The sequence below is a fragment of the Marinococcus luteus genome (genome assembly GCF_900106595.1).
GTDB classification, from domain to species: domain Bacteria; phylum Bacillota; class Bacilli; order Bacillales; family Marinococcaceae; genus Marinococcus; species Marinococcus luteus.
On record NZ_FNNC01000004.1, the window covers coordinates 230,687 to 273,467 of the forward strand.

Genomic DNA, 42,781 nt, shown 5'->3' on the forward strand with positions numbered 1-42,781 from the left:
GCATAAAAAAAGCTGCCTGTATCATACAGGCAGCCCACAGTACTTCTTTAATCGTTCGGTAAGGCCTTCATGACATCACGAACAGAATCAGCAGAAGTATTTAATTGATTTTGTTCTTCATCTGTCAGCTCGAGCTCGATAATTTTTTCCAACCCGTTACCGCCAAGAATAGTCGGTACCCCGAGGTAAAGATCATTATATCCATACTCGCCTTCAAGATACGCAATTGATGGGAGCACTCGCTTTTTGTCTTTCAAAATCGCTTCGACCATTTCCGTAAGAGCGGCGGCTGGTGCATAATAGGCACTTCCATTACCAAGAAGCTGCACAATTTCTCCTCCGCCCTTGCGCGTGCGTTCAATAATTGCATCTATGCGTTCCTGGGATATGAGCTTAGTCAGCGGCACTCCGCCAGCGTTCGAGTAACGGATCAGCGGTACCATGTCATCTCCGTGGCCACCAAGAACAAATCCCTGGATGTCTTCAACGGAAATGCCGGTTTCCTGGGCGACAAACGTACGGAAGCGTGCCGTATCGAGCACCCCGGACTGGCCGATAACACGGTTTTTAGGGAAGCCGGATTCTTTATACACCGCATACGTCATTGCGTCTGCCGGATTCGTGAGCACGACAATAATGCATTCCGGCGAATGTTTTACAATTTCTTTTGTGACAGACTTCATGATTTTTGCGTTTGTATTAATCAGATCATCCCGGCTCATCCCCGGCTTTCTTGCAATACCTGCTGTGATCACGACGATGTCCGATCCAGCTGTATCAGCATAATCCGAGGTGCCGGTCACATTAACATCCGACCCGTTTACCGGAGTCGACTCGAGCATATCGAGTGCTTTCCCTTTTGTCGGTCCTTCATTGTCCGGGACATCCACAAGCACTACATCCCCGAGCTCTTTCTGGGCTACCATAAGAGCCGTAGTAGCACCTGTAAAGCCGCCTCCTATAACTGATACTTTTCTGCGCGTAATAGCCATGCATGCTCATCTCCTATCAATTGATTGGATTACATATTGCTGATTAGAGCGTCACCGAACTCAGAGCACTTCACTTCTTTTGCTCCGTCCATCAGACGGGCGAAGTCATAAGTAACGACTTTGCTTCCGATGGTTTTGTCCATGGATTGAAGCACAAGCTCGGCAGCTTCATTCCAGCCAAGGTGACGAAGCAGCAGTTCACCGGAAAGGATAACAGAAGAAGGATTCACTTTGTCCAGCCCGGCATATTTTGGCGCTGTGCCGTGTGTAGCTTCGAAAATAGCGTGTCCTGTTTCGTAGTTGATGTTGGCGCCCGGAGCGATGCCAATGCCGCCAACCTGGGCAGCCAGCGCGTCGGAAACATAGTCTCCGTTTAAGTTCATAGTAGCTACTACATCGAACTCTTTCGGACGTGTCAGAATCTGCTGCAGGAAGATGTCTGCGATAGCATCTTTTACGATGATTTTACCTTCACTTACCGCTTTATCCTGAGCAGCGTTGCCTGCTTCCTTGCCTTCTTTTTCTACGATTTCATCGTATTCGCGCCATGTGAAGACTTTGTCACCGAATTCGCGTTCTGCAAGGTCGTAACCCCAGTTTTTGAAGGAGCCTTCGGTAAACTTCATAATATTTCCTTTGTGTACGAGGGTCACACTTTCACGGCCTTCATCAAGTGCGTATTGAATAGACGCACGTACGAGGCGCTCACTGCCTTCTCTAGAAACAGGTTTTACGCCGATACCGGATGTTTCAGGGAAACGGATGTTTTCAGAGCCCATTTCATTTTGCAGGAAGTCGATTACTTTTTTCACTTCATCTGTGCCTTCCTGAAATTCAATGCCGGCATAAATATCCTCAGTGTTCTCACGGAAAATAACCATGTTAACATCTTCCGGACGCTTCACCGGAGAAGGTACGCCAGTAAAGTGCTGTACCGGGCGCAGGCACGTAAACAGGTCAAGCTTTTGGCGCAGTGCCACGTTCAGGGAACGGATGCCTCCGCCGATTGGAGTAGTGAGCGGGCCTTTAATAGCGATTAAGTATTCGCGGATAGCATCCAGGGATTCTTCCGGGAGCCACTCGCCTGTTTTGTCATAAGCTTTCTGACCTACAAGAATTTCTTTCCAGTGAATTTTCTTTTCACCGTTATAGGCTTTTTCTACAGCTGCATCCAGCACTTTCTCTGCTGCAGCCCAGATGTCCGGGCCGATGCCGTCCCCTTCGATATACGGGATAATTGGTTCGTTTGGCACCGTTAAATTTCCATTATTAGTTTGAATTTTTTCTCCGTTAGACATAAATAAATCCTCCTTTAATGTGATCAACTTTTCTTATTTTACCCGGGAATAAAATTACACCCGGGACACTTAATAAACGGGCACAGAAAACGAAGCCCCGTTTTCCGCTATTTTAATTCCAGCCTACCGTTCTTCCAGAGAAACATACGTTTTGTTTTCCGGGCCGACGTATTCTGCACGTGGACGGATTAAACGATTGTTTTCATACTGTTCGAGAATATGGGCAATCCATCCGGACGTACGGCTGACGGCAAAAATCGGTGTAAACAAATCGTGGTCGATGCCGAGACTGTGGTATACAGAAGCTGAAAAGAAGTCCACGTTCGGCAGGAGCCCTTTTTCGTTTTCAATTTTTTCTTCGACTTTCATCGACATGTCATACCATTTTGACTCACCGGTCACTTCTGTCAGCTGACGGGACATTTCGCGCAGATGCTTGGCACGCGGGTCTCCGGTTTTGTATACCCGGTGTCCAAATCCCATAACCTTTTCTTTATTGTCGAGAAGCTTCTGCACATGACTGTCTACATTTTCCGGTGTGCCAATATCCGTAAGCATTCCCATTACACGCTCGTTGGCGCCGCCGTGCAGCGGCCCTTTTAGTGCCCCGATTGCAGCTGTCACTCCGGAGTACATATCCGAAAGAGTTGCCACACAGACACGCGCAGTAAACGTAGAGGCATTCAGCTCATGATCGGCGTGCAGGATCATTGCTTTATTGAACGCTTTGATGGACGTTTCATCCGGCTCTTCTCCGTTTAGCATATACAAAAAGTTTGCAGAAAAGCTTAGTGCAGGATCAGGCTTAATAGGATCTTTTCCTTTTCGAATTCGTGCAAAACCTGTGACGAGAGATAAAATTTGTGCCTGCAGACGCACAGCTTTACGCTGGTTTGCTTCTTCGCTCATGTCGTCAGCTTCACTGTCGTATAAACTTAACTGGGAGACTGCAGTACGAAGAGCCGCCATTGGGCGTACTTTATCGACAGGATAATGTTTCATATAATCAAAGATTTCGTCCGGCACACTCATATTATCCATGAGCGACTGGCGGAAATTGTTATATTCTTCTTTAGTTGGAAGCTCTCCGTACCAAAGCAGATAAATAACTTCTTCAAAAGATGCATGTTCTGTCAGGTCATCAATATGATATCCCTGGTACTTTAACACATCATCAACAATGGAGCTGACACTGGAAGTAGTAGCTACAACGCCTTCTAAACCACGAGTTGAACTCATTACACAATCTCTCCTTTAATTCAAAAAGTATAACGTATGTACTGAGGAAGAAAATGCTTACATTTTCCTTTTAATAAAACATACGCTTCGAAAACAGAACGGTTGGTCTGTTTTTGACATAAAAACCCATTGCACTGCCACTTTTTGGAGGTATAGCGCATTCAATTGTGTACACAATAATGACTTTCCCCTGTTTAGGCAGCCGGAGACACCTCCGGCTGTTATTCAGCCGTCTAGCCGCCGAGAGAGGAAAACCACTCTACGGCTCTCATCGCAATATACGCAATGCCAGCCCCGATAAGAGGCCCGACGGCGATACCGTTAAACAGAGCTACCGCTAAAATGGTTCCAAGCACAAGCGCAGTAGTAATATGCGGATCTGTCTGAAGAAGCTCCACGCCTCCCTTGGCAATAAGCGCCACCAGTATACCTGAGGCGAGCGCGATCCATGCATAATAAGAACGAACTGCTTCGCCAAGCTGGCGAAAGCCGATATCTCCAGTAGCAATAGGAACCAGAACCGCAAATGTCAAAATCGTAACAGCAATTTCAATGCCTTTCGCCTGCATAAACGGAAATATTTTATCGCCCAGTCCTGTCCATTTAATAACGATTAAAGCAGCGACAGCTATGATTAATGACTGGTTTTTTGCGAAAATTCCCACCGCAAGCAGTATAAGTAAAAAAACTGAGGCTTGCGATAACAATGCATGGTCATCCTTCCAAATTAAACGCTCCTAATAATCCTACCACATTTGACAATTTCATGTCATGTGCGCCCGGAAAGTTTTCAGAAGTTTCAATCGGGAGCAGGCTCACCACCTGCGTCCCATTACTTTTATATTTCCATTATCCACCATTTTTTTAAACCATTTCTTTAAAACAGCTTTCATTCCTCTTCTCGACCACGGAATCAACAGGCTGAAACCGAGAGCGTCTGTGATAAATCCCGGGGTGAGCAGCAGCGTGCCGCCAACAAGAATACACACGCCATCCAGAACAATATCTCCAGGCATTTCCCCCCGCTGCGTCTGCATCTGCAGCGTACGGAATACCTGCAGGCCTTCCCGTTTCGCCAGCCAGGCTCCAAGCAGCCCGGTCGCAATGATGAGCGCAATTGTTGGCCATATGCCAATCGTGTTGCCGGATAATATTAATACACCTACTTCTGCGGCCGGCACAATAATCAGCAGTAATACAAACCATTTAGCCATCTGCCCGCCCCCTTTCATTTAAAATTTCATCCAGATCTCTGCCTCGCTTCAGCATTACCAGGTTATAAATTTCTTACAGTACACTTGCGTGTCCGCGGTAAATGTCACCTCTTGAAGCGTCGACTGTAATTTCCTCGCCGTCTTCAAACAAGCTTCTGGCTTCTTCCACACCTACTACTACAGGGATGCCCAGATTCAGACCTACAACAGCAGCATGGGAGGTTAAGCCGCCTTCTTCTGTCACCACAGCCAGCGCTTTTTCCACAGCCGGCATCATATCTTTATCCGTGGCCTGGGTGACAAGCACGGCGCCCTCTGTCATTTTGGCATTTGCTTCTTCTGCACTGCCTGCAACTACTACTCGTCCTGATGCAGTATAGCGGCCGATGCCCTGTCCTTTTGCCACTGTTTCACCGATAACGTGGACCTTCATCAGGTTAGTCGTTCCTGTTTCACCTACAGGTACTCCGGCAGAGATAACCACAAGATCACCGCGGCTGACGAGCTCTTCTGACAGAGCTTTGCTTACGGTGACATCAAGCATTTCATCGGTGGTGCTTGATTTTGTGCCAAGCAGCCCCTGTACGCCCCAGATGAGTGCAAGCCGGCGGTAGACACGTTCATTACTTGTAACCGCAATGATCGGTGACTCCGGGCGATATTTTGAAACAATGCGTGCAGTATACCCACTTTCGGTGGCAGTCAGAATCGCCGAAGCATTTAATGAATGGGCTGTATAGGCAACCGACTGCCCGATCGAATTGGTGATTGAAGGCTTGCTTTCTTTTGTTTTTTCATCAAGCGTATTGCGGTACTGCAGGGAGGACTCTGCTCTCAGTGCGATATTGCTCATTGTTTCCACGGATTCCACTGGATAGTCCCCGGCTGCTGTTTCCCCGGAAAGCATGATAGCATCTGTACCATCGAAAATGGCGTTAGCCACATCACTTGCTTCAGCGCGGGTCGGACGCGGGTTGTGCTGCATGGAATCCAGCATCTGCGTAGCTGTAATGACCGGCTTGGCAAGGAAGTTGCAGCGTTTAATGAGGCGCTTTTGTACGAGCGGTACTTCTTCTGGCGGAATTTCAACGCCCATGTCTCCGCGCGCCACCATCAGTCCGTCAGACACTTCAAGAATTTCCTCGACGTTGTCGATGCCTTCCTGGTTTTCAATTTTCGGCACGATGAACGTGTCTTCTGCTCCGTGTTTTTCCAGGAGCTCGCGGATTTCCAAAACGTCGGAAGCTCGGCGCACAAATGAAGCAGCAATAAAATCGACGTTATTTCTAATTCCGAATTCGATGTCATCCGCATCTTTTTCTGTTATACCTGGCAGATTGACCTTCACATTTGGAAGGTTAACGCCTTTTTTGTTTTTCAGTTCGCCGTTATTCAGCACTTTCGTATGAACTTCCTTGTCCTCGATACCGGTTACTTCAAGCTCAATCAGTCCATCGTCGAGAAGGATTTTTTTGCCGACTGCCATATCGTCAGTCAGGCCATCGTGGGTGACAGAGATTTTTTCTTTTGTCCCTACGACTTCTTCTGTGCTGATGATCAGCGGTTGTCCTTTTTCAAGATGGACAGCGCCGCCTTCCATCGTATGGGTCCGTACTTCCGGACCCTTGGTGTCCAGCAGAATAGCTACATTTTTCTTCAGACGGGCAGAAACTTCGCGTATGCTGTCAATTCGGGCCTGATGCTCATCAAAGTCCCCGTGGGAAAAGTTGAGTCTCGCTACGTTCATGCCATTTTCAATTAATTTTTCCAGTGTTTCCGGCGCTTCACTTGCCGGTCCTATCGTACATACAATTTTTGTTTTTCGCATGATTTTCCTCCTGTTCTCTCTCTAAAATCCTAGTTTATTGTACCATAGAAACTTTTTATCCGTGACACTGCCTCGGCCCCGGAATTAAATAGACAGTTCTTGAGACAGTTTATACATGCCGGAGTCTACCTGATGCTTTTGCTTAAGCACTTCCGGAATGGGGTTATCAACAATCTCATTTTTTTCAATGCCGACCATCCGTCCTTCTTTACCGTTTAAAAGAAGCTCCACGGCCCTTGCTCCGAGACGGCTTGCGAGCACACGGTCAAATCCGGTCGGCGATCCTCCGCGCTGGATGTGCCCAAGCACAGTCACCCTAGTTTCAAGATTCGTCGTCTCCTGAATTTTTTGGCCGAATTCTGTTCCGCTTCCCACGCCTTCAGCGATAATGATGATACTGTGTTTTTTGCCCCTTGCGTGACCGCGGCGGAGACGGCTTACTACCTGGTCCATGTCATACTCTTCCTCCGGAATAAGAATCGTCTCTGCGCCGTCGGCGAGTCCGGACCAGAGAGCAAGGTCACCGGCATCCCTTCCCATTACTTCAATAACGTATGTACGCTCATGTGAAGTGGCGGTATCACGGATTTTATCAATAGCGTCGATGACTGTATTCAGCGCTGTATCAAAGCCAATTGTGTAGTCCGTGCCCGGAATGTCATTATCGATTGTACCCGGCACACCAATCGTTGGATAGCCAAGCTCTGTCAATTTTTCAGCTCCGCGGAAGGAACCATCGCCGCCTATGACGACCAATGCTTCAATGCCTCTTGCGTTCAGCTGATCCACTGCCTTCTGGCGTCCTTCAGGTGTACGGAACTCTTCACAGCGGGCGGTATACAATTTCGTTCCGCCCCGGTGGATAATATCCCCGACGTCGCCAAGCTCCATTTTTTTGATATCGCCTTCGATCAGCCCGGCAAAACCGTACTGAACCCCGTAAACTTCAAGATCGTGATAAATCGCCTTCCGGACGACAGCACGTATGGCTGCATTCATTCCCGGCGAATCTCCTCCACTAGTTAATACTCCAATGCGTTTCATTCCATAACCCCTTCCCTTTGCATTCCTGTTTATCATTATACCCGTTATAGACCCGATGACACAAAAGTAATTGTATTTTTAAAAGCTGTTTTAATTAAACAAACACACTAAGAGGGACCTCTGTGACAGCGCCTGGCACATCTTCTTCAATATTAACTGAACAGCAGGAAACCATTCAATTTCATAAAAAAAGCGCCACCCGGCGCTTTCCTAAAAATCACTTTCTTCAAACGTACCCATCTGCTTAAATTTTTCGTATCTTGATTCTATTAATTCATTCGGCGTTAATACAAGCAGGTCCTTCAAGGACTGCTGAAGCGTTTTCCGCAGAATAGCCATCTGTTCTTTCGGATCGTGGTGGGCTCCTCCCCGGGGTTCCCTCACAATCTCATCAATTACTCCGAATTCTTTTAGATCTCCGGCTGTGATACGCATAGCTTCGGCAGCTTCCCTTGCATATGAAGCATCCTTCCAGAGGATAGAGGAAGCCCCTTCCGGCGAAATCGTCGAATACCATGAATTTTCGAACATATGTACATGATTCGCTACTCCGAGAGCAAGGCCGCCTCCGCTGCCGCCTTCTCCGATAACAACACTAATCACCGGCACTTTCAGACCGGCCATTTCCATCAGGTTGCGGGCAATAGCTTCACTCTGGCCCCGCTCTTCCGCTGCTTTTCCGGGATAGGCACCCTTCGTATCGACAAAGCAGATGACCGGACGGTTGAACTTTTCCGCCTGCTTCATAAGACGAAGCGCCTTACGGTACCCTTCCGGATGAGGCATACCGAAATTCCGGCGCACGTTTTCCTTCGTATCCCGTCCACGCTGATGTCCGATAACAGTCACCGGGCTTCCCTCAAAGAAGGCAATCCCTCCGACAATCGCTTCGTCATCGCCGAACAGCCGGTCGCCGTGCAGTTCAATGAATTGTTCAAATAAACTGTCGATATAATCCAGCGTAGTGGGACGCTCCGGATGCCTCGCGATCTGAACACGCTGCCACGGCTTTAAATTGTTATATACTTCTGCTTCGAGCTGCTCCAACCGCTGTTCCAGTTTTTCTATTTCTCCGCTTAAATCAATGTCCTTCTCATCTGTGAAGCTTTTTAATTCATCGATTTTGTTCCGGAGCTCCATGATTGGTTTTTCAAAAGGAAGATGATTTTCCATTGGCACTTACTCCCTTCACGTATGCATCTGCACGATCGCGGACAAAACATTTTTCATGTCCTGTCTATGCAGTACCTTGTCAAGCTGCCCGTGTTTAAGCAAAAATTCCGATGTCTGAAAGTCTTCGGGAAGCTCCTGGCGTATCGTCTGTTCAATTATTCTTCTTCCGGCAAAGCCGATCAATGCTTCCGGTTCGGCAAAATTGTAATCCCCAAGAGAGGCAAAGCTTGCAGAAACGCCTCCAGTAGTGGGATGAGTCATAACTGATACAAATAAGAGCCCTGCTTCATCCATTTTTTTCAGCGCTGCGCTTGTTTTGGCCATTTGCATGAGGCTGAGAATCCCTTCCTGCATCCGGGCCCCGCCCGAAGCAGAAAACAGAATAAAGGGGGCATGGAGATCAAGTGCACGTTCGATTGCGCGGGTGATTTTTTCACCGACCACCGAGCCCATACTTCCCATCCGGAACGCCGGATCCATGACACCAAGAACCACCGGGGTGCCTCCAATCGTCCCTTCACCTGTGACTACAGCTTCCTTATGGCCAGTCTTTTTCTGGTCCTTTTCGAGCTTTTCTTTGTATTCCGGAAATTCCAGAGGATCTGCCGATACCATATGAGGGTGTAACTCACGAAAGGAATCCGTATCGAGGATCAAATCGATCCGTTCGGAAGGAGTCATCGGCATATGATGACCACAGTGCATACAGACATTGGCATGTTTCATTAATTCTTTCGTATACACAATGGTTTTACATTTGGGGCACTTTGTCATAACGCCTTCATTCATTGTTTTCGGCTGTTCCCGTTCAGCCGGCATTGAAGCATATTTCCGCCTTTTGCTGAATAAATCTTTGATCATCATAAAGACACCTTCTTCATATTTAATGCTTGGCTGCTCCGCAAATAATAAAAACGCAAGCAGACTGCAGCGTCCCGGAATGTAATTCACCGTTCAGCGGGTGTACATAACGCAGCGCTGTTGTTTTATTTGCAGACGTACATCAGGAGCGACCGTTTTGTCAGCGATCGCTCCTGCTATTAGTCTCCCACATAGTTTATCACATACACGCTCTAATATATAGGAAAAGCCAGACATCTTCAATGGTTAGGAATATAGGTCTTTACTATTCTTCGATATCAGAAAGCGCTCTTGTTTTTTCTTTGATTTTTTCCGGATCAGCATTTTTTCGCGCCACTCCTGTTTCCATCGCTGTTTTCGCTACTGCTGCAGCTACTTCCGGAGCGACTCTCGGATCAAACGGATTTGGAATAACATAATCTTCGTTCAGCTCATCATCTGTAATCAGCTCTGCAATAGCATATACAGCTGCTTTTTTCATGTCCTCGTTAATGTGAGTGGCGTTTACATCGAGGGCTCCACGGAAAATACCCGGAAACGCGAGCACGTTGTTTACCTGGTTTGGAAAATCGGAGCGGCCTGTGCCAATTACTTTCGCCCCGGCTTCCTTGGCATCGTCCGGAGTAATTTCAGGATCCGGATTGGCCATTGCAAAGATGATAGGATCATCATTCATGGACTTTACCATTTCCTTCGATAGTACTCCCGCCACGGAAACACCAATAAATACATCCGTGTTCTGGACAACTTCTTTTAACCCGCCGGAAACATTTTCATTGTTCGTTACTTTTGCGACTTCTGCTTTCATGTCGTTCATGCCTTCCGGACGTCCTTCGTAAATGGCTCCCTTGGAGTCGCATAAAATCACGTCTTTCACTCCAAAGCGGCGCAGAAGTTTAATAATAGCAATTCCTGCTGAACCTGCCCCGTTAATAACTACGCGGATTTCAGACATATGCTTTTTATTGAGCTTCAGGGCATTGATTAACCCGGCTACGGTAACGATTGCTGTTCCGTGCTGATCATCATGAAAAACAGGAATATTCGTTTCTTTTTTCAGCCGTTCTTCAATGACGAAGCAGTTAGGTGCAGCAATATCTTCCAGATTCACGCCGCCAAACGTCGGCTGCATTAATTTTACCGTTTCTACAATTTTATCCACGTCATTTGTTTCGAGGCAGATCGGAAAAGCATCTACACCCGCGAATGATTTAAACAGAACCGCTTTTCCTTCCATCACGGGAAGGGACGCTTCCGGACCGATATTACCCAGCCCAAGCACGGCAGAGCCGTCGGATACGACCGCTACCATATTTCCTTTCATTGTATACTCAAATACCTTTTGTTTATCATCAAAGATTTCTTTGCACGGCTCTGCTACACCCGGAGAATATGCCAGACTTAAATCTCTTCCATTTCTCACCGGTACTTTCGAGACAGTCTCCAGCTTTCCCTGATTCTGTTTATGAATATGTAGTGCTTCTTCGCGGGTTGTCGGCATAGTGCCACTCTCCTTCAGCATTTTTTATATTTTAATTATAACCCTGTGCTTTTAGAAGCACATTAAGTGTTTCATTCATTTTAATTATAAACGTTACCTATTATAACAGAATAATCAGTCAGCGGCACCTTTATTTGATTTTAAAATAATAGATTCTTTTGAAACAACCTTTTCAAGCTCGCGGATACATGCACTCCCGGCATTTGTTTTCAAGCTGTTTTCGAGCTGAATGGTGCGCTTGTGCTGCCCGTCATAGACGATGACAGGCACAGCCCCGGGAGACTGCCGCAACACCTGCTTAATTCGGCGAAGCGCCCGTTCTCCGTCTTCTTTCGGCAGTTTAACAAACAGCGTATTCTCTGACTGTTTTTCAAGCTCCTGCAGGGAAAGACAGGCTTCTGCAATCATCTTGCTGCTGCGGGCCTGTTTATCGGTGCGCCCCTGGATCAGAAGAATCGATTTTTCTGTAAGCAGTGATCTTACATTCCGGTAGACATTCGGAAATACGACCACTTCAAGCTCTCCCGAACCATCATCCATCGTCAGAAAACACATGGACTGGCCATTTTTTGTCCGCACGGTTTTCACGGCCCGCACGAACCCTCCGGCCCAGCGCAGCTGATTATCCGCCGGCAGAGAGCTCCCGAGGTCCCATAACCGGAAGGCAGCAAAAAGTTCATTGTATGCATCCAGCGGATGGCCGCTCAGGTAATATCCCGAGGCTTCTTTTTCCATCTCAAGCTTTTCTTCGCGGGTAAGAGGTTCAGCTTCAATCCAGCGCATTCTCGGTGCCAGCTCTGTGCCAAATTCCTGGAATTCCTGTTCTCCCTCGATCATCCGCAGTGAACGGTCAAGCGAAGCGAGCAGCGTCGACCGTTCGACACCAAATTCATCAAACACCCCAGCCTGAATAAGATACACAAAACCCTGACGGCCAATCGCTCTTGTATCCACCCGGTGAAGAAAATCAAGCCAGTATTCAAAGCGCCCACCGCTGTTTCTTTCTTTTAAAATCATCTGAATATTATTTTTGCCTGCCTGTTTAATGATATTCAAGCCAAAACGGAGATTTCCTTCCTCAATACGAAACCCATAGCCGCTTTGATTGATGGAAGGCGGAAGCAGCCTAATACCAAGTTCTTTTGCTTCCCGCTGATATTCCAGAAATTTTTCTTCACTTCGCACATGACTTGTCATTAAGGAGGAGAAAAACACGGCCGGATAGTGGGCTTTAATATACGCCAGCTGATAGGAAATCACGCTGTAGGCCACTGCGTGGCTTTTATTAAAGCCATAATTGGCAAACTGCTCAATCCAGCTGAATATTTTTTCTGCTTCCGTTTTCGATACACCTGAAGCTGCCGCTTTTTCAAGAAACCGTTTTTCTTCTTTTTTCATTTCACCAGCGTCTTTTTTGCTGATAGCCCTCCGAAAGGAATCTGCTTCTCCCATCGAATACCCTGCCACTTTCACCGCAATCTGCATAATCTGCTCCTGGTATACGATAATGCCGTATGTAGACCCTGCAATATCTTCAATATGTTCAGGGAGATCAGGCATTTCTTTTATTCCGTGCTTTCGCTCTGCATACAACGGGATCTGAGCCATCGGGCCCGGACGGTAAAGAGCGCTCACCGCGGCAATATCTTCAAAACGGTCAGGTCTGATCTGCTGCAGGGCCGATTTCATTCCTGCCGATTCAAGCTGAAATATTCCGTTAGTTTTCCCCTCGCTCAGCTGCTGATACGTTTTTTCATCATCCATGGGAATGCGCCTTAACTGAAAATCCTTCTCTACTTTTTGAACCGCCTCGGTCATATATTCGAGAAGCGTTAAATTCCGGAGCCCCAGCAGGTCGATTTTCACAAGTCCGAGAGCTTCAAGGTCCTCCATCGGATACTGAGTTAATAGCAGCGAGCCGTTCCTTTCCATTAAAGGAGTATAGGATTCCAGCTGTTCGCTGCTTAACACGATACCGGCGGCGTGAATAGATGTCTGGCGCGGCAGCCCTTCCAGAAAGGAAGCCGCCCGGAGAAGGGATTCAACTTTCGGTTCGTTCTGCTGCCACTGCTGCAGCTGTTTGTCGCCGGCAGTTTTTCCGGCAATGGAATCGGCGCTTGAAAACATACCGGCCGTCCGGTTAATGAGCCCCTGCGGAATTTCGAGCACCCTTCCCGCATCCCTTATTGCCGCCCGTGCCCCGAACGTATTGAATGTAACAATCTGAGCCACATGATTCTCACCGTATTTATTCCGTAAATAATGCAGCACCTCTTCCCGCCGGTGATCCGGAAAGTCAATATCTATGTCCGGAAGCGCCGCACGTTCGGGATTCAGAAAACGTTCAAAAAGAAGGTCGTACTGCAGGGGGTCCACATCCGTAATACCGATAAGGTAGGAAACAAGCGAACCTGCTGCCGAGCCTCTTCCCGGCCCTACGTACATTCCCTGCTTTTTAGCAAAGGCCACAAAATCCTGCACAATTAAAAAATAATCAGCGAAGCCGGCATCGATAATAACGTTTAGTTCATGCTTCAACCGTTCTCTCATTTGTTCTGAAACAGCATTATAGCGCTTTTGCATTCCTTTTTCCGCAAGCTTTTTTAAATACAGGCCGGCAGACTGCTCACGCGGAGCTGGAAATACGGGCAGGTGGGTTTCCCCTAGTGAAATGTCTACGTAGCATTTATCAGCTGCCCGCTTCCAGTTGGCGATATGTTCGGCTTCATACATAACAGACGCTTCCTGCTGCCACATTTCGAGCGAGAAAGGCCTCTGTTCTATTACGGTATCTTTCCAGACACTGCCTTTCTTTACTGCATGCAACAGCTTATAGGCCCGCTCTTCTTCGGTTGTTTGCATATTGATTAATGGGGACGCCGCCATCGGGAGTCCGAATTGCTCTGCAGCTTCTTTCCAAACCCTTTCTTCTCCAGCTCTGGGGGCTTCAATCCAGAGAGTATCAGGCCTGAACCGTCTGCTCCACTTTTCGAAAAACGCATGCAACGCGTCTGTGCTATGTTTAAACGTACCGGGCTCACTGTTTTCAAGCGGGAGGATAAAAAGACAACCGGCAGAGTCTGCCAGCTGTTCCCACGTTACCTGTCTGTTCTGTTGTTTGTCCCCGGCCCACCGCATGAGCTGTTCGTATCCCAGGTTGTTCTGCGGCAGCGCAACCACCGGAAATTCTTCGTCCTCTTTAGTGTCTCCCTGGACCCACAGTTCAAGCCCCGGAAGGCCTTTCACCTGATACTGCCGGCAGAGACGGTAAAAAGCTACTGCTCCGTGCATTGTGTCCCGGTCAGTAACCGCTGCTGCCGGCCAGTTGTATTCTTTTGCTTTGCGGACAAGATTCTCGAGCCGGATAGTGCTCTGCAGGATGCTGTATTCCGAGTATGCGTGCAGTGACATGCGCCTCCCCCTCCCTTCGGCCCGGTCTGCTATGAATTTTGTTTACCTCTGCTTCCAATTTCGGCAGATGTTCTCAAGTTCCTGTATAATATCTTCCGTTTCCTTTCTGTTCTCTGCTTTCGCTCCTGCAGCCATTGTATGTCCGCCGCCGCGGTATTTAACAGCCAGCTGATTGATCACCGGCCCGCGTGAGCGAAAGCGCACACGATATGACCCCTGCTCTTCTTCTACAAAAAATACCCAGGCAATGACTCCTTCTGTATCAGCAAACGAATTAATCACCGCTGAAGATTCATTAATGGTTACATTGTATTTACCAAGCAGCTCCCGTGTTAAGTACATGTAGGCTGCTCCGTTTTCGGTCAGCGTGAAGTTTTGAAGCACTTCACCGCGCAGACGTACCAGACTCTCGGGGTTTTTATACATTTCGGCATAGATGGCTCCCGGATCAAAATCAAATGCAAGCAGCTCAGCTGCCATACGCATCGTATTCGGCGTTGTGTTATTGAACTGGAAACGTCCGGTATCCCCGATAAGACCAGCGTAGCAGAGGCGGGCGGTATCATTCGGGATCGTCCAGCCGTAAGACTGCTGGGCATACAGCACCAGCTCGGTAACCATTTCGCAAGTGGAGCTTTTTTTCGTATCCACCCACATCGGCTCGCCGTATGGATCTTCGTTCGGGTGATGGTCGATTTTTATAATTGCTGCTCCCTGGTCCCAGCCCACACCGTCGATTCTTGCCATATTAGCGGTGTCACAAACGATGACCAGTGTTTCGGCATCCACTTCAAACGGCTGTTCATCCATGGTCGTTAAAAACGAAAGAGAGGGTTCATTCTCACCCGTAGTGCCTACCTGTTTGTCCGGAAACTGTTTTCTAATCCATGCCGCCAGTCCCGACTGGGAACCGAGAGCGTCCGGGTCCGGGCGCTCGTGACGGTAAATCATAATTTTACCGTATTGTTCTATCGTTTGTATGATTGCCTGAAACATCTGCATTATCTTTCCTCCATCTATCAGCGGTCGAGCAGCTGCACCATCATCATCGCCTTACCGACGATTGCACCTTCGTAGTACAGTTCCACATCCACTTTTCCGTGTTTTCTTCCCACTTCAAGGATTTTTCCATTCAAATCAATTTTACTTTCAATTTGTACCGGGCGGATAAAGTAAAGCGTTACGTTTTCTACAACCATGTCACCTTTTTTATATTCTCTAAGCAGACGCCGGCCAGTTTCTGTAACAAGAGACATGATAACCCCGTTTGCTACCGTCCCAAGCGCATTAGTCATCTGCGGGGTAATATCGCACTCAAACATAAAGCCTGACCCGGGGGAAGCTTCCCGGAAACGGCTTGTCACCGTATCTTCGATGGTTTCCCCGACGTGGGGCTGACGCTGAACCATCTGCAGCGCTTTTAATACGTCCTGCCGGCTGATGACTCCGAGCAGCTTTTTCGCATCGTCCATCACCGGGAGCAGTTCGATCCCTTCCCACACCATCGTGTGGGCTACCGAAGCTACAGACGTTCGTTCACTTACAGTAATCGGCGATTTCGTCATCACTTTTTCGATGGACGTCTGTGCAGAAGCACCCAGGACGTCCTTCGCTGCCACCATACCCTGGACTTTCATGTCTTCGCTGATTACCGGGTATCTGCTGTGTCCGGTTTTCTGGTTCATTTCATGCCATTTTTCCACAGTGTTATCCACTGTCATAAAATAGGTGTCCTGCAGCGGAATTAAAATATCGTTTACTACTACAATTTCCTTTTTAATCAGCTGGTCATAGATCGCCCGGTTGATCATTGTGGCTACCGTAAACGTGTCGTACGTTGTTGTAATTACCGGGAGCCCAAGTTCATCCGCCAAAGAAATGACATGTTCATTCGTGTCAAATCCGCCGGTGATTAAAACAGCTGCTCCCGCTTCAAGCGCAAGCTTATGCACCTGATAGCGGTTGCCGACAATAAGGAGATTGCCGGGCTCCACATAGCGCATCATCGCTTCGAGCTTCATGGCTCCGATAACGAAACGGTTCAGGGTTTTGTGCAGACCGTTCCTGCCCCCGAGCACCTGACCGTCGATAATATTGACTACTTCAGCATACGTTAAGCGCTCAAAATTTTCTTTTTGCTTTTTTTCTATACGTATCGTGCCGACTCGTTCGATCGTACTGACAATTCCCTGGTTTTCCGCTTCCTTGATCGCCCGGTACGCTGTCCCTTCACTTACCTCTAAATTCTTTGCAATTCCACGGACCGAGATTTTTTCCCCTACATCCAGAGCCAGTATGTAGTTTAATATCTGTTCATGTTTAGTCGCCATAGGCACAGTACCTTCCTTTTTATTTACGCATTTACCGGGAACGTTCTGTCTGCGTAAATTTCTAACTGTATTACTTCTGTTATATTATCTGTACTATTACATTATACGGCTCAAAAACCCTCCCTTCAACTGCCTGCCGGTAATTGCATTAAAAAAAACCGCTCAGTCTGTTTTAATGACTGAACGGTTTTTTGAAAGTGTTACAGTTCGATGGAACCGCCTGCTTCCAGCGCTTTTCCTGTCAGCGGTGAGAGCGAGTCCACAAACTGATGCGGATCCTGCTTGATAGGCGGCATAGTATTGTAATGGATTGGGACTGTATAATCCGCATTCACCCATTCTGCTGCCGTTTTGGCATCTTTTGGCCCCATCGTGAAGTTATCACCGATCGGAACGAATAAAAGATCAATCTTGTTTCTTTCAGCGATGAGCTTAATATCAGAGAACAAGCCGGTATCACCCATATGATACACTTTCTTACCTTCTGCTTCGAAAATGATTCCACTTGGCATGCCAGTGTAAATAATCTTTTGTTCTTCTTCAAGGAAGTAGCCGGAACCGTGAAATGCCTGTGTCAGCTGCACGTGACCAAAATCAAACGTATAACCGCCTCCGATATGCATCGGGTGCGTTTCTACGCCCTGCCAGCCAAGATACTGCGCCAGCTCAAACGGTGCCACGACAAGCGCGTTGTTGCGTTTAGCAATATCCACCGTGTCGCCAACGTGATCAAAGTGACCGTGAGTCAGCAGAATAGCATCTGCTTTTACTTCTTCCGCGTTTAGATCAGTTAACGGATTGTCTGTAATAAATGGATCAATCAAAATCGTTTTGCCGTTCGTTTCAATCTTCACTACTGAGTGACCATGATAAGATACTTTCATGTATATCCTCCTCCGCAATCAAAAACTGTTTCCGGGGAACTATACCTTTTACAGGCCTAACTTAAACTGCCTTCCATTTATCTGCGTTTATGAAGCACGTCCACTCCGCCGGTCACTTCAATCACAGAACCTGTAATCATATCTGCATCGTCATCCGTTAAAAACAAAATAGTTCTCGCAATATCACCGCCTGTTGCCGGTCTTCCTACAGGGATGGAGTGGTCGGTCACCTCTCTGCCTTCATGGATATCCGCTTCCTTAAAATCGCCGGTCACTAAGCCCGGGCACACCATATTTGCGGTAATGCCATGAGGAGCTTCTTCAATTGATATTGATTTTGTCAGCGAAACCAGCCCGCTTTTCGCTGCAGCATAGGCCGAGCGGTAAATCCACCCCGGGGCTGTCGGGGCATTTTGGAAACCATACGTGACGAAACGGCCGAACTGCTGCCGGCGCATAATAGGTATTGCCTTTCGTGCCAAATGGAAGGCAGCGCTTAAATTGCCGTCGATCATCCGGTGCCATTCTTCATCTGAGTAATCTGCCAGCTGTTTTTTCTCAAATATGTAAGGGCCGGCATTATTCACGACAACATCCAGACGGCCAAAAGCAGTGTAAGCTTCCTCCACCATCCGTTCAACATCCTGCTTTGACACCATATCTCCCTGGACAAACTGAATACGGCTGCTTTCTTCTTCCCACTGCTTTTTCATCCTATAGTATGCTTCGTCTTTTTTTCGGTAAGTAACAGTCAATGTATATCCTTTTTCTTTTAAAGCTTCAGTAACTTTTCGGCCGAGGCCTTTGGTGCCTGCTGTAATTAACGCATGCCTCATCGTTATTCACCCGCCTTTATATCATCCATTAGTCATTTAATAGTGAAAATTATTTGAACATTTTTTACTTGTTTACCCGGCACATCCTTTTACCTACACACAATCGTTTTAAATTAAAAAAATAGGGAAAAATATCTATAGGAAAGAGAAATCCTACGACAAAAGGGGAGGATGGCATTGAGTAGATACGAAGTTATCATTGTTGCCGTCGACGGCTCAGACGAATCCAGAACAGCATTCAAAAAATCTGTTGAGATCGCACAGGAGCAGCAGGCAAAACTAATCATCTCTCATGTTATTGACACAAGAACATTCGCTACAATGGAACGGTATGACCGTACTATTATTGCACGAGCAGAAGAATATGGCAACGAACTGCTCGAGAACTATACGGCAGAAGCAAAAAATGCAGGGGTCCCTGACGTCGTCTCCTCGTTGGAGTTCGGTTCTCCAAAAACAAAGATCCCGCGTGAGCTGGCCAAAAACTATGAAGCAGATTTAATCATCACCGGTGCCACCGGCTTGAATGCTGTTGAGCGTGTATTTATCGGCAGCGTTTCTGAAGCCATTGCCCGTCACGCAAAATGTGATGTCTTAATTGTACGTAAATAGGAACCAGCAAAAAACCCCTGCATCCCTACGGACGCGGGGGTTTTTATTGCTTATCCAGGCGGAAGGCTCTCCTGCATAAAAAAGCCCCGGCCGGAAGATCACTCCCGACGGGGCAGCAGTACTTATTACGTTTGATTTATTACCTTTTTTCCCTGCTCGATCGCAGCACGCACCTGTTCAAAGCCGGTGCCGCCTTCACTATTTCTGCGGCTGACGACAGTTTCAGGCTTTAAGACCTCATAGATGTCTTCTTCAAATGCTCCATTAGCTGCTTTAAATTCTTCCATGGAAAGGTCCACAAGATACTTGTTGTTCTGAATGCAGTCCAGCACTAACTTACCGACAATCTCATGGGCCTCCCGGAATGGAACTCCTTTAACAGCAAGATAATCCGCCAGTTCTGTCGCATTGGAAAAGTCTTTGCTGGTTGTTTCCGCCATTTTTTCCGTGCGGACTTCCATCGTTTCCACCATGCCCGCAAAAATATCCAGAGATCCTTCGAGCGTCCGCACGGTATCAAACAGCCCTTCTTTGTCCTCCTGCATATCTTTGTTATACGCAAGCGGAAGCCCCTTCAAGAGCGTATAAAGCCCCATCAGGTTACCGTATACTCTTCCGGTTTTCCCGCGAATAAGCTCTGCCATATCCGGATTTTTCTTCTGCGGCATAATGCTGCTTCCTGTCGCAAAGGAATCATCGAGCTCAATAAACTGGAATTCCTGGCTTGACCAGAAGATCATTTCTTCGGCCAATCTCGATAAATGCATCATGACCGTGGAGGCCGCGCTCATAAATTCCAGGGCAAAATCTCTGTCGCTTACTGCGTCCAGGCTGTTTTGGTAAATATCGTCAAAGCCGAGCTCTTCTGCAGTCTGCCGGCGGTCGATAGGGAATGTTGTACCGGCGAGGGCCCCTGCCCCAAGAGGAGAAATGTTCGTGCGTTTTAAGCTGTCCTCAAAGCGCCCGTAGTCGCGCTCAAGCATCCAGAAATAAGCCATCATGTGATGACCAAAGGATATAGGCTGTGCCCGCTGCAAATGAGTGTAGCCGGGGATAATGGTTTCCACGTGCTCCTCTGCCTGCAGAAGCAGTGCCTGCTGCAGGGCCCGGATGGAATTCATAACGGTCTGTGTATGATTTCTCACATACAGATGAACATCTGTGGCCACCTGGTCGTTCCGGCTCCGCCCTGTATGGAGCTTGCCCCCGACCGGGCCGATTTCATCAATTAAAAATTTCTCGATGTTCAAATGAATATCTTCATTTTGGACCGAGTACTCCAATTCTCCGTTTTTTGCTTTGGCAAGCACCGCTTTCAGGCCGCGATGAATTTCGGAAGCTTCTTCTTCGGTGATGATTTCCTGATTTTTCAGCATATGTACGTGCGCAATACTTCCCTGGATGTCTTCTTCCACCAGTTTTTGGTCAAAAGGAATGGATGCCCCGAAGGCATCCACCCATTCTTCCGCTTGTTTTGTAAAGCGCCCGCCCCACAGTTTGGTCATACATTAACACCTTTCTTGTTAACTGCACTTTGTACTTTGGTTGGCAGACCCCACAGCTGAATAAATCCGACAGCTGCATTATGATCAAATTCGTCGTGTGTCGAGTAGGTAGCCAGGTTTTCATTGTACAAGGAGTAGTCTGATTTTCTTCCTTCAATGATAGCATGGCCTTTAAATAATTTCACCCGTACAATGCCTGTCACGTTGGTCTGCGTTTCTTTCAAAAACGCTTCAAGCGCCGGCCGCACCTGGGAGAACCACAGTCCTTCATAGATCACTTCACTCAATTTTTTCTCAATAACCGGCTTAAAGTGCGCTACTTCTTTGGAAAGCGTCAGGTCTTCAAGCTCTTTGTGTGCCTGAATCAGTGTCATAGCTGCCGGGCACTCATAAATTTCTCTTGATTTAATTCCAACCATTCTGTTTTCTACGTGATCAATTCTGCCCACGCCGTGCTTACCGGCAACGTCGTTTAATTCCAAAATCAAATCCTGCAGTTCATAGGCCTGACCGTTAAGCGCCACCGGCTTGCCCTGCTTGAATTCAATTTCGACGATATCTGCTTCGTCCGGTGTTTTTTCGAGCGGATTCGTCAAATCATACGCGCCTTCCGGCGGTGTAGCCCATGGGTCTTCCAGAACGCCGCATTCGTTGCTTCTGCCCCAGAGATTCTGGTCGACAGAATATGGATTATCGAGGTTTACCGGCACAGGAACGTCATTTTCTTTCGCATAAGCGATTTCTTCATCTCTCGACCATCCCCACTCCCGGACAGGTGCGAGTACTTCGAGATCAGGATTAAGAGCCTGAATGCTGACTTCAAATCTCACCTGGTCGTTTCCTTTACCAGTGCAGCCATGCGCTACGGCATCGGCATTTGTCTGCTCGGCAATTTCCACAAGTTTCTTTGAAATCAACGGCCGTGATAATGCGGAAACGAGCGGATATTTTTGTTCATACAGCGTATGTGCCTGCAGGGCCGGAAGCACGAAATCTTCGGCGAATTCTTTTTTGGCATCTACCGTATACGACTGTACCGCTCCTACTTCCAGTGCTTTATTTTTTACAAATTCCAAGTCTTTCCCTTCACCTACGTCAAGACCTACCGCTACCACTTCATACCCTTGACTGCTCAACCACTTGATTGCTACTGATGTGTCTAAACCGCCTGAATAAGCGAGAACTACTTTTTTGTCTGCCATTCTTATTACCCTCCAGATTATAATTGAATATTCATACTTGATTAATTATTTTTATACATCGTTTTGAAAAAATTAAAAGGACCAGCGCCTTTGTTTATGATTACTGTATTCAACTTCTTTCATTACTTTAACAAGCCCACAAAGAATTTGCAACCGGAAAATACAATTTTTTAGTATAAAAATTTATTTTTTTGATATTTTATGCGTTATCCGCCCCATATCATACACTTCAGTGTATGTGCATGCATGAGTCATAAAACAGCTTTGAATACTCCTCTTAAACAGCCGGGCAAGCACGAAAATAAGCAGAGACGCCTGTATGGGCCTCTCTGCTGCATTTATTCCTGATGCTTTTCTGCCATTTCCATTAAACGCTGCTGCACGTTACCGTAAACAGTATTGGAAGCGTAAAACCCGTTTTCTCCTACCTCCCCGGCATGTTCACTCATAAGTATTTCCATGCCTTCCTTTACAGTGTTCACCGCCCAGATGTGGAAATCACCGGCCTCCACTGCCCGCCTGATTTCATTTCGAAGCATTAAATGCTTAATGTTCTGTGTCGGTATAATTACACCCTGGGTTTTTGTGAGGCCCTGTTTTTTGCATACATAATAAAAGCCTTCAATTTTTTCGTTCACTTCTCCAATCGCCTGCACATCACCAAACTGATTGACGGCTCCGGTCACGGCAATGTCCTGGCGGAGCGGCACTTCTGCCAGAGAAGACAGGAGAGCATAAAGCTCCGTGCTTGAAGCGCTGTCACCGTCTACTAAATGATAGGACTGTTCGAAGGTGATGCTTGCCGCAAGCGGCAGGGGCCGGTCGCTTGCAAATTCCGCCTGCAGATAGCTTGTTAGTGTATGAAGGCCCTTGGTATGAAAAGCTCCGGTAAGCTGGGATTCTCTGTCGATATTAACGATACCGCCGCTCCCGGCATATGTACGTGCCGTTACACGGGTCGGATAACCAAATGAATAATCTCCTGTGTGGGCTACCACCAACGCATTGATCTGGCCAATTTTTTCTCCGCTCGTTGCGATATTGATTGTTCCGTCTTCAATCGCTTCATGGATGGCTGCTTCCGGCTGAGCTGAACGGTAATTTGTTTCTTTTAAGGCAGCGTGCACATGCTCTTGTTCAATTATGGCTGATTGTTTCTGTCCAGCCCAATAATCCGCTTCAATTAATAAAGATGTTACTTCGTGAAATTTAACGGAAAGCTTACGCTGGTGACCTGCTTCCCTGGTGCTGTAGTCAATAAGCCTTGCCACTGCTTCCGATGTCAAAGGACGAAGCCGCTTATTGTCACAAAAACAGGCCAGGAAAGTAGCGTATTGCCATATATTTTCTTTTGTCCGCTCCATGGTGGTAGTAAAATCCACCTTCACTTTAAAAAGCTTACGGAAGGTTTCATCTTCTTTTTGGAGCTTCTGGTATAAAGCATTCGTTCCGACAAGAAGCACCTTCGCCTGAAAAGGTACAGGCTCCGGCTCAAGGTAAGTGCTGGCAAATATATCGGAATCCTCATAAGGGGTCTCAAGCCGGATGTGGCCCAGTCGCATGGCTCTTTTTAATGCTTTCCATGCAAATGGATGCGACATCAGTTCTGCGGCATGAAGGATTAAAAACCCTCCGTTTGCCCGGTGAAGTGCACCGCCCCTGATATGGGAGAAATCCGTCGGTGAACCTCCATTGCGTCCAATTTCGACTTTTCCAAACAGGTTGACATATGTCGGGTGAGACTCATAAACGACAGGTGCCCCCGAATTGCCGCTGTTATTTACCAGAATATTAATTTCATACCGGCAGAACGAAAAGCCCGATACGGCCGGACGCCCTTCCTGTGTTTCTTTTGCAGGCAGGAATTCCTGCCAGTGCTGAATAACATCCTTTTCCATATCCGACAGGAATTTATGTAAGCCTTCGTTGACATATTCATCTTTTAAAGTTGAAATAAAGCCCTGGATGGATGTTTGAACCATCTGTTCGTCGGCTTCCCTGAGCTGGCGTCTTAAAATACGCTTTGCAACCTGCTGTTGTCTCAAAAAGTCGTTCACCTGTCTGGTAATCGTCTGGGACTCCTCCATGATATAATCCTGCCGGCTTTTTGAAAGTTCGTTATAGCTTTCGTCACTGTGGGCTTCGCCGTCTTCTTTAAGCGGCACCGCCACGATGTCTTCTTCTGTTTTTTCAAGAGCAAAACCCTTCGCCGCGGCTTCCTCTTCAAGCTTTTCCCAGTGCTCATTAATCACTTTTTCATGTTTTTCCGCCATAGATACTTTCTTCCGCTCAAAGGACTTACTGCGGAGTGTTGAAGCAATCTCTTCCTGGAGATCCTCAATCAATTCTTTAATATCTTTAGCAAACGGCTCAGCCATTCCGGCGGGAATGCTCATCACCTTCGGCCGCCGGGGATCTTCAAAAGAATATGTATAAATCCAGTCAGCCGGCACCTGCCTTTTTTCTGCTGCTTCCGTTGCTTTTCTCCGGGCATATGTCGTTTTCCCAAGCCCGCTTGCTCCGGTTAAAAACATATGATAATTTTCATCCTGAATATCCAAACCCATCTCCATAGCTTTCACTGCACGCTCTTGTCCAATCATTCCCTGAGTTCTATCTGTTAATTCTTTCGTTGTGTGAAAGGAAAACATGCGCGGATCGCAGCGCTCCGCTAATGCTGAGACAGGAAGTTTGCAGCGCATTTCGGCTGTTTGCATAAGTCTGTCTCCTTTCAAAGTACTGTTACTCCTTCTTTCCCATTATCCAAAGAATATATGCAGAAATGTCATATATTCTGTAAAAAACTCCTGCTTCACCGAAACAGGAGTTGAGTATTACTTATTGAATCTGGCCAAGCCGGACCGTGTCCCTGGCAATCATTACTTCTTCATCAGTAGGAACTACTGCGACAGCCACGCGGGAGTCATCTGTCTGAATAAACGCCTCTCCCGAAGTCTGACTGTTTTTCTCTTTATCAATTTGAATACCCATAAATTCAAGGCCTTCCATTACTTTTTCACGGACCAGCGCGCTGTTTTCTCCTACACCGGCAGTGAATATAACTGCATCGACGCCGTTCATACTGGCTGCGTAGGTGCCGATATATTTATGCATACGCGTCAAATATATATCGAGAGCTGTCCGGGCTCTTTCATTGCCTGCCTCTGCCTGCTGAACGACATCGCGGAAATCACTGGATACTCCGCTTACACCAAGCAGGCCGCTCTTTTTATTTAATGTGTCAATAACTTCCGCAGCTGTCTGTCCGGTTTTTTCCATTAAATATGGAATCAGTGCCGGATCAATGTTGCCGGAACGTGTGCCCATCATTACGCCTGCAAGCGGGGTGAAGCCCATCGACGTATCAACGGAAGCACCCTGGTCCACTGCCGTGATGCTTGCACCATTACCGATATGGCACGAAATGATTTTCAGGTCATTTTCCGGACGATCCATTAACTCTGTCATCCGCTGACTCACATATTTATGGGAAGTCCCATGAAAGCCGTATTTACGAACGCCGTACTTTTCGTAGTATTCATAAGGAACACCATATAAATATTTTTCTTTCGGGATCGACTGGTGAAAAGCTGTGTCAAATACCGCTACAGATGGAACATCCGGGAGAATATCACGAAACGCTTTAATACCGACAATGTTAGCCGGGTTATGAAGCGGGGCAAGCTCGCTTACGTTTTCGAGTTCGCTGAGCACCTGCTCTGTAATTAAAACAGAATCCGAAAATGTTTCGCCTCCGTGAACTACCCGGTGGCCAACCCCTTCAATATCATTAACATCGGTAATAACATTGTATTTTGTTAACGAATCCAACAGGGCTTTTACAGCCTCTTCGTGGTTTTGCAGGGAAGGATATTCGGTTTTCTTTTCTCCCTGTACCTCTACGGTAATAAAAGGAGACTCCAGGCCGATCCGTTCGACGACCCCTTTAGTGATAATTGTTTCTTCAGGCATCTGCAGCAGTTGAAATTTCAGCGAGGAGCTCCCCGCATTAATAGCAATAATGGTAGACATTCTTTCTCCACTCCTAATAATTACTCTCTTTATTTGTTGATAAACCCTTCTTGTACAAACCAGTCATTGATCCGCTTCATCATATCCTGCAGAGCTTCCTGGCGGCTGAATGATGGCAGCTCTGCCAATAGCGCCTGTCCCGGCTGTTTTACATCAGGACTTTTCTTTTGAAGCATCCATATACTTTTCGATGCTTCTTTGGCCTGAAACATCGTTTCCGGCAGCTGAAGAAGACCTAGCGTATGCGCCTGTCTTTTTACGTATGCCTGAAGCTCCGCTGCCTTTTCATCTTCAAACAGGTTATTTGGGATAAGAAGCACCATAAAACCACCCGGCTTCAGCTGGTTCATCATGCCCTCCACAAGCAGGTGATGCACGTAGGATTTTCCGTCTGTGCTTCCCAGCTGGTATAATTCGGCAATTTGATTTTTCGGATAATAGCCAACCGGAAGATCGCTCATGACCACGTCCGGATCAGGCGCACCGAATTGTTCAATACTGTCCTGATGAAACAGCTGAACAGCATGCTCCTGAAGATTCGCCAGCGTGTAGGCAATTTTAATTAACGTTTCGTCAACTTCCGATCCGTACGCCTCAATATTTTTTTCCGACAGCTGATTTAATACGGCTGATAGAAGATTACCTGTCCCTACAGCCGGGTCCGCGACCACAAATTCTTTACGCCCATTCATCAGCTTGTCTACTAAATAACCCATGAAAATCGCAACAGCGTCTGGTGTAATAGCATGGTGCTGCTGCACGGACTGCTTCATTCCTTTAATCAGGGCAAGCTGAAACGCTTTGCGGATATCCTCCTGCTCCATCGCTTCAGGCATATTTTCTTCCAGGCTTTGCTCCAGACGGTCTTTTTCCTCTGCAGATATACGCTGCACTACCGTTCCCTGAAAGATATCTTCTCCGGCTTCGGCTATCGCTTCCAAATACGTTATATTCAGTTCCTGCTGTATCGTTTTCGTAAGGTCATCCAGCAATTCAAATAGTTGTTCGACCGGTGTCGTTTCGTCCATGACACGCCCTCCTTCTGCAGCGTAATGCTTCTCCGCTCTCACTTTACAATACGTCAGTATAGCAGATGTGCTCTTTAAAGAGAAGTAATGAAAACAGAAATAACCCGATTACTCTTCAGGCATAAGCACACAATAAATGACGCCCTTGCAGGCGCCATTTTCTTCATTAGTTTGTATTGTGGGCTGCGTTAATTGCCGCTTCATAATCAGGATGGTTCGTTCCTTCTGAAACAACTTCCTTATAGGAAACCTTGCCTTCGCTGTCCACTACGATCACCGAACGGGCAAGCAGCCTCATTTCATCCATTACCAGACCAAATTGTTCGCCAAAGTCCAGATCTTTATAGTCGGACAGTACCCGGACATTTTCAATACCTTCTGCTGCACACCAGCGCCGCTGGGCAAAAGGAAGATCGCAGCTGATAGTCCATACTTCTACATTTTCAAGCGAAGCAGCTTCTTCGTTGAACTTCCGTGTCTGCTGCGAGCAGACACCTGTATCAATAGATGGTACTACGCTGATTAACCTTACTTTACCCGAGGCATCACTTAGTGATACCGGGCTCATATCATTGGCAAGTACAGTGAAATCGGGAGCGTATTCTCCGATTTCGACTTTGTCTCCTACAAGTGTCACCGGTTTTTCTTTAAACGTTACTGCTGTCATCTTACTCCTCCTTCACTTTTTGTTCACGGGCATCATTTTCTTGTATGAATGACCCTCGTATCGGCAATCATATCATGAATACCCGCCTTTTGTGGTGTGAATGCCACCACAATATACGCCAGATTTGTAATAACCAGACTGCGGTAGGCAAATCGAAGAACGATTTCCCTGAAAATAATATCGGACCATTTTAGTTTTTCCCGGTTTACCCGGATCACTCTCAAACCGAAAATCATTTTACCAAGCGTCTGCCCATAAAATTTTGTCATCAGCACAAAATATCCATAGGTGATCACCGCGTTAAACACGGCATACAATGTGATGAATCCCCATATTTCTCCTTCTCCCGTAAAATAGAAAGGAGAGAGAAGGAGCCCGTTTAAGGAAAAAAGTATAATCAAATCGGTAAGGTACGCCCAAAAGCGCATCCAAAACCCTGCGAACAGTTCTTCGTTCGCTTCATTTCTTCCAGTGGAATTCTGCTTATCCGCTGTCCCGGGCAGAGCATCAGCACTCTTACTGTTTTCTTCCGGCACCGTTTGTTCAGTTCCCTGTGCGTCTTCCGGATAGCGGCCGTTTGTCGTCATCTTCATCCCTCCTATCCTTCATACAAATACATTGGCCGCGGACTGTCGCTTCCGACTGATTTCAGCAGTTCCTGGAGTCCCAGCAGCTTCTCATCAGAAATGAACATTCCCTGGACGGAATTTTGCATAAGAGACTGCCAGCTAAATCCATCCGAAGTGTAACGTTCTACAGTAGCGTCTCCGAGTTCAAGATCTTCTTCCATCATTGCGATAGTGTCTTCTGAAGTCCCGAGTTCATCGATCAATCCATTCTCTTCTGCCTGCTCGCCCGTATAAATACGGCCATCAGCTAAGTCCCGGGCTTCGTCTTCACTAAACCCTCTTCCATCAATGACGACCTGCAGAAAATCTTCATACATGTCGTCGACTATGCCCTGCATAATATCCCGGTCTTCCTCAGTTACTTCCTCTGTGGGTGATCCCATGTCTTTAAACTCACCACTCGTTATGTTCACGCCTTCAATGCCAAGTTCATCAGCCAGCTCAGAATAGTTCAGGGAAGACATAATTACCCCTATCGAACCGGTAATAGTCGCCGAATGAGCTACAATTTTATCCGCTGGGGCTGCGAGGTAGTAGCCGCCGGAAGCAGCCGTGTTCCCCATCGAAACATACACAGGCTTATTTTCTTCCTCCTGTACCTCGACCACGGCGTCATGGATTTCATCACTTTCAACGACACCTCCGCCGGGGCTGTTTACATTAATGATAATGCCATCCACATCTGCGCTCGATCCGGCTTCCTCCAGATTACTCAGAAATTCATCATGGTTGTAGCCTTCCCCGGAGAAAGCACCGGACCCGCTCGAGGATTGGATGGTCCCCTCTACATCAAGCATAGCTATCCGGCTGTCTGAAGAGCCCTCTTTTACTATATCTTCCTGATTCTGCTGATTTTGCGCCTGGTTCGAGACAGTATTCCACAGTGAAAAAGCTGTCTGGGCACCAAGGGAGACGATGAGAAGCACCGCTGCCGCTAATAAAGCAAACCACCTTTTTGCATTCATGATTGTTCCTCCGTTTCATTATTAATTTTAATTCTGCTCTCCTCCGGCAGGAACACGACCTCGTCCCCTACGACGGTTGCTTCCACTTCGGCTGTTAATATCTCTTCCGGCTTAATTTGAAACAGATCCTTCCGGAGCACCGTAAAGTCTGCTTTGTAACCGGGAGCAATCCTGCCCAGGTCGTGCTCCCGGCTGATCGCCCTGGCACTGCCGCCGGTATACAGCTCCACGGCTTGAAAAGGAGTTAGTTTTTCCTCCGGCATATAACCGTTGTGCGGCTCTCCCGGGTTTTTCCGGGCGATGGCCGCATAAATTCCGGTTCTGGGATCTACGGATTCAATAGGAGCGTCTGAGCTTCCTGCACAGATTATCCCCTGATCTAGGAGTGTTTTCCAGGCGAAGGAATAACGAAGTCTTTCTTTGCCAAGGCGTTCTTCAACCCACGGAAAGTCCGAAAGCACAAACCGGGGCTGCAGATCGAGCGCCACCGGCAGAGCCTTCAGCCGTTCCATCAAATCCTCCCTTGCGATTTGGACATGAATAATCCGGTCTCTCACTCCTTCCGGAACCGGCCAGGCTTCTAAAGCATCTATCACATATTCCAAAGCCAAATCGCCAATAGCGTGAACAGCCACCGGCATATTTTCTTTTCTGGCTTCTGCCACGAGCTGTTTTAACTCTTCTCTCGAATGGATAGCAACGCCTGCTGTTTCAGGGGCATCATTGTAAGGGCGACTGAGAAGAGCGGTACGCCCACCGAGAGCTCCATCTGCAAATATTTTCATGGCGCCAAGCTCCAGACCTTCCTCAAGAAGGCCGTAAGTGTGGCCCTGCTGTATAAAATCCGGAAACACTTCATGATGCACAAGAAGGTGTGCCCGAAATGAAGTGGCTGCCAAAATATTTCTGAACGTGTTCAATGTCCTTGTAAATCCACCGTAGTAATTAAGATCTTCCGTATGGCCGCCGGTCAGTCCACATTGATGCATGTGGCGCACCGCTTTCCCAAGTGCTTCATGTAAATATTCCTCAGACACTTCTGGAATTTCATTTTTCACTAAATCGGCGGCCTGGTCGAGCAAATAGCCTGTGGGCTCCCCGTACCTTGATTTAACAATAATGCCCCCCTCCGGATCCGGAGTATCTTTATCAATACCCGCAGCATCAAGGGCGCGTGTGTTAACCAATGCCGCGTGACGGCATATCCGGGTCAAAAGCAATGGATGAGCGGGCACTAAATCATCAAGCTCCTCCCGGTGGAAAATTTTCCGGTCAGGGAAATTATTCTCATTCCATCCTTCTCCTATGACCCATTCTCCGGCAGGAATTTCTTTTGTTTTCTCCTTAATCAGCGCAGCCATCTCTTCTGCAGAAGTACACTCTGACAGATCCAGCTGGATCATCGTTTCCCCCAACCCGATCATATGTAAATGACTGTCGGTAAAACCCGGGTACATCGCATTTCCGTTTAAATCTATCCGGCGGACAGCAGCAGTTTGCAGTTCTTTTTCTATATCTCTGAGCAACCCTGCTTTTTCAATCGTCCCGTCCGAGGTTAAGACGGCTTCGACCTGTTCTTTTTCTTTTTTCATCGTGTAAATATTTCCGTTATACCAAAGTGTTTTCACAGCATTAACCGCCTCTCCTTTTTACGGGCGAATTCCCGTTTTGTTTCAACTATTTTAAAATTCCATTTTATACCACTTCTCTGCATCAAAAAAGTGTCTTAGAGAAGGTCTTCAAACTCTTTGTTTCCACTTTTTGCGTTAGAGACAGAAATCACCTTTGTTTCAGCTATCGCTTCTTCAAACAATTCCTCTTTATTCAAGCGTTTTTCATACTTGTAGACTAAACCAATTTTCGGTTTGGTCGCAGGACTGTCCGGCTGAAACACGGTACAGCAGTCTTCATACGGCCGCACAGAAATATCATAGGTGCCTATACGCTTAGCGATGCTGATGATTTCTTCTTTGTCCATAGCAATCAGCGGCCGCAGTACCGGTACACTCGTTACTTCGTTGATAACATTCATACTTTCAAGAGTCTGGGAAGCTACCTGTCCCAGGCTTTCGCCATTCACTACTGCCTTGGCGTCTTCCTTCTCTGCTATTTTTGTTACTATTTCAAGCATCGCTCTTCTTGTAATCGTCATCGTATGGTCATCCGGCACCTGCCTTCGGATAGCTTCCTGAACCCGGGTAAATGGCACCACATGAAGATTGATACTTCCGCCAAACCGGCTGAGGGCCCGGGCGATATCTTCCACTTTTTGTTTCGCACGTTCGTTTGTATACGGCGGACTGTGAAAGTGAACTGCCTCGACCGTTACTCCGCGCTTCATGGCTAAATATGCAGCAGTCGGACTGTCTATGCCTCCGGAAAGCATACTGACTACTTTTCCGCCAGTGCCCGTCGGCAGGCCCCCTGCCCCGTTAATACGCCCGCAGCTTACATAAGCTCCCTGCTCGCGAACATCGATTTCCACGGTTACTTCCGGATTCTTCACGTCCACCCCGATCCCTTCGGTGTGATGGAGAATATAACTGCCGACGCTTGGAGCGAGCTTCGTGGAATGAACAGGAAAGTCTTTATTGGACCTTCTTGCTTCCACTTTAAACGTAGTTTTTCTATCCTTATATTCCGAAAACATTTGATAGGCCGTCTGCTGTATCTCCTCTTCTGATAAGTCTGCTTTTCTCGCATAGCTGATGGAAGATATCCCAAACACCGGCTTTACTGCCTCAATGACTTCTTCAGCAGGTTCCCCGAGCAGATTGATCGCAATACGTCCGTAAGTACGCCGCACTTCACAGTGGGGAAAATCTTTCACCGCGTGATCAATGTTTTCTCTTAACTGCCGCTCGAATTCTTTTCGGTTCTTTCCTTTTAAAGCAAGTTCGCCGAAGCGAATTAATAAATATTCTTCTCTCATTGCTGTTCCTCCATAACCTTTTTCAACTGTGGCAGCACTTCTTCGCACATGCTGCATAAATGAGCAGCTTCCTCTTTCTTTGTATCCGCAGAGAAACTTATCCTCACAGCACTCTCTGCAAGTTTCCGCTCTCCCGCAGCAGCTAGAATGACGGCAGATGGCTCCGAGTTTTTCGAAGCACATGCTGTTTTGGTGGAAATTGAAGCTCCTCTTTCCGCGAGCGCTTCAACAAGCACTTCTGGTTTTATCCCAGGGAAGGAAACATTCAATATAAAGGGAGATCCTCCGGAAAAAGGAGAGTTGAGCACTCCACCGCTTTCCTGCAGCCGTGCCGCTGTCCATGCTTTGATCTCTTCAATCCTGCTGCTGTTTGCAGTATAGCTTTCTTTTGCCAGGCGGAGTGCTTTAGCCATAGCTGCAGCACCCGCTGTATTTTCCGTGCCCGATCGAACCCCGCTTTCCTGACCACCCCCGTGTATTAAAGGCTCAAGCAGCGTTCTTGGGTGCTTATACAAGACCCCCGTTCCCTTCAATCCATGAAATTTATGAGCTGACACCGTAACAAAATCCAGCCCCGCCTTTTCAATATTTAATGGAATTTTGGCAGCCCCCTGTACGTAGTCCGTATGAAAATAAATACCAGGGTAGGAAGAGAGTATTTCTCCAATAGCCTCGATAGGCTGCACTGCACCGATTTCACTGTTTGTGTGACCAATTGTAACAAGGATAGTATCCGGCTCTAACGCCTGATGCAAGTCCTTTATGCTTATACGGCCGTCTCTGCCAACCGGCAGGTATGTTACCCGATACCCTTTTTCTTCTAAATAGACACAGGTTTCCATCACTGAAGGATGTTCCACAGCCGTCGTTATAATATGACGACCAAGGTTTTTTCTAGCCTCTGCGGATCCTTTTAAAACTATATTGTTTCCTTCTGTACCACCGCTCGTGAAAAAACAGTGCTCCGGTTTCACGTCTAATTCCCGGGCGATCTGGCTTCTCGCAGATTCAAGCAGACGCTCAGCTTCTCCGCCCTTATGGTGAAATGAAGAGGGATTGGCAAAATAGCTTTCAGACGCTTTCCTGTAAGCACTCAGCACTTCCTGGTATGGCTGGGTGGTTGCACTGTTATCAAAATACATTTCAAATTCCTCCCAGCATTCACTAATATCATAAAAAAGAAGCCTGAGTTCAGGCTTCTTAACTATTTGCTTGTCGATTATGCTTCTGTCAACTGCATGTTAGACTCCTGCAGCACTTCTGTCACAAACCGGTCATCCATTTTCCGCACGGACGACGAAGCAACCTGCAGCGCGTGCTCATACTGGCCTTTGCGGAAAGCACTTTCTGCTTCTTTCAGGCTTTGGTCGAGTTCAGCCTCTTTGCTTCGGTATAAATTTCCGCGCTGGATGATACGTTCAGTCATCCACGCCTGTTCTTCCATACGCCGAAGCATCGTGGAAACAGTGCGGACGCTCTCTTCTGCCTGCGCTACCGTTTCGCGCACCTGCACCATTTCAAGCGGAGTCTCAGAAAGAGCCGCAGCGGCATGGGCAATTTTATCATCCGCTGATTCTTTTTCATTCAAAAGTATTGGCGGAAGCTTCGGCAGCCTTGTGCGCTGCATTCTCATTTCTTCGATGCGGTTCTGGCGCTTTAGCTCCTCGAGCGTTTCCATTGCCTGTGTTTCATCTTTTCGGAGTACCCCGAGCTGGTTCTCTGCTTCCAGAATTCCCGACTCGACCTCTCCCTGTTTTTCAAGAATTTGTTTTAGTTCCATCTCGATATGCGTAAAGGAATGTTCTTTGTTTTCTTTTTGCTCCTGCAATTGTAATACGCTCTTTCTAATTCCATCAACCTGTCGTTTTGATGAAGCAATCAAATGGTCTGTTTCCGATGGGATCCGATAGTTGGCTTCGATAAATTCTTTTTCCACTAACAGCGTCTGCATCCGCGTGGATAACTGTTCTCTGCCTTCATACGCCTGCGGCAGCAGACGTTCGACCTCGGCACGGGCTTCCACTTCTTCTTCAAGAATGCGGTACACTTCTTCATTGTAGGCATCCATCTCAGTAAGACGTTCTGCAATCCCGTCAAGGTCCAGGTTTTCAATCCGCGTCTGCAGCTGTTCAGCTTCTGCTTCATTTTCATTCAGCCGTTGTTCAAATGCAAAAGCATCCATAGGATAGCCCTGCTCTTCCATTTCATACAGACCGGCGCGCAGGGATTTCCATTCTTCGGGAAGGCGCCGCCGTACTTTTGCAAGCATATCAGGGACAGCATAAAGCGATGCTTCTTCACGTTCTAAATCTTCATCGAGCTTCTGTCTGAGTTGTTTTGCTTCAAATTGATTCCCCTGCTCCACCGCTTCGTAAAAAGCTTCAAAAGAAGCCTGGAGATCACGCATGTGCTGATCAAACAGCGGGGCCGTACTGCCAAGCGTGTGCCAGTTCTGGGAAACAAAACGTTTTATTTCCTCATATTTCTGTTCAGATTCTTCAATGCCGCGGCGATTATCGGATTCATTATGTACCAGCTCTTCTATTTCCAGAAAAATATTGTTGATTTCCTCTTCGATACTGGCGAGTTGCGCATCTACGGCAGCAGTGATTTCTGAAGCCTGACTGAACTTGTACTTGTCTGCTTTTTCTTCTGCATCATAAAGGGCCTTTTCAATATCCGGCAGATGCTTTCCCACAATTTCGTCCCAGTCTTTACGCCATGATTCAAACTTTTCTTCTGTTTCTCCCGAGATTGTCATGCCCTTGACCCGCGCAATTTCTTCGGCCACAGGCTGGTCCGCCATATTCGCCCTCGCATCCTCCAGGCGGTCTACTTCCCGGTAAATGCGTCTGCGTCCCCATGCTCCGTATATGACAAACGCGGCGATAATGATAACCAGAACTATAATTACAATTGTTGTCGCCAAATTCCTCACTCCAGTTTTCCCCGCTGTGCATCCTTGTTTTTCAATAATTTACACGTTATGGGTTACTTATACTTATCTCATACTTTATGTGCACGAACGTACTCAAAATATTTTTTCAACTATGTTTGCTTTAACTTATGATAACATGTAAACGCAGTGATTGTTATATGACGATAAAGAAAATTTCTAGAAAATCTATTTTCCTTATTTCCTTAATTAAGCCAACTGTTTTTTCATATTTTCATCCAAAAAAAGAGGTGTTTATACCCATGACAATTATCCGTGACGGCCATATTCACTCTCCCTTCTGCCCGCACGGAAGCAGGGACTCGTTTCACGACTATATTGAAGCTTGTATCAAAAACGGAATAAAAACGATCAGTTTTACCGAGCACGCTCCTCTTCCTGAAGGTTTTACAGATCCTGTGCCGGATAAAGACAGTGCCATGCCAGCCGCACAGCTCGATCAGTACCTCCAAGATTTAAGCAGCCTTCAATCAGAATACAATAGCGATATTACAATTAAAAAAGGACTTGAAGTGGATTTTATTGAAGGATTTGAGAAAAAGACAGAGCAGTTTATGAACACATACGGTCCTGAGCTTGAAGATTGCATTCTTTCCTCTCACTTCATTAAACTAAACAGTGAATATATTTGTATAGATTTTTCTCCGGATCACTTTGACCGCTACGTCCGTCTAAGCGGTTCACCGCAAAAAGCCGCGGAATTGTACTACAGTGCCGTTCTCCGTTCCATTCAGGCTCCCCTTGGAAAATACACACCGAACAGGATTGGGCACATGACGCTTATTCGGAAGTTTCATAAAAATTATGAATATGATTTTCTTGATCAAAATGCTATTGAAGCTATTTTACAGGAAGTTAAATCCAGAGGGTTTGAACTTGATGTAAACGGTGCCGGGACAATTAAAGAACGGTGCCTCGAGCCGTATCCTCATCCATCCGTAATACAATCGGCTGTAAGGATGGGAATACCACTTGTATATGGCTCCGATGCCCACGCCTCTTCGGGGCTTTTGGCAGGCAGTAACGATATTTCAGCTCTTACGGGGGAGCAATTACGATAATGAAAGAGGGATCTTCATGTCTTTTCAACCAGTTTCTTATGACTCATCTTTAGAGAAAAGCTACCATACATTATGCCAGCAGGCGAAAGCATTATTTTCAGACGAAAATAATCAAACCGCCAATTTAGCTAACGCTTCCGCTTTGCTTAATCAATTTTTATCCAATGTAAACTGGGTCGGCTTCTATATTTGGAACGAAACAGAAAATGAACTGGTTCTCGGTCCCTTCCAGGGGCTGCCTGCCTGCAACCGCATCACGCCGGGAAAAGGGGTCTGCGGCACAGCTTACCAGAAAAAACAGACGGTCCGCGTGGAAGATGTGCATGCTTTTCCGGGCCATATCGCATGTGACGCCGCCAGCCAGTCAGAAATAGTTGTTCCACTGTTCACTCCTGAAGGGGATGTGTATGGCGTGCTCGACATTGACAGCCCTGTACTGAACCGTTTTTCTGAACAGGAAGAGTCTTTCCTGCGTCAGTTTGCCGATGAAATTGAACACGGGCTGTTTTCCACAAAAAATTAACCTTCTCGTGTTTAGCCCCCACCGGACAAGCTTAAGTTAAGCTTGTCCGGCATTTTTATTCACTACGGAAAATTTCAATTAATACTTTCCCGGTCTAAACATATTGACTTGCCATCAGCCAGAAGTTATAATGACGGTTGTGTAAAAGACAGCCTGGGCAAGCCTTGCATGTGCTTTCCATTTTGCTCCTTGCTGTAAGCAAGGTGTGTTGCGTAACCCCTAGCTGTCGGGGCGAAGACATACGAGGGCAAAATGAGCATGACGGGAGATTCGCCAACAGTGTTTTTATACCAAAATTTGTTTTAATAGAGGAGGATGCCATTATGGCACGCTATACAGGTCCAACCTGGAAAAAGTCCCGCCGCTTCGGCATCTCTCTCAGTGGTACAGGAAAAGAACTCGAAAAACGTCCTTATCCGCCGGGAGAGCATGGCCCAACGCAGCGCAGAAAATTATCCGAATACGGTGTTCAGCTTCAGGAAAAACAGAAGCTTCGTTTCATGTACAACTTAAATGAGCGCCAATTCCTGCGCACATTTAACATCGCTGGCAAATTGCCTGGTGTACACGGCGAAAACTTCTTGATTTTGCTTGAATCCCGTCTCGATAACCTTGTTTATCGTCTCGGTCTTTCCCGCACACGCCGCGGCGCACGCCAGCTGGTTAACCATGGCCACATCACTGTAGACGGCAATCGTGTAGATATCCCGTCTTACCGCGTAGAGCCAGGAAAAACCATCAGTGTTCGTGAAAAGTCCCGCAACATGAGCGCTATCCAGGACGCACTTGAAGCTAATTCTTTCGTTCCGGAATATCTCACGTTTGATGCTGACAACCTTCAGGGCACCTACAGCCGTTATCCTGAACGTTCTGAGCTTCCTGCGGAAATTTCCGAAGCACTAATCGTTGAGTACTACTCTCGTTAATAGTAAAAATCCCGTGCAGATATCGATCTGCACGGGATTTTTATATTTGTCCGGCTTTTTCCGGCTGGCTTTTATCCATTGTTTTTTAGAATCAGAAAATATTTCTTTTTACCTCTGCGCATAATGATAAATTGATCATCAATTAAATCATTGTTTCCTACAGTTTTGTCTGTATTCTGTTCTCTCTCACCATTAATATATACGGCACCGTTCTGTACATCTTCCCTGGCCTGTCGTTTTGAACCTGCTATACCCGCTTGAACTAAAAGATCCACCAGGTTTTGTTCTTCTGTTACCATCGTGTACGATGGTACATCTTTAAAACCCTGGGCTATTTCATCTGCTGTCAGTGCCGTCAGCTCGCCTCCGCCAAAAAGAGCTTTCGTAATGTTTTCAGCCTGATTCAGCGCTTCCCAGCCGTGGACAAACGAGGTGATCTCCTGCGCCAGCCTCCGGTGGACTTCTCTTTTTTCAGGCTCTGTCTGCATCTTTTCTTCAAGCTCTTTCATTTCTTCCTGATCAATAAACGTAAAGTAGCGTATAAATTTTAATACATCACGATCGTCTGTATTAAGCAGAAATTGGTACATTTCGTATGGAGATGTTTTTTCGGGATCAAGCCATATTGCGTACCCGGCTGTTTTTCCAAATTTCGTGCCGTCGGCTTTGGTCACTAACGGGATTGTCATACCGTAAGCAGGAGATTTTTCCTCGTCTTCATATTCAAGACGGCGAATCAGCTCTAAACCAGCGGTAATATTACCCCATTGATCGCTGCCACCGATTTGAAGCGTACACTGATGATTTTTGTACAGGTAGTAAAAATCAATTGACTGCATTATCTGGTAGCTGAATTCAGTAAAAGAAATGCCCTCCTGAATCCGGGATTCCACCGATTCTTTCGCAAGCATATAATTGACGCTGAAATGCTTTCCAAAATCTCTCAGGAAACTGATGAGAGTCATGCTTCCAAGCCAGTCATGGTTGTTTACAATTTCTGCACCATGCGCACCGTCAAAATCGAGGTATTTTTCAAGCTGAGTGCGAATTTTTTGTGAAAAACCTTCCACAATCTCTGGTTCGTTCAGGGAGCGTTCTGCGTTTCTCCCACTCGGATCCCCAATCATTCCTGTGCCCCCGCCTACAAGAGCAATCGGCTGATGCCCGTGCAGCTGCATCCGGCGCATTAAAATAATAGTCAGCAGGTGACCAATATGAAGGCTGTCCCCCGTAGGATCAAATCCACAGTAAAAACGGAGTTGTCCGTTGTTCATCTGATCCTTAAGGCCCTCTCTTTCTGTCACCTGATTTACAAGCCCTCTTTCTTCTAATTCCTCCCAAATGCCCATAACTTTCCCCTTTCTGGTTTAAAAACGCTCTAAACTTGGATATATAAGTGTAGGTACATAAAAAAGTCCCTCTTCGTTTCGAAAAACGAAAAGGGACGATGATGACCGCGGTACCACCCTTGTTGGAAGCATAAACTTCCCGGCTTCATGTTGATAACGATGCATTACACCGTTTCAGGCCTTTTAACCAAAGATCTGAAAGAAGCTCTGGATGTGTAATTCGCCAAAGGCTGCAGTTCGACTTTCAGCAAACGTCGACTCTCTGTGACTGTAGGTCCTATGGTTACTTTCATCCTTCATAGCTGTATGTTATAGTTTGTTTTCAAGTTTGCACTTCTTTTATTTTTAGCACAAGACTTTCAACACTGTCAATGTATGAATCCATAGACAAAGCTACATAGAGAAGGGAGATCGTAATAATTATGGGGCGTCACGACCAAACAAGCTCTAGAAATACCTTGCGCGTTGTTGGTCTTTCATTTCTAACCCTGTTTGTTGTTTTTATTTTAGCTGTTTTATTTATTGGGTCAATCGGTGCAGGCTTTTTCGCCTCCTTGGTTAAAGGACAGGAAGCTTACACGGAAGAAGAAATGCAGGAATCAATATATAGCTACGCCGAGAACAGTACCGTCCATTTTGCCAGCGGAGAAGAACTGGGGGAGCTGCCTTCAGAACTCGAGAGACAGCGTGTAGAACTCGATAACGTTTCCACTAACCTGCAGGACGCATTTTTATCCACAGAAGATAGGGCTTTTTATGATCACAATGGAATTAATCCCCAATCATTAATGCGTGCTACATACCAGGAAGTAACGAACTCTTCCACTCAAACGGGGGGCTCAACGTTAACCCAGCAGATTGTTAAAAACCAACTGCTGACCAGAGAAGTATCTTTTGAAAGAAAAGCGAAAGAAGTCGCTTTGGCAATGAGAATGGAAACGTATTTCTCGAAAGATGAAATATTTCAGGCCTATATGAATATCGTTCCGTTCGGCCGCAATGCCAATGGAGAAAATATCGCAGGGGCCCAGGCAGCCGCCCAGGGAATATTTGGCGTTGACGCTTCTGAACTGAATGTGGCCCAGTCCGCTTATATTGCCGGGCTTCCGCAAAACCCTTACACCTACACTCCATTTGAAAGTAACGGGGAGATAAAAGACGATCTCTCTCAAGGGCTGAACCGGAAAGACGAAGTCTTACAAAACATGCTTGAAGTAGATTCCATTTCTCAGGAAGAATACGATGAAGCAATGAACTACGATATTCGCGACAACCTTGCCGAGCCAAAAGAAGAAGTAGCACAGGAATATCCTTATTTGATCAATGAAGCTCAGCGCAGAGCTGCAAGGATTATGCGCGAAGAAATGATTGCCGAAGACGACGTTCAATTAGAAAATTTATCAGAGGAAGAACGACAGGAAACCATTCAGCAATATAATCAGGAAGCAAGCCGGGAAATCGCTGAAGGTGGATATGATATTGAACTGACAGTTCATAAAGACACCTATGACGCTATGCAGGAAGCTGTAGATGGCAACGACTACTTTGGCCCGGAAAAAGAGGGCCAAGCAGAGCAGGTCGGCGGTATGATGATTGAAAATAACAGCGGTGCTATTTTAAGCTTCGTCGGCGGCCGTGATTTTGAAACAAGTTCGTTAAACTATGCTACTCAGACGCGCAGGCAGAACGGCTCGACCATGAAACCTCTGCTTGATTACGGTCCGGCTATTGAAGAAGGCCTTCTGCACCCCGGGCAGACACTGCTTGATATTCCTACCGAATACGGTGGAGATGATGATGAGCTCAACAACTTTGACGGAGAGTATGAAGGCTTTATCGATGCCAGAAGTGCTTTAGCCGAATCGCGTAACATACCGGCAGTCCGGGTATTTGACTTGCTCGACGAATCGACAAGACAAGAAGCTCTTAACGACCTTGGCATGGGCAATGTAGTCGAAAACGGCATTTCTTCTTCCACTGCCATCGGCGGACTTAGCCAAGGCGTAAGTGTAGAACAAAATACAAGCGCATTTACGACTTTCCCTGCCGGAGGAGAGCATCATGAACCTTACATGGTAGCTTCTATTACCGACAGTGCAGACGAAGCTGTTTTCGAACATGAAGAAGAATCCACCAATCCTTTTTCAGAGCAAACCAGCTTCCTTATTACAGATATGCTGCGTGATGTATTAGGATCCGACGGTACTGCAAGTTCTCTTCCCGATCGTCTGAATGTAGACGGCGACTGGGCCGGAAAGACTGGTACGACAAATAACCAGATCGACTCCTGGTTCGTCGGCTACAATCCCAACGTAACCTTCGGTCTGTGGCTTGGATATAATGAACAAATTGGCATTGAAGATGCGCAGGGACTCTCTTATTCGCAGAGAACTCAGCAGATTTGGGCAGATATTATGAATGCTGCTTCCGATACTGAGGACGATTTAATCGGTGCTGGAGACACATTCTCTGAGCCGGATGGCATCTCTACAGAAGAAATATGCGGTCTATCCGGTCAGCAGCCTACCGATTTGTGCGAAGAAGCGGATCTGGTGAATGAAGATATTCTCAATGAAGAATTCGCTCCTACTGAAGAGGATGACAGTCTCGAAGAAATTGAATACGTAACTATCGACGGAGACCGTTACCCTGGGTATGATGATACTCCTTCTGAATTTATGGAAGATGGTATTTCTTTAAATGACGAATACCTTTTGGACGGCGATGAGGAAGAAATTCAGGAATATCTTCCGGACGATTGGGACAATGTTGTTCCGGATGAAGATGCTCCTGAAAATAACAGAGATCCTTCCCGGGTCACTGGAGTATCTAATGATGGTGGCACTCTCACCTGGTCAGCCTCCGATGATAATGATGTAATCGGCTACCGTATCTTTAATGACGGCGACGAAGTCGACAATGTAATTGACCGGGAAACAACAGAATTTGATACTGATGGCAACGGCGAGTATACTGTCCGCGCCGTAGATACTCACGGCAGGGAATCAAATGACTCCAGCGGAGCTGATGTCGGCGGTTCGAACGGCAATAACAATTCCGGAAACAACGAAGACTCTGGAAGCAGCGACTCAGGAAACAACAATAATAATAATTCGAACGATGATGACGCTGAAGAAAATACCGACAGTAACGATTCTTCAAACAACAATAATGAAAATCAAAATTCTGAAGACCCGGACAGCGGCAACAACTCTGGCAGTGATAATGAAGAAAACAGTACGGATGAAAATAACGAAACTGAAGGCGGAGATAATTCCTCTTCTTCAGATGATTCCGGTGACAGCCCAGAATCATCTGGAGATAATTCTTCGGAGTCATCAGGCGACAATAGCAGTGATAGCTCTGAGCAAAACACGAATGAATCGAATACGACGGATGAAGCAGAAAATGACGGAGGTTCAACAAACGAAGAAGAATCCACTGAAGACAGCAGCAACGAAGACACTTCTGCTCCTTCCGGGGACGACGGCTCTGATGAAGCCGAAGACTCCGGCGGAAATTCATCCACTGACGAAGAGGAATCCACTGAGGACTCCTCTTCTGCTCCTTCCGGGGACGACGGCTCTGATGAAACTGAAGACTCCGGCGGAGATTCATCCACCGACGAAGAGGAATCCACTGAGGACTCCTCTTCTGCTCCTTCCGGGGACGACGGCTCTGATGAAACTGAAGACTCCGGCGGAGATTCATCCACCGACGAAGAGGAATCCACTGAGGACTCCTCTTCTGCTCCTTCCGGGGACGACGGCTCTGATGAAACCG

At 46.9% G+C, this 42,781-nt stretch carries 33 protein-coding genes and 1 other annotated feature; of the genes, 5 read left to right on the top strand and 28 right to left on the bottom strand.

What is annotated here, in order from left to right:
- Nucleotides 1–47 precede the first annotated feature (47 nt).
- The 15 genes from mdh to BLV22_RS10435 all read right to left on the bottom strand — a co-directional run bounded on the left by mdh (nt 48) and on the right by BLV22_RS10435 (nt 18,611).
- Nucleotides 48–992: a malate dehydrogenase gene (gene mdh, locus BLV22_RS10365; RefSeq protein WP_091614836.1), complete on the bottom strand. Its 945-nt coding sequence runs from the start codon at nt 990–992 to the stop codon at nt 48–50.
- A 29-nt stretch (nt 993–1,021) separates the two neighbouring features.
- Nucleotides 1,022–2,290: an NADP-dependent isocitrate dehydrogenase gene (gene icd, locus BLV22_RS10370; RefSeq protein WP_091614838.1), complete on the bottom strand. Its 1,269-nt coding sequence runs from the start codon at nt 2,288–2,290 to the stop codon at nt 1,022–1,024.
- 123 nt (nt 2,291–2,413) lie between these two features.
- Entirely contained in the window at nt 2,414–3,529 is a 1,116-nt protein-coding gene (citZ, locus tag BLV22_RS10375; protein ID WP_091614841.1) for a citrate synthase, read from the bottom strand.
- A 233-nt stretch (nt 3,530–3,762) separates the two neighbouring features.
- Nucleotides 3,763–4,236 carry a DUF441 domain-containing protein gene (locus BLV22_RS10380; RefSeq protein WP_022793103.1) on the bottom strand — a complete coding sequence of 158 codons (474 nt, stop codon included), beginning with the start codon at nt 4,234–4,236 and terminating at the stop codon, nt 3,763–3,765.
- Nucleotides 4,237–4,344: 108 nt separating this feature from the next.
- The gene (locus tag BLV22_RS10385) at nt 4,345–4,743 is read right to left on the bottom strand and encodes an FxsA family protein (protein WP_091614844.1); all 399 of its coding nucleotides are present in this window, start codon (nt 4,741–4,743) and stop codon (nt 4,345–4,347) included.
- A gap of 73 nt (nt 4,744–4,816) precedes the next feature.
- Nucleotides 4,817–6,571 (bottom strand): pyruvate kinase, encoded by a 1,755-nt coding sequence (gene pyk, locus BLV22_RS10390; protein ID WP_091614847.1) that lies wholly within the window; start codon nt 6,569–6,571, stop codon nt 4,817–4,819.
- Between the two features lie 84 nt (nt 6,572–6,655).
- Entirely contained in the window at nt 6,656–7,615 is a 960-nt protein-coding gene (gene pfkA, locus BLV22_RS10395) for a 6-phosphofructokinase (protein ID WP_091614850.1), read from the bottom strand.
- 210 nt (nt 7,616–7,825) lie between these two features.
- On the bottom strand, nt 7,826–8,788 hold the full coding sequence (locus tag BLV22_RS10400; protein WP_091614852.1) for an acetyl-CoA carboxylase carboxyltransferase subunit alpha: 963 nt from the start codon (nt 8,786–8,788) through the stop codon (nt 7,826–7,828).
- A gap of 15 nt (nt 8,789–8,803) precedes the next feature.
- Complete coding sequence (accD, locus tag BLV22_RS10405; RefSeq protein WP_091614957.1) at nt 8,804–9,649, bottom strand: acetyl-CoA carboxylase, carboxyltransferase subunit beta; 846 nt, start codon at nt 9,647–9,649, stop codon at nt 8,804–8,806.
- A gap of 265 nt (nt 9,650–9,914) precedes the next feature.
- Nucleotides 9,915–11,150, bottom strand: coding sequence for an NADP-dependent malic enzyme (ystJ, locus tag BLV22_RS10410; RefSeq protein WP_091614855.1), 1,236 nt, complete (start codon nt 11,148–11,150; stop codon nt 9,915–9,917).
- 114 nt (nt 11,151–11,264) lie between these two features.
- Nucleotides 11,265–14,561, bottom strand: coding sequence for a DNA polymerase III subunit alpha (gene dnaE, locus BLV22_RS10415; protein ID WP_091614858.1), 3,297 nt, complete (start codon nt 14,559–14,561; stop codon nt 11,265–11,267).
- Between the two features lie 42 nt (nt 14,562–14,603).
- Nucleotides 14,604–15,563, bottom strand: a complete 960-nt coding sequence (locus BLV22_RS10420; protein ID WP_245724071.1) for a DHH family phosphoesterase — start codon at nt 15,561–15,563, stop codon at nt 14,604–14,606.
- Between the two features lie 17 nt (nt 15,564–15,580).
- Entirely contained in the window at nt 15,581–16,891 is a 1,311-nt protein-coding gene (locus BLV22_RS10425; protein ID WP_091614860.1) for a CBS domain-containing protein, read from the bottom strand.
- A gap of 200 nt (nt 16,892–17,091) precedes the next feature.
- A complete protein-coding gene (locus BLV22_RS10430; protein WP_091614863.1) occupies nt 17,092–17,775 on the bottom strand; it encodes a metal-dependent hydrolase in 684 nt (227 codons plus the stop codon).
- A gap of 77 nt (nt 17,776–17,852) precedes the next feature.
- A complete protein-coding gene (locus tag BLV22_RS10435; RefSeq protein ID WP_091614865.1) occupies nt 17,853–18,611 on the bottom strand; it encodes an SDR family oxidoreductase in 759 nt (252 codons plus the stop codon).
- A gap of 171 nt (nt 18,612–18,782) precedes the next feature.
- On the opposite strand from BLV22_RS10435, the gene BLV22_RS10440 reads away from it, so the two are divergent.
- Nucleotides 18,783–19,223, top strand: coding sequence for a universal stress protein (locus BLV22_RS10440; RefSeq protein WP_091614868.1), 441 nt, complete (start codon nt 18,783–18,785; stop codon nt 19,221–19,223).
- Between the two features lie 125 nt (nt 19,224–19,348).
- On the opposite strand, the gene argH is transcribed toward BLV22_RS10440, so the two are convergent.
- The 12 genes from argH to BLV22_RS10500 form a co-directional block, all read right to left on the bottom strand.
- A complete protein-coding gene (argH, locus tag BLV22_RS10445) occupies nt 19,349–20,728 on the bottom strand; it encodes an argininosuccinate lyase (RefSeq protein WP_091614871.1) in 1,380 nt (459 codons plus the stop codon).
- Nucleotides 20,725–21,930, bottom strand: coding sequence for an argininosuccinate synthase (locus tag BLV22_RS10450; RefSeq protein ID WP_091614874.1), 1,206 nt, complete (start codon nt 21,928–21,930; stop codon nt 20,725–20,727). The genes argH and BLV22_RS10450 overlap by 4 nt, the downstream gene beginning before the upstream one ends.
- 338 nt (nt 21,931–22,268) lie before the next feature.
- Nucleotides 22,269–24,647, bottom strand: coding sequence for a Lon protease family protein (locus tag BLV22_RS10455; RefSeq protein WP_091614876.1), 2,379 nt, complete (start codon nt 24,645–24,647; stop codon nt 22,269–22,271).
- 121 nt (nt 24,648–24,768) lie between these two features.
- Nucleotides 24,769–25,962, bottom strand: a complete 1,194-nt coding sequence (locus BLV22_RS10460; RefSeq protein ID WP_091614879.1) for an acetate/propionate family kinase — start codon at nt 25,960–25,962, stop codon at nt 24,769–24,771.
- Between the two features lie 29 nt (nt 25,963–25,991).
- Entirely contained in the window at nt 25,992–26,990 is a 999-nt protein-coding gene (locus BLV22_RS10465) for a class I SAM-dependent methyltransferase (RefSeq protein ID WP_091614882.1), read from the bottom strand.
- 166 nt (nt 26,991–27,156) lie between these two features.
- Nucleotides 27,157–27,657 (bottom strand): thiol peroxidase, encoded by a 501-nt coding sequence (gene tpx, locus BLV22_RS10470; RefSeq protein WP_091614884.1) that lies wholly within the window; start codon nt 27,655–27,657, stop codon nt 27,157–27,159.
- Between the two features lie 32 nt (nt 27,658–27,689).
- Nucleotides 27,690–28,244, bottom strand: coding sequence for an RDD family protein (locus BLV22_RS10475; RefSeq protein ID WP_091614887.1), 555 nt, complete (start codon nt 28,242–28,244; stop codon nt 27,690–27,692).
- A gap of 11 nt (nt 28,245–28,255) precedes the next feature.
- Nucleotides 28,256–29,251 (bottom strand): signal peptide peptidase SppA, encoded by a 996-nt coding sequence (sppA, locus tag BLV22_RS10480; protein WP_091614890.1) that lies wholly within the window; start codon nt 29,249–29,251, stop codon nt 28,256–28,258.
- On the bottom strand, nt 29,248–30,879 hold the full coding sequence (locus BLV22_RS10485; RefSeq protein ID WP_091614892.1) for an amidohydrolase: 1,632 nt from the start codon (nt 30,877–30,879) through the stop codon (nt 29,248–29,250). The genes sppA and BLV22_RS10485 overlap by 4 nt, the downstream gene beginning before the upstream one ends.
- A gap of 98 nt (nt 30,880–30,977) precedes the next feature.
- Nucleotides 30,978–32,183 (bottom strand): tRNA uracil 4-sulfurtransferase ThiI, encoded by a 1,206-nt coding sequence (gene thiI, locus BLV22_RS10490; RefSeq protein ID WP_091614895.1) that lies wholly within the window; start codon nt 32,181–32,183, stop codon nt 30,978–30,980.
- Nucleotides 32,180–33,325, bottom strand: coding sequence for a cysteine desulfurase family protein (locus BLV22_RS10495; RefSeq protein WP_091614897.1), 1,146 nt, complete (start codon nt 33,323–33,325; stop codon nt 32,180–32,182). The genes thiI and BLV22_RS10495 overlap by 4 nt, the downstream gene beginning before the upstream one ends.
- A gap of 77 nt (nt 33,326–33,402) precedes the next feature.
- Nucleotides 33,403–35,112, bottom strand: coding sequence for a septation ring formation regulator EzrA (locus BLV22_RS10500; protein ID WP_176967739.1), 1,710 nt, complete (start codon nt 35,110–35,112; stop codon nt 33,403–33,405).
- A 269-nt stretch (nt 35,113–35,381) separates the two neighbouring features.
- Between BLV22_RS10500 and hisJ the strand changes: the two genes are divergently transcribed.
- The 3 genes from hisJ (at nt 35,382) to rpsD (ending at nt 37,649) form a co-directional block, all read left to right on the top strand.
- Nucleotides 35,382–36,200 (top strand): histidinol-phosphatase HisJ, encoded by an 819-nt coding sequence (gene hisJ, locus BLV22_RS10505; RefSeq protein WP_245724072.1) that lies wholly within the window; start codon nt 35,382–35,384, stop codon nt 36,198–36,200.
- 16 nt (nt 36,201–36,216) lie between these two features.
- Nucleotides 36,217–36,723: a GAF domain-containing protein gene (locus BLV22_RS10510; protein ID WP_091614902.1), complete on the top strand. Its 507-nt coding sequence runs from the start codon at nt 36,217–36,219 to the stop codon at nt 36,721–36,723.
- 323 nt (nt 36,724–37,046) lie between these two features.
- Nucleotides 37,047–37,649 (top strand): 30S ribosomal protein S4, encoded by a 603-nt coding sequence (gene rpsD, locus BLV22_RS10515; protein ID WP_022793076.1) that lies wholly within the window; start codon nt 37,047–37,049, stop codon nt 37,647–37,649.
- A 71-nt stretch (nt 37,650–37,720) separates the two neighbouring features.
- Here rpsD and tyrS read toward each other — a convergent pair whose 3' ends face one another.
- Nucleotides 37,721–38,998 (bottom strand): tyrosine--tRNA ligase, encoded by a 1,278-nt coding sequence (gene tyrS, locus BLV22_RS10520; protein ID WP_091614905.1) that lies wholly within the window; start codon nt 38,996–38,998, stop codon nt 37,721–37,723.
- Between the two features lie 88 nt (nt 38,999–39,086).
- Nucleotides 39,087–39,307 (bottom strand) — a binding site (T-box leader).
- A gap of 113 nt (nt 39,308–39,420) precedes the next feature.
- Between tyrS and BLV22_RS10525 the strand changes: the two genes are divergently transcribed.
- A partial coding sequence (locus BLV22_RS10525) for a transglycosylase domain-containing protein (protein WP_091614908.1) occupies nt 39,421–42,781 on the top strand: 3,361 nt, incomplete at its 3' end.

Excerpts from the sequence above, each read along its gene's own strand:
- mdh (WP_091614836.1), bottom strand. The coding sequence starts at position 992 with ATGGCTATTACGCGCAGAAAAGTATCAGTTATAGGAGGCGGCTTTACA.
- icd (WP_091614838.1), bottom strand. The coding sequence starts at position 2,290 with ATGTCTAACGGAGAAAAAATTCAAACTAATAATGGAAATTTAACGGTG.
- citZ (WP_091614841.1), bottom strand. The coding sequence starts at position 3,529 with ATGAGTTCAACTCGTGGTTTAGAAGGCGTTGTAGCTACTACTTCCAGT.
- BLV22_RS10385 (WP_091614844.1), bottom strand. The coding sequence starts at position 4,743 with ATGGCTAAATGGTTTGTATTACTGCTGATTATTGTGCCGGCCGCAGAA.
- pyk (WP_091614847.1), bottom strand. The coding sequence starts at position 6,571 with ATGCGAAAAACAAAAATTGTATGTACGATAGGACCGGCAAGTGAAGCG.
- pfkA (WP_091614850.1), bottom strand. The coding sequence starts at position 7,615 with ATGAAACGCATTGGAGTATTAACTAGTGGAGGAGATTCGCCGGGAATG.
- BLV22_RS10400 (WP_091614852.1), bottom strand. The coding sequence starts at position 8,788 with ATGGAAAATCATCTTCCTTTTGAAAAACCAATCATGGAGCTCCGGAAC.
- accD (WP_091614957.1), bottom strand. The coding sequence starts at position 9,649 with ATGATCAAAGATTTATTCAGCAAAAGGCGGAAATATGCTTCAATGCCG.
- ystJ (WP_091614855.1), bottom strand. The coding sequence starts at position 11,150 with ATGCCGACAACCCGCGAAGAAGCACTACATATTCATAAACAGAATCAG.
- dnaE (WP_091614858.1), bottom strand. The coding sequence starts at position 14,561 with ATGTCACTGCACGCATACTCGGAATACAGCATCCTGCAGAGCACTATC.
- BLV22_RS10420 (WP_245724071.1), bottom strand. The coding sequence starts at position 15,563 with ATGCAGATGTTTCAGGCAATCATACAAACGATAGAACAATACGGTAAA.
- BLV22_RS10425 (WP_091614860.1), bottom strand. The coding sequence starts at position 16,891 with ATGGCGACTAAACATGAACAGATATTAAACTACATACTGGCTCTGGAT.
- BLV22_RS10430 (WP_091614863.1), bottom strand. The coding sequence starts at position 17,775 with ATGAAAGTATCTTATCATGGTCACTCAGTAGTGAAGATTGAAACGAAC.
- BLV22_RS10435 (WP_091614865.1), bottom strand. The coding sequence starts at position 18,611 with ATGAGGCATGCGTTAATTACAGCAGGCACCAAAGGCCTCGGCCGAAAA.
- BLV22_RS10440 (WP_091614868.1), top strand. The coding sequence starts at position 18,783 with ATGGCATTGAGTAGATACGAAGTTATCATTGTTGCCGTCGACGGCTCA.
- argH (WP_091614871.1), bottom strand. The coding sequence starts at position 20,728 with ATGACCAAACTGTGGGGCGGGCGCTTTACAAAACAAGCGGAAGAATGG.
- BLV22_RS10450 (WP_091614874.1), bottom strand. The coding sequence starts at position 21,930 with ATGGCAGACAAAAAAGTAGTTCTCGCTTATTCAGGCGGTTTAGACACA.
- BLV22_RS10455 (WP_091614876.1), bottom strand. The coding sequence starts at position 24,647 with ATGCAAACAGCCGAAATGCGCTGCAAACTTCCTGTCTCAGCATTAGCG.
- BLV22_RS10460 (WP_091614879.1), bottom strand. The coding sequence starts at position 25,962 with ATGTCTACCATTATTGCTATTAATGCGGGGAGCTCCTCGCTGAAATTT.
- BLV22_RS10465 (WP_091614882.1), bottom strand. The coding sequence starts at position 26,990 with ATGGACGAAACGACACCGGTCGAACAACTATTTGAATTGCTGGATGAC.
- tpx (WP_091614884.1), bottom strand. The coding sequence starts at position 27,657 with ATGACAGCAGTAACGTTTAAAGAAAAACCGGTGACACTTGTAGGAGAC.
- BLV22_RS10475 (WP_091614887.1), bottom strand. The coding sequence starts at position 28,244 with ATGACGACAAACGGCCGCTATCCGGAAGACGCACAGGGAACTGAACAA.
- sppA (WP_091614890.1), bottom strand. The coding sequence starts at position 29,251 with ATGAATGCAAAAAGGTGGTTTGCTTTATTAGCGGCAGCGGTGCTTCTC.
- thiI (WP_091614895.1), bottom strand. The coding sequence starts at position 32,183 with ATGAGAGAAGAATATTTATTAATTCGCTTCGGCGAACTTGCTTTAAAA.
- BLV22_RS10495 (WP_091614897.1), bottom strand. The coding sequence starts at position 33,325 with ATGTATTTTGATAACAGTGCAACCACCCAGCCATACCAGGAAGTGCTG.
- hisJ (WP_245724072.1), top strand. The coding sequence starts at position 35,382 with ATGACAATTATCCGTGACGGCCATATTCACTCTCCCTTCTGCCCGCAC.
- BLV22_RS10510 (WP_091614902.1), top strand. The coding sequence starts at position 36,217 with ATGTCTTTTCAACCAGTTTCTTATGACTCATCTTTAGAGAAAAGCTAC.
- rpsD (WP_022793076.1), top strand. The coding sequence starts at position 37,047 with ATGGCACGCTATACAGGTCCAACCTGGAAAAAGTCCCGCCGCTTCGGC.
- tyrS (WP_091614905.1), bottom strand. The coding sequence starts at position 38,998 with ATGGGCATTTGGGAGGAATTAGAAGAAAGAGGGCTTGTAAATCAGGTG.